The organism is Paraburkholderia jirisanensis (genome assembly GCF_054782355.1).
Genome location: NZ_BAAGSQ010000002.1, coordinates 227968 through 284960, shown reverse-complemented (window position 1 = coordinate 284960; position 56993 = coordinate 227968). Strand labels below are relative to the sequence as shown.

The following is a 56993-nucleotide window of genomic DNA, read 5'->3' as shown; positions in this document are numbered from 1 at the left end:
CGCCGCGGCTTGGGGACAATGCGGGTGCTTTTTTGCGTGAACGGTTGGTTGCCACAGGAAAAGACACAGCGGAATTGCGCATCGGCGTGATTGGTCTGGATGCGTTGCCGTGGTCCGTGGGCGAGCCGCTTGTGAATACATTGGGTGCGGACGTGCTGGTCGAAGTCAGCGACATCTATGCTGCGCTGCGACTTACGCCGGATCAGGCTGAACTCGATCTCGCCAGACGAGCAACGGCAATCGGCGAAGTTGCTCTACGCGCGATTCCGGCCAAGGCGGTGCGTGCATCGGAGGTGCTGGCGGCCGTCGAGGGTGCAGCACGCAGGTTGGGCGCTGAAGAAGTGTTGCTGCGTATCGCGCCGGATTTTGCACAGATCCCGACGCTGCGGCGCATGGAGCGCGATATGCCGTTGGGCGAGCGTTACGCGGTGGAGCTTTCGGTTGCGTACAAAGGAAGCTGGGTGCGTTTGAACCGCTGTGTCGCGGCGAATGACACGCCCTCCTCATGGAAGTCGGCGGCGGAGTGGCTTGCGCAGACTGCGTCGTCGATCAACGCTGGTCAAACGTCGCCTTCCTTGGCAGACGCTCCCGCGAGCGGCAAGGTCAACGCCTGGACACTCGAAGCTTGCGTGGGCATGTATCCGCTTTCGGTAGTGGCCGCGCATGATCGGCCTCCTGTGTTGGCGCTGCGCGCGGGTAGCCTCGCGGTGTTGTCGGCGGAGCTCGAGTTACCGGATGGGCCGTGGCGCGGCAGCGTGCCGTTAGCAGTCGGCGCGGCGGGAAGTCATAGCACGATGCTGGTTTCGTGAGCGGGCCGGCCGTGTCGACTGTGATCGAAGAGCTCGCGCGTTTCGCAGCGTCCGCGTCAAGCGAGCGGCATCGTGATGCGATCGGCCTGCAGCTCGCCGATTCGGTGATCGCTTTGCTGGCAGGCGCGGCAAGCGCAGAAGGTCGGGCCTTGCAACGCTTTACCGCTTGCGCCGACGGCGGTCCGCTCGCTATGTGTGCGAGCCTCGCAGCAACGATGCGGCTGACTGAAATCGACGATATCCATCGGGCCAGTGCGGTCACGCCGAGCGCGATCGTATTGCCGGCAGCACTGGTGATGCGTTCGTCGTACGCGCGGCAAGCGTCGCCGGCCTGTTTTGCCGATGCGATGTTCGTCGGCGAGGAACTGTCGATCCGTTTTGCACGCGCGTTGGGCGGTGTGTCGCTACTCGCGCGGGGTTGGTGGCCCAGCTATCTGGCGGCTCCGATTGGCGCGGCGGCCACCGCGGGACGGCTACTTGGCTTGTCGCCGGAACGGATGCAACATGCGCTCGCGCTGGCCGCGGCGCAAACGCCGCCGCCGATCGGCCGCACGGTGGGGCAGCGCCCAGGCCGCTGGCTGCTGTTTGGGGAAGCGGTGCGTGCCGGTTGCGTCGCGGCGCTTGCGGCGGCGGATGGCATCGATGGCGATCCCATGCTGCTGAGCGATGCGTGGCTGCGCCGTATCGGCGGTGATTATGTCGATGTTGGCTGGCTTGCTCCGCACGAAGGCGATTCCCCCGCGCGCCTGCAGATCAGCGTCAAGCCTCACGCCGCTGCAAAGCAGGTGCTGGCGGCAGTCGACGGATTGCGGGCGCTGCTTGCGGGCGGCGTCCGTGTTGGCGATATCGATGCCATCGAGGTTGCGGTGCCGACCGCCTATGCCGCGATGCTCGATCGCGAGCCGCCTGAGACTGGACGGCTGGCAAGCCTGGTCAGTGCGCGCGGGCAACTTGCCCTCGCGGCGTTGCAGCCTGCCTCGCTCGACGATGTTGCGCGCGATGGCTTGCGCTGGACGCCCGAGCTTATCGTTTTCGCTGCGCGCGTGCGGGTGAGTGCTGACGCAGCCCTCGACGGTCTTTATCCCGAGAAGTGGCCAGCGCGAATACGCGTACATGTGCGTGCTGCGGGCGGGACGTACGAAGTCACCGTGGAAGACAGCGCCGGCGATCCATCGCAGCGTTTCACCTTTGACGACATCGCCGACAAGGCATCGCGGATACTCGGCGAACATCCCGCGCGCCGCTTGCTCGAAACCGCCCGGCACGCTGTAACGGACGGCACGCAACTGGATGCCCTATGCGTCCATTTCACCGATCGGCATGTCGGGTCATAGCGTCCGGGCTATGCAGCCATAGCCCAATGAACAATTGTGGTGGTCTGGTTCGATCCGCTAACGTGTCCGCGCAGCCTCGCGCGCGGGCGATCAGGTTGCCTTGTGCCGACGCACCTGGATGGGTCAGGTGCAGGCGCGCAGGCAGCCGCATCCCGCGCAAAGAAGAGAACAATGGAGACAGACGATATGAGCAGCACCCCGACGGGCACGACGACGGAACTGAACGTCGCAACGTTTATGAGCAATCAGCCGCTACGGTGGCTGCATGTCCTGATCGTCGTGCTGCTGGGGGCGACGATGGTGATCGACGGTTACGACATCTTCATGGTCGGGCTGATTCTTCCGGCGCTGTCGAAAGGGCTCAATGTTCATCCCGCCGAGTTGACCCAGGTATTCGTGATCCAGCAGTTCGCGTTGCTGATCGGGACGCTGGTGTCGGGCCCTATGCTCGACCGCTTCGGGCGGCGACGCGTGCTGCTGGTCGCGATGCCCATATTCGCGTTGCTGACGATCGCGACATCGCAAGTGAACACCGTGCTGGAACTCGATCTGATGCGCTTTGCGGCGGCATTGTTTTTTAGCGCGGTGATTCCCGCAGCAATCACGCTGGCCAACGAGTTCGCGCCGGGAAAACATCGGGCTGCGGCGGTTTCGGTGGTGTTTTGCGGGTATGCAGGCGGAAACCTGATCGGTGCGAGCGTGCAGGCGTGGATCCTGCCGTTCGGGTGGCAGGCGGCGTTCTGGGTCGGCGGATTGCTGCCGTTGCTGATGCTGGGCTTTCTGTGGCGCTGGCTGCCGGAATCGGTGCAATTCCGTGCGATGCGCAATCCTGCCGATGCGTCGATCGGGGCGACGCTGCGGCGCTTCGATCCGTCGTTTGTGATTGACGCCGGGCGGCGCTATGTCGTGCAGAGCAAGCAACAACGGCAACGTCGGCTATCGCCGCTGGTGCTGTTCATGAACGGACGCGCAGTGATTACGTTGCTGCTGTGGCTCGCGTATCTTGCGACCGGCATCTTCAGCTACATCAACAATTCGTGGACCACGACGCTGCTGCATACGACGCGCAGCATGCCGATGGTGCATATCGCGGGGCTGATGGCGGCGAGCGCGATTGCAGGTGTACTCGGCACCGCGAGCAGCGGGTTTGTGATGGACCGCTTCGGCGCTGCGCGAGCGTTGCCCGCTTATCTGGCGGCGGCAGCGCTCACCATCTGGATCATTGCGACGATGGATGTGTATTCGCAATGGACGCCGTTGGCTTTTGCGGCGCTGGGGTTTCTGTATAACGGCGGTTGGGGTGGGCTGAATGCACTCGCTGCGGCGATTTCGCCGGCGGAAATGCGCGCGACGAGTGTGGCCTGGGCACATGGGGCTTCGAAAGTCGCCGGGATGATCGGGCCGGCTATCGGCGGCGCGCTGGTTAGGGCGCAATGGGACTTTACGCCGATCTTGCTGGTTGCCGGAGCGTTTGAACTCGTTGCGGCGACGGCGGTGCTGCTGTTGTTGACGCGGCGTAAGGTGGCGTTGGTGCCGGTTCAGGTTTAGGTGTACGGTATTTCGGCGCGTCTAGCGAAGTTGTCTCATGCGACGCCTATCATGTCTTAGTTACGAGGTCTAGCGATTAAGACAGACGTGGCGGTAAAATACGCGGATGGAACTGACCGGAATTGGCCTCTATACGCTGCAGGAAGCGGAGCGACTCACTAGCGCTAAAGCGCGAGAAGTGAGTCGGTGGCTGTTCGGCTATAAATCCAAGGATGGCACCAACCCGCCGCTGTGGACCACACAGCTGGCTGGGCTTGACCAGAAGGTTATCGGCTTCAAGGATTTACTGGAGCTGAGAATCGTAAAGGCATTTCGGAATCACGATGTTCCGCTGCAGGTAATCCGTGCGGCGATCGATAATGCCAAGGCGATGTTTGGGGCCGACTATCCGTTCACAGCGAATCGCTTTCTTACCGACGGTAAGACTATCTTCTGTGAAGCGCTGAAGGAAGGCGGCGTCGAACTGACCGACCTCGTTCGCCGACAGCTGGTATTTGAACATATCGTTCGACCGGAACTGTATGCCGGCATTGAGTTCGATGCTGACGGGCAAGCCAAGCGCTGGTTCCCGGTGAAAGATAGCGAAGAGATTGTTCTTGATCCGGAGATTTCTTTCGGGAAACCCGTGCTCACCGAATACGGTGTGAGAACGGAACTGGTAGCGCAGACGTACAAGGCAGAACAGAGCAAGAAGATGGCCGCCTCGTTGTATGGCGTTCCTGTTTCCGCAGTCGACGCAGCCATCCGCTACGAGCGGTTGGTTGCATGAAGTATTTCTTCGATAACAACCTGTCAAACCATCTTGCTCAAGCGATCGGCGAATTGTGCAAGGTGGAGGATTCTGTCGACACGGTCGTTCACCTGCGCGACAAGTTTGCGGCCAATGCCAGAGATCACGACTGGATAGCTTCGCTGGCCGACGAGGGTCACTGGATTGTGCTGTCGCAAGACAGCCTGCGTAAGAACGATCTGGAGCGGACGGCACTTCGCGAGTCTGGACTCAACGTGTTTGTATTGCACCGTCAGTGGGCACAGCGGCGACATTGGGACAAGGCCCAGAATCTGGTCAAGTGGTGGCCTGCGATTCTGGAGCAAAGCCGACGTATCAGAGCAGGCGCAGCTTTTCGAATCCCGTGGAGATTCGGCGCGGGGCAATTCGAGCAAATCAAACTGTAAGCGCAGGCCGTTTTGCCAGGCGTGTTTTCATGCCCGAGCATGGCTGTTAACGACAGTGGCATCCACCACCACAGTATTGGCGATGCGGTCATGCAAAGCCTGAGCGCGCGGGTTAAACCAGACCCAAAGGAACCCCGCGCCGCACATCGCAAACGTGAGCACATAGCCAAGCGTGCGCAGCAGAACCTGCTTTCGGCTCATCGGCTCGCCGGTATCGGCGTCTACGATTTTTATCCGTACCACGCGCTTACCCGGCGTAGTGCCCCAGAACGCCCACATTACGCCAGTGATGACGATCGGAATGCACTGGCCTATGAACAACCAGAACACGACGGTCAAAATCAGGCTGTCCGGGTTGGCCAGCATGTCGTCGGTCGAAGGACCGAGCGGGATGAACAGCACAACGACCGTCCACCAGATCGAATCGATGAAAAGCGCACGGCCGCGCTGCGAGAACGTCGCGTAGCGCATCACGGGGTGAAGCTCGGTTTGTGCTGCCTCAGTTCGCGCTGCATTACCCACGCTTGGCCCGCTCCAGTTCAAATAACGAGATTAACCACACTTTGTGAAGCGTAGATTGCATGAGCTGATCAAGTTGCGCCACCTAAACCCACTTTCGCTCAGTGCGGCCGGTTGGCGTCAATCCAGGCTTGCGTCGCGGGCATTGTCAGCCGGTAGCGCGCGCAGTTGAATACCTCCAGCTTCGTCAACTCGTCGAGCAACATTGCCTGGAAACCTGGGGCCTGGTCTTCGGTGAGTCCGAGTTCCTCCACCACGACTTGCGCCAATTTTCTGTCGCGAACCACCAGGCCAACAGCCTCGGTCAAATGCTCCCTATAACGCAGTCTCAGAGGATCCGGTGCACCCATCGATTCCATTACGACAGCGTATTTCTTCATCGACCGACGATAGGTCCACGCGAACAGGTCCACCGCACACGAAACGTCCAGGAATTCGTACACGCCCAACATTGCCTGAGCGTAGTCGTAAGGGTTGACGTCAAGGAAGGACAACGGCGAACAGTTGTACAGCATCAGCGGAATGTTTGCTGCGAGGCGACTGGTGCGCTTGTTGCCATCCTCGAATGGCTGCAGGTAGGCAAGATTCACCCATAGGAAAAAGGCGGCCTCGATCGGATTCTTGATGAGTTTGCCCTTGGCCAGAATGGTCTCGAGCATCTCTGTCAGCAACGCTGGCACCTGAGTCGGTACGTAGGCCGTGCCGCTAATGTTGACCACCTTCTTGCGAATCGCGCCCAGTACATCGGTATCAACCGACAGGTCCCGCATGAGGACGGCATGCAGATTTTGAACCAACGCAGTTGAAAGCCCCTGCAACGGCACAGCGCCAACCAGAAACTCAATGGCTGCTTTGTGATTGAGCAGCATCACGGCGTCAGTGTCACTGCCGGCGACTCCGCGATTGAACAATTCCTCTGTCGCCAGCAAGGTGTAGCGGTTTCCCTCCAAACGAGAAGACGACCAGGACAGGTCGATGAGTAACTGCTCCAGCACCTTGCGCGCGTAGGTCCCAGCCGGTAGTCGCTCGCGCAGGCTGGCATCGCGATGGAGCTCTTCGGCCAGGCTGCGCGGCATCAACCACGTCTCGTTGGGAACGTAGCCTTCGACGAATGTGCGCCGGTAGGTAACTGGGTCGCGCGCAGCTAGAGCCACGTCGAGCTTGCGACCGAGTTCGATGGCGGCCGGTGACCACACTGGATGCAGGTCAACGGAGCGATCCTGTGTGGGGGCAGCGTTCGGCACGGCCGCCACTTCGGTCAGCCGGTAGCGCGACGCTCGCGCGTTGCCACTGCGTGTGAGCTGCCCATCGGCGAGCAGCGCGTCCAGGTGGCGGCGGACCGTCGCCGAACTGCCGTAAGTGGCATTGATGACGTCCGAGGAGGAAACCTCTGATTGGCCCGCTTGCGCTAAGCGCTGGATGGCGTCGAGGACGGTGGTACGGGTCAATTTGCTCATTTATCTGCTCAGTATCTGCTCAATGTTGAGCAGATTCATGTCCGATTGAGCAGATACTAGGCTTTTTGAGCAGATACGGCAAATTTTGAGCAGATACTGAGCAGATTGTCGCCTAGGCTAGTCCACGCTCTGGCGGCATCCAACGACCGGCGGAGACTTGCCACCGCTTCAATCGCAACTAAGGAGATATCCGTGGCAAACATTCTCGCAAACGCGTCGATCGACATCAGCGAACTCAATCAATTCGACCTCTGTCATCGAAGCAGCCGATGGTCCTGTCGCGGTGTTGAACGGCGGTAAGCCGATTGCTTATCTGGTGCCTGCTACCGAATGGGAGGCGATTTGCAACGCGCTTGAAGACTGCGAACTCGCAAAGATCGTAGAGGAACGCGCCGGCGAAGAGACTGTGATCGTCGATCTGGATGACCTATCCCGAACTCGTCATCGTTTCTGATGTTCTTCGAGATCACGTCGATGGTGAGGCGCACCGCACATAACGCGAAAGAAGCCAGCAGCGTGGCGGGATCGGCAGCAAGCGTCACCGAGCGCAGCAACGAAATGATGACCGAGGTGGTCGCATCGATGCGCGAAATTGCCGACGGCTCGAACCGGATGGTCGACATTATCTCGGTGATCGAGGGGATCGCGTTTCAGACCAACATTCTCGCGCTCAATGCCGCGGTGGAAGCGGCACGTGCCGGCGAGGAAGGACGCGGCTTCGCGGTCGTCGCGGGTGAGGTGCGTACGCTGGCGCAGCGCAGTGCGAATGCGGCGAAGGAGATTCGCGAACTGATCCAGAACTCGGCCACCAAGGTCGGCACCGGTTCGGCACTGGTGGAGCGCACAGGCGTCACGCTCGAACAGACGCGTGATGCGATCGCGCGCGTCGTGAGTCTCGTGCATGAAATCGCGGCGGCTGCGCTCGAGCAGAGCTCGGGGATCGATCAGGTCAATATCGCGGTGACGCAGATGGATAGCGTCACGCAGCAGAACGCGGCGTTGGTGGAAGAGGCTACGGCCGCGGCGCATGCGCTGGAAGAGCAGGCGGTGCGGCTCAGGGAATCGGTGGCGGTGTTTCGGGTGGCGGCTTGAAAGTGCGCGCTAGTGCAAATGCCCTGTTGACCTGCCCCTTGGGGCCGCCCTTATGTTGGCTACACTTGGTCAACATCGCAGAGGGTGGCTCATGTGTTCTTCTCATTCGTGCCTGAACGCTTCCGAAGCAGCCAGACGGCTCGGTGTAACGATCAAGGCTCTGCGGCTGTACGAGCAACAAGGCTTGGTAAGCCCAGGCCGCACAGCTGCCGGATACCGGGTGTATGGACCAGACGATATGGTCCGCGCCGCCGAGGTTGTCGCTCTGCGGAATCTCGGGCTCAGCCTCGCTCAGGTTGCACGCGTATTGGACGGCAATCCCCAGAGTCTAAAAGCGGCGTTGGCTGCTCACGAAACGGCGCTCGACAATGAAATTCGTGAGCTCATTCGTCGATTGGATAAAGTTCGGAGCATGCAGGCCGATCTTGCTCAAGGCCAAATGCCCTCAGACGGCGAATTGACTGGGCTGCTCAATCGATCGACAGATCTCAGAGCATCGTTTGAGCTTCCGTGGCCTTGGGGTGGCGAATGGTTTGAAGTTCGCGATGTTCGCCCGTTGAACTACATCATCGGTTCGCTTGGCAGCGGAAAGACCAGGCTGGCACATTGTCTCGCGCAGGCCCTGCCTGATGCGACCTTCGTAGGCCTTGACAGATTGGACAACGAATGCGCCACAGCGCGGGCCCTATTGAAAAACGATCCGCCTTTGAAGTCGCGCGTCGGTCAGGTCCTGGAGTGGCTCGTTGACGAGGGTGCGACAGAATCCGATGCTCTGATCGCTTTGCTCGTCGCACTGGAAACTGAAGGGCCCGCAATCCTGGTTGTCGATATGGTGGAACAGGAACTCGAACAGCCCACTCAGGAAGCGTTGATCGCGCACCTTCGCCAACGCGCGAAAACCGGAGGACGCCCACTCTTCTTGATGACGCGCTCTTCAGCCATCCTGGACCTCACTGCGGTTGGACCAGATGAAGCCATCCTTCTTTGCCCGGCCAATCACAGTCCACCGATGCGCGTCGCGCCTTACGCTGGCGCGCCAGGCTATGAGGCTGTCGCGACATGCCTCGCTTCACCGGACGTGCGAGCGCGAATCGCTCGGCGCCCTGAGATGGCCTGACCGCGCTCAGCACCTACACACGCTGCTTCGACGCTAGTCGCTCCCACGCGGACTGAAGGTCCGCGGGAATACAACTGGCGTCTCACGATCTATCAGGCAGTATCCCAACGCCGGTCGATTCGAGTCTCCTGCTACGTAGCCAACCTCTTTCAGGAAACCCGCAGCGAGCATCCGGGTACGAAAGCCACTTTTGTCGACAGGCCGATCGAGAACAACTTCATACACCCGCTGTAGTTGCGGCAATGTGAATGGCTCCGGCAACAGAAACGCGGGCAAAGACGTGTATTCGACCTTACTACGTAGCCGTTCAACGGCGGCCTGAAGAATCTCGTTGTGATCAAACGCGAGCCGCATTTTCCGAACGACCGCGTCTACATCGAACCATGCCACCTCCGCAGCATTCGCCCCTCTTGCCAGTTCCACATCCTGCGCAGCAATAAGCGCGAACCACACATGCGTCGCAGACCAGCCCCGCGGGTCTCGTGTCGCACTGCCCCAACTACCAAGTTGCTCCAGATACGGACTTTCCACACCCGTCTTTTCAAGCAGCTTGCGTCGCGCACAGTCCTCGAGCGTCGCATCAGCGATTACGTCGACGAACCCACCCGGCAACGCCCACCCCGCAGGAAACGGCTCATCCGCGTCCGACGGACGCTGCACGAGCAGCACCTTCAATGCGTTCTCGAGCACGGTAAAAATCACGACATCGACAGTGGTATACGGCTGCTGAAACGCAACCCCACTGGATTTACGCCGCGCGGTAACAGGTGCTTTGCTTGTCATGACAGCTCATCCAAACTTGACGACCTCAATTCTAGGTTGTATTGTACAACTCACACAAGTTGCACAGAACAACTCTGGAGAACGACCATGTTCGGGTTTCGATTCATCAAGTCACAGCCGACTGTTCACCTGATGCAGTTTCGCGGCGGCAAGCTGGTGCGCGAAGGAGCTGGGCAATCGTTTTTTTACTACGCGCCTGCGTCGACCCTGGTGTCGGTGCCGGTGGCGAGTCAGGACCGTCCGTTTATCCTCGAGCTGGTGACCGCGGACTTCCAGAGCGTCACCGTGCAAGGCCAGGCCACGTACCGCGTCAGCAATCCGCGCCGCACCGCTGCGATGATGGATTTTTCGCTGGGCAAAGACGGCCGGTCTTACGCGTCCGAAGATCCGAAGCGACTGGGGGACCGCGTGGCGATGCAGGTCGAGGTGATCGTGCAACAGGCCGTGCAAGCACTGGATCTGAAGGAAGCGCTGCGCTCGACGGCATCGATCGCCCGCACCGTGCAGAGCGGACTCGCGACCCAACCCGAAATTGAAGCGTTGGGACTGGAAATACTCGGCGTGTCGGTGATGGCGGTGAAGCCCACTCCGGACATCGCCCGAGCGCTCGAAGCCGAAGCACGCGAATCCAACCTCAAAGCCGCTGACGACGCGGTTTACCTTCGGCGCATGTCGGCCGTAGAAAACGAACGCGCGATCCGGCAGAACGAGCTGGACACCGATATCGCGGTTGAGCACAAGAAGCGCGAGATTCGCGAAACGCAGATGGCGGCCAAGGCCACCTTGATGCGCAAAGACAATGAACTGCGCGACGAGCAAATGGCCGCGGATATTGAACTCGAGGAAAAGCGGAAGGCGTTTGTGGCTGGGCAAGCGCATAACAGCCGGACGCTTGCTGAAGCGGAGGCGCATCGGGTCGCGGCGGTGATGCAGGCGCTGGATAAGGCTGATCCGCGCATCGTCAATGCACTTGCAGCGGCGGGAATGCAGCCGGGACAGTTGATCGCGCAGGCGTTTGGTGGGATTGCTGAGCGTGCGGAGCGCATCGGACAGTTGAATGTGTCGCCTGAGTTGCTGCAGGGGTTGATTGGTGCCGGGGCGGCGCAGGCGCGGGCGGCGTCATGAGTGAGCAGACACGGAAGGTCGTGCTGGTGACGCGTCGCACGCGGCTCGAAGACCTGATCGCGCGGCATCACACACTCGCACAGGCGAAGTTCTACATTGAGCATTTGGGTGCGGATTTCTCGGACTATCTCGCGGAACATGATGCGTACGCGCGTAGTCTGGAGTTGACGCTGGGTAAGCTTGAAGCGTGGGGACGGTATCAGATCGTCGATCGGAGTTATCTGCCGAATTTTATCTTTGCAGCCGACGATATTGTGGTGGCGCTGGGGCAAGATGGGCTGGTGGCGAACTCGATGAAATATCTCGATGGGCAGCCGCTGATTGGGTTGAATCCTGAGCCGGCGCGGTGGGATGGGGTGCTGTTGCCGTTTGAACCCAGTGCGCTCGGAGCTGTGTTATCGGACGTCATCCATGGGCGTCGCCCGGTGAAAGCCGTGACGATGGCGGAAGCCAAACTCTCCGATGGGCAAGTGATGCGGGCTGTCAATGATCTGTTCATCGGCCCGCGCACGCATGCTTCAGCACTCTATGAGATTGAAATCGGCGGGCGGCGCGAATTTCAATCGTCGTCGGGGATTATCGTTTCTACAGGGCTGGGGTCGACGGCCTGGTTGAAAAGCGTTGTATCGGGATCGATGGGTGTTGCACATGCGGTGCAGCAACGCGGTGAGACTTTCCAATATCAACCTCAAGCCTGGGATTGCCCTGAATTGACCTTCGCAGTGCGGGAGCCGTTTCCGAGCCGCGCTTCAAAGGCAGAGCTGGTTTTTGGGCATGTGGGCGCGCGCGAGCCTCTAAAGCTGCACTCGCGTATGCCGGAAAACGGCGTGATTTTTTCCGATGGGATGGAAGCGGACTATCTGCGGTTCACAGCCGGAATGGAGGCAACCGTGTCGGTTGCGGCGAGACAGGGGTGTCTTGTCATCTGATTCTGCTCTTTACGCGATTGAGAACCGGGTACTACACTCGTTTGGGCTAACACATAAACATCCGTGCGCAATCTGACAACTGCGTCCACCTGCCAGTTTCGTTAGCGGCCTACGCGACCGCTACGGTCGAGTTGAATGCCGTGCACCTTCGAAACCTGTCAGGCCGCCTTCTAACTAACAAGAGATGGGGGTGGTATGTATCAGATATCGGTCGTGAACCGTACCAGCAGTATTGCCGAACGCGAAATCCACCGGGTCGTCCGTGCAATCAACCGGCAGATTGCCGAAGACTTTGAGCCTTACTGGGCATTTGGCGGCAGGCTGCGTGTCGAAGGGCCAGCCGGCGAGGATGCGGACCTTGCGCAGTTGAGAGAACTACGCGGTGATGCGATTCTTTATATTCTCGACTCCGCGGCGTCGAACGACGTCCTCGGTTTCCACGACCGGAACCTGTCCGGCATCCCATATGGCTTCGTCTACCTCGACTTGTGCAAGACGCTGGGAGACGACTGGTCAACCACGTTGTCGCACGAGGCGCTCGAGTTGATTGGTGACCCCCAGTGCAATCTGTTGGTACAGGGCCCAGACCCGAATGATGCCGGACGCACGGTCTACCATTTCTTCGAGATGTGTGATGCCGTGCAGGCGCAGAGCTATGCCATCGATGGCGTCAATGTTTCCGATTTCGTGTTGCCCAACTATTTCACGCCCAGTGAAGAAGAAGGCGTTCGCAACGACTTCTGCGGGACCTGTCTCAAGTCTTTTGGTGTCAGCTCCGGCGGGTATATCGGCTACTTCGACCCGGCGAAGGGGCAATACAGCCAGTATTTTGCTCACGACGAACTTGCTCAACGACGACTGGCGGCAAAGGCCGGTGGACTCGGCCGGGTCATTCGCCGTAGCCAAATGGAGAGTGAGCCCGCGACAAGCAAATTGCGGATTGCCGAGCGCCTTGCTGCCGCCGCGCCTTTGAAGGGCAATGTACCGAGTACGATACCCGGCGACCCCATCCGCCATGTCGTCGTGCTGATGCTGGAGAACCGGTCGTTCGACCACATGCTGGGAGTACTTCGGCAATCTGATTCGAATATCGACGGTGTCGACCCAGACAATCCCGGCGTCAATATCGACAGTGCCAATGGAAAGACACCGCGCAAACAGACTCCGACTGCGGCGCCGTTTGTTGGAAAGGACTTCAAGGTACCGCACGAGTTTGCTAACGTCATCGCGCAAATTAAAGACAGCATGGCGCACTTCGTGGATGAGTTCCGACGTGTGAATCCGGACGCTCCTGATTCGGAAGCAGACCAGGTGATGGCGTACTTCAAGGATGGCGATTTGCCGGCGCTACATACGCTCGCAAAATCGTTCACTGTGTGCGACCGATGGTTTTCGTCAATGCCCGGGCCGACGTGGCCAAACCGTTTCTTCGTCCATAGTGGCACCAGCCTCGGTGATGTATTGATGCCCGAAGGCGCCATCGATACTGTCCGCATGTTTTTCGGCCGATACAGTCAGCGAACGCTGTACGACGAGCTCAACGACAAGGGCATTTCGTGGAGGATTTACCACGGCGGCATACCGCAATCCATCGTTCTCACCCACCTGAAGCGCCTTTACTTCACCGACAGCTTCCAGGGGATGGATACATTCTTTAGCGATTGCGCGGGAGCCGAGTCGGCCTTCCCGGCGTATGCATTCATCGAACCGCGCTACTTCGACGGGCTGCATGGTGCCGAGAATGACCAGCACTCGCCTGCGGGCGTGGAACCGGGTGAGCAGCTGATAACGGACGTCTACAACGCGATTCGTTCAAATCGGGAGTTGTGGGAATCTACGCTGCTTGTTGTTACCTACGATGAGCACGGCGGCTTCTATGACCATGTCGTGCCGCCAAAGACAGTCGCGCCTGACGAGCATATTGAAAACTATGCGTTCGATCAGTTGGGCGTACGGGTTCCCACTATTCTTGTTTCTCCGTGGGTGCGTAAAGGGGTGGACCATACGCAGTACGACCACACCAGCATCTTGCGCTACGTCTGCGAGAAGTGGGCGTTGCCTGCGATGTGCGTTCGCACAACGCCTGCTGCAGGCGCGTATCAGACGGGTACGTTTGCTTCGGCTATTTCAGAAGCAACGCTGCGTACAGATACGCCTGCGGCTATAGCGGCACCTGCACCAAAGGGATTGATGGCGCAGAAGGCTCAGCCAACGCCGTCAAGCTTCGACGATGCGCAGACTGCTCTCGTTTCCTATGCGGAGCTTGTACGACAGCAGCGGGAAGGAGAGATCGGAGGTGGAACATCGGCGCTTCATGCTTTTGCGATGAAGGGCAACGGAAAGACAGAGCCGGAGCCGGTAGTTGACCGTGCAAAATCAGTGGAGACATGGCTGGCCAACGAGAAAGGCGCCGCTTTGCCCGAGATTCCTGCGAAGCCGATTGCCATACCATCAAACGTGGACGCATCTGCGCCAGGCAAAAAGCCCAACGCTCCGCGCGCCGGTTCCGGACAGCCGCAACATGCGAAAGGACGAAAGCGTACGACGAAAGCGAACCGTTCGTGAGGACGAATTGTTTGGTTGTGAATGTTTGGACGGCAACGCGAGAAGTCGTAGGATGGTCGACCACGGGACTGATATTCAGCCGCCGGCAGCTGTCCGGCGCTACTTTGGGAGCTGCGGGCCACTGCGAGCGCGTAGTATCCGCAATTTTGGCTATCGTTAATGGACCTTTGGATTCAACCCTGCGCACAGTGCGCTGACCTGTACGGGAAATCGTCGGCGGAGCTTCCGCACAAGGACCTGAGGCCTGGCGGCGCAGGCGCGGCAAAAGATGCGCGAGTTGAAGGACACTACACGTGCGTTCGGTGCCGCGGGGTGTTTGCGCGCATTGTCGCCGGGCCGCCGACGCGTCAGATCTGGATGCTGCTGAATGCCGGCCAGCACTAGCGCCCCAAACAACTACACGCTGAAAGGCCGACATATAGGGCCACACCGATTCTCGCATCGCGTTGATGAATCCGGTCGCGTATATCCCCCGTATACGCAGTCAGGGACCGCGCAATCAAGCGTGGTCACTCAGGGGGAGCACAGCATGAAAACACCCAATGGCGAGTTACCGACCTTCACGGAGCACGGCCATCACAACATCATGGTGATGGATGTCGATAATGTGCTGATGCCAGGGTAGCCATGGAGTGCGTACTGTCAAAAGCTTAGCCCGCCTGCGGCGCTGTCATTTCTGGCGTCGAGCCGCGACTGAGCCACATGCTTCAAATCTGGACGCAGCATCTCGCTGCTCTGTTCAGACGCGAGCAACTGCTTGCGCTTCGCCGCTACGCGACCAGTGACCCTTGAGCGGCATATGAGATTTCGGCGCTGCAAATGCGCGCCGACATCATCGGAGAAAAGATCATGGAACAACATTCGAAAATGAGCGCTCTGTTTGCGCGTATTGCTGTCGCTTCGCTCTGCGCATGCGCTGCGAGCTTTGCGTACGCCGGCGGTAATGGCAATGGTGGAAACGGCAGCGGTGGTGCGCATGGTGCTGCAACCGCTGGGATGACTTATCACAGCGAGCCTGTGTCGAGTCCCTGGAATCGTGTTTCGGGTGATATGAGTCGGAGCGCGGATACTGGGAGTGGGATGAGCAGCATGTCTGCGCCGCGGCCGGACGACAGTGGGATGGCGACGAAGCCTGCTCAGTAAGGCCTTTCGCGGCGCCGGGCACGAGGCCTTTCGAGTTGTGACGGATCGGGGTAAAGGAGCCTGGGAAGATCGGCTAAAGGGGCCGCTTGGAGTGGTGCGGAAACGCTGCTTCGAATGAGGCTAAGCACCTTGGCTTTTGGGCCCGTTTTTCAATGTCTGAACTGGGTGGGTCCGGCGTGATCCAGGTGACCCGCCCCTCCTGAAATCTATACGTGGCGCAAGACTTGAAATATAAAGCTGGTTCGCTATAGGAGTCTTTAACTCTTTTCAAGCACGACTAGCTTTATCTACGTATAAGGCATCCAATGAAAAGAGCTCTCTTTATGGCGAGAAAAAAGAGTTGCTTGCAATGAGCCGAGTCTGCTGCGCCGGCTTACCGACTATGCGAAAGGAAGTCCGCTATCGGCAGGTTTCGCTTAATGACCCGCAGCTGGCTGACTTTTTTGCCTATGCCACGGGCATGAACTGACCCACAACAGCGTCAACTTCCTCGAGGGGGTCACTCAACCGTTCGGAAAGTTACTCTGGGAAACAGTCATCAACAATTTACGCGCACTGCATTCATAGCCAGATTGGCAACCAATGCACGCCGCTTTTGCCGCAGAAGTAAAAAATACGGTCTTGCAGAGCGACGCGGTAAATCATGGATGTTTGACAGCCTTATGGCAGCCTGTTATTTTCGGCGCCGTTCATTCGACAATTCAAAGTCAAAGCAGATTGCCCGTTCTCTTAAAGAATTTTCGGGAAATTTGTTATGCATAACAGCTATTTCCACATCCGGGGATTAGATCGTGGGCTTGTCAGCATTGCAGCGCGTATTCACCGGTGCCCTGCCCTCGCAGGACAGCCGACCTTTCCGGCTGTTTTGGCGCAGCTCCGAGAAAGAACTCGCCGGGCTGCTGCTGATTCAGCGCATCGATATCAGGGAAGAACTGTGCGGTGGGATCGAAGGCCATCTTTCGTGCATCTCGACCAGTACTGGTTTGCCGTTAGAAACATTCCTCGGTCAGCCGGTAACCGTGCAACTTGTGACCGACCAGGGAGAGCTGCATTCCATTTGCGCTATCGTTACCGATGCGCATGAGGGCGAGTCGGACGGATCGCTCGCCACATATCAGCTGGTAATGCGCGACGCGTTGTCGATTATGGAAAAGCGCGTCAACACGCGAATCTTCCGTACAAAAAACGTCATCGATATTATTCAGACGCTCGTGAGTGAATGGCGGCGTAAAAGCGCAACGCTTGGTGCGACATTCGATCTGGACGTGTCAAGTCTTAGTGCTTCCAGATATCCAGCGCGCGAACAGACAGTGCAGTTTGACGAATCGGATGCCGACTTTGTCCGGCGCCTTTGTCGTCGCGAAGGAATTGCGTGGTTCGTGCGCGCCGGCAGTAGTCAGAATGGCACCGATGTCGCGACGCAGCCTTTTCACACGCTTGTGTTGTTAGACGACGTGATCAAGCTCAAACAGGCGGACGCAGGGAAGGTTCCTTACCATGCCGACGCGACCATAGGCGAGCGTGACTCGATCACGTTGTTGTCGTTCGGTCGGCAGATGGTACCCGGCTCGATCCGGCGCGCGAGCTGGGATCTCAAGCCGAGCCGGATCGATAAAGTGCAGGGGCCAACGCGTGTCGACCAGGGCGCCACCGGCAATGACCTCGCCAGGATGCTAACGGATGCCCGGCTCGACTCTCCGCATATGGGCGACTCGTGGGCTGACTATGAGCGCATTGGCATTGCGCGGGTGATGTCACACGGCGCGCGCTCGGCAAGCGTCGACGGCGCAAGTGGCGTGCGCAATCTGGCCGTCGGCTACTGGATCTCGGTGTCCGGGCATCCCGAACTGGACCAGTTGCCAGAGCAGCAGCGCCGCGTCGTGATCACATCGCTTCGTCACACGGGTGAAAACAACCTGCCCAAAGACCTGAACGAGCGCGCGCAGTCTCTCTTCACGGCAAGTCGCTGGCTGTCGGATACGCCTCCGGTGTCGGTCAGCACCCACGAACGCCCAACAGCATTCGACGGGTCATCGCAAAGCCGCTATGAAAATACTTTCAGCGGTGTGCCCCAAGGCACGCCGCTTACTCCGACCTACGATCCGCGTGTCGATCTGCCACGCGTGTACCCCATCATCGGGAAGGTCGTCGCCAGTCAAAACGAAGAGGTGACTTGCGATCAGTACGGTCGCATCAATGTGCAGATCCAGGGACTTGATGAAGCGGATCACGAGCATGCCAAGGGCGCCGGCACGAACGGCACGCCAGCCGATAGCGCATTGGTGCGAGTACTGTCGAGTTGGGCCGGCAGCAACTTCGGGCAGCACGTGGTCCCACGTGCCGGCATGGAGGTGCTGCTGGACTGCCTCGGTGGAGATCCCGACAGGATGTACGTGGCGGGCGTGTTCGCCAACGGGACCAACATGCCGGCAACATTCAGCCGCACGGGCGCGTTGCCCGGCAACCGTTATCTGTCTGGGATGCGGTCGAAGGAAATCAAGGGCCAACGATACAACCAGCTCAGACTCGACGACACGCCGTCGCAGATCAGTGCGCAGCTGGCAAGCGAACACGGCTTCTCCGAGTTGAATCTGGGGTACATGACCCAGCCGCGCGATAACGGCCAGGGCGCGAATCGCGGAGAAGGTGCGGAACTGCGTACCGACGCTGCCGCGGCGTTGCGGGCCGCACAGGGCATCCTGCTGACGACCTATGCGCGCACGCAGGCAAGCGGCGGTCAGCTCGATCGCGACGAACTGGTTCAACTGCTCGGTGAGTGCGCGGAGCTCTTCAAATCGCTGGGCGATTACGCTGGCCAGCACGGTGGACAGCCGACGGACACGACTGGCCAGCAAGCCGTCGCCTCGGCCTTCAAGGGCTGGAAACCCGGCGAGGGTCAGACGGGAACGAGTGGCAGCGCCGCGGCAGGCTCACAGGCGCTTATGGCATTTGGCGCGCAGGCCGGATCAGTGAACCTGACGCCCAAGACACATGTCACCTACGCCGGCGAGAACATCGACCAGGTCGCGCAGCAGCATCTCCAGTTGATGAGCGGGCAACGCCTGAATGCAACCGCTGGACAGGGCATGCAATTGTTTGCACGAGGCAAGGGCATTCAGGCAATAGCAGGCGAAGGTCCTGTCACCATCCAGTCCCAGGCTGACGCTCTAACTGCGAGTGCGCAAAAGGGCATTCTGATCAGCAGTAGCGAGAATGAAGTGGTCGTCACTGGTCCTACGATCCGATTCGTTGCGGAAGACGGTAGCTATATCAAGATCGGTGGCGGAGTAACGCTTGGGACCAACGGAGACATCAACCTGCTTTCGGCCTCTCACAAATGGGGCGGTCCGTCGACTGAAAGCGCGCCGAAGACGGCATTTAACGGTAAGCCGACCGATCAACGTTTCCGCTTGCACTTTACTGGTGATAAGGCGGATGCGCCGCTACCGGCTGCGAATCAGGCGTATCGCATTACGACTGCCGACGGACAGATCATCGAAGGTGTCACCGACGCGAATGGACTCACGCAAACCGTGAAGGACGAGGGGATGAAAATTCTCAAAGTAGATATTTTGCAGCCGGACCTGTAGGCGGGAAAGACCATGACAGATAGCACGGCAAACAATAACGTGATCGGCTCCGGTGCGGGCGTGACGCTGCCCGACCGTACTATTAATCGCAACGTCGCACGCCCAAACGATCTCCCGGGAATAGTGATATTTTCACATGGCGTGAATGATCCGGGTGCGAACTATGAAACGGTCGAGGACGGCCTGTGTCAGGGACTTAATGATCGACTGGATCGTACGGACATGTTGAAGGGCGTCTACGGCGCCGAATACAAAGCGGTGATAGCTGCCAAGGCAAAGGGAAAGAGCGGTAGCCAGATCGACTCGATTGCCAACGACCCAGATACTTACCTCTATGCGCGAGACGGCTCGGCCGCGCATTCGGTCTTCATCCCGTTCTATTGGGGCTACCGGGCGTCCGGCAAGGACATCCTCAAGGACAAGTCCGGGAATCCGGTGAAGCTGCGTAGCCAATATCAGGACGTCCGGGGCAATCGTCTCGACGCGCACTTTGCCAAGGCTGGGGGCATGTTTAACAACGCGACGGTGAGCCTGCCAGACATGTACGGTCCTGGGTGGAAGTCGACTTTCGCGAGTCGCCGGGCAATGGACGTCGGGATGAGCAACTACCAATATTCCGGCACGAGTCCACCAAGGCTCTACCAGGTAATGGCTGCGCAACGGATGGCCATGCTGATTTCGACAATCCGTGCCGTAGCGCCCGACGAAACGATAACGGTCATGGCGCACAGCCAGGGGACCATGATCACCCTGCTTGCACAGGCGATGTTGCACGACCAGGGCAAGCGATATGCCGATTGCATCATTCTTGTCGACAGCCCGTATTCATTCAATGAGGACCACTGGTTGGCGAATAGCGTCGTGCAGTCGCATGCACCCATCCAGACGGTCCAGGCAAAGCTGCAAACACTCGTGAACATCGTAACCGAGTGCACCAAAACACCGTACCAGGTACCCGCCCTCAGCGAGCTCGTGTACACGAACCCAAAGTCAGGCGGCCGCGCCGGACATAACTGGACCGCCAAGGCTGGCAAGCGCCAGGACTTGCACGGGAAGCCGATCACGTTCGACGAGCGCGACAATCGGGGCCGCGTCTACCTGTATTTCTGTCCATCGGATACGACCGTGGGACTAATAACGGTACGCGGCATCGGAAAGTTTGGTATTCCCGATACCCTCGATGCCAAAGATTATTTCTGGGACGGAAATCACACGCGCCCCCAGAGTGCGACCAATACATATCCCGCTATGAACGCGCTCGAGAAGGTTAACTTCCGGCAACGCGCATGGCAGGAGGTGAAAGGTACGGCCACTCCGCCTCTCGTGGGAACGAAGCCTCAGGTGACCTCCATTTCCGACTTTGGGAAGCGAAACATCAATGGCGATGAACTCAAACCGGCTTTTCCTCCGAGAATGCATGGAGGCGAAGCGGTAGTCGGAGACGGCAAGGAGGCGCCAGATGCAGTGAGTCAGGATCTCGCGCTGGGCAATTCTCATGCTTCGTTCCTATGGAAGCCGATCGCTTCCACAGGTGATTCGACGACTGACAGCCTTAAGGCTCAATTCAATGCCGGGAAGAGCCCGGACGACCAGACAAATGACGTCCAGTTCCAGGGCCAAGGCTTCGGGAGCATGAGCGCCTGGCGCGAGGAAACAGCCAACGAAGCGCGAGCACGCATGTCACAGAACCCTCAGTCATTGGACAAGAACGATCCTTCAGAGGTGCTATCTTCGAATTCGTACCATTCCGCTATTCTTCGCGATCCTTGGAACCAGCGTTGGGGAACATCCATGGACGTCGCCATTGGGCAAGCAAAGACACTGGATAGCAAGGATTGGAATGCCCTGTGGACCGCGATTGCGGATTGGAAAACGCCGATCGAGAAGCTACAGTCCTTGCCTAAATTCCATAATTTGAAGAGTTTGAAAGACGCATATGACCTCGTCGTGCAGACATGCGACTACTATAAGACCGGAACTCTTCCTCCGTCGGTGGTATCGGCCAGTCAGCCAGGCCTCCTGGTTAGCGAAACGACAGAGCAACGAGCCAACCCGGAGAGACCCGTCACTCCCCCGATGAACTGGAATTTCAATGGATTGTCGCGATGAATGCTTTCGAAAGCCAGAAACGCATTCTTGCGATTGCCAGCCTAGTCATCGCGACCGTGGCTATTTTGTATGCAACGGGTCCGCGTGTCCTTCCTACCTTCGGGGATCAACCCACAATGACATCGGTAGTTAAACTCTTTCTGGCAGTCGCGGCGCTCGTCGGCGTTGCCATGTTCGCCTGGCTTTGGGGGGGCAAGCGTTCCGCTACGGCCGCCCCCACCACGTCGGCGCCAGCACAGCAGATTGCGGTGGCATCGATGGATTGCGGCAAGCCCGTGAGTCGATTGCAGGTACGCGGCGTTGGCATCACAGTGAACGATCTGACCGGCGTTGAAATCCTCCAAGGTTTTGCCGCAAAGGCACAAACGCATGCGTCCATACTTTCCACCAACGCCTCGGACTACCCGTCGACCTGGACTAACAGAACCGCCTTGTCTTCGATGCGCAATGGGCTTGCGTTCAAGCTTGGGGCAGGGCCGGCAGTCGACTACACTCCATTGCCGGTTCTGGTTTATGCCCCGCCAAAGCATCCGGAAAATGAGATTGGAGCGGCGTTCACGATTGCCGGCGCGCGACAGCAGGGCAGTTTGCCGTTTCACCTGTTCATGACGCAGCATGCGGTCAACGGTCCAGGTCCGAGTCTCGAAGAAGTGTTCAAGTTCTTTGATGCCAATCCCGATGCCCCGGCGGCGATTGTTTTTGTCTCGGACGGCATGGTGACCCGGAAGTTGCTCGAAAAGCCCGGCTCTGGATTGATCGCAGACAGCCCCGCGGTGCCCGCCGTATTCGACAGCAATGTTGCGCTTCTGGTCACGTGCCCGGACCGGGTGGACCGCCTGAGGCCGTTTGCGGTCACTGAGCCGGCAAGCGTCGATACGCGGGAAGTTCAGTACGATGCCGTCAAGCTATGGAATTTCTACTGGGACGACACCGATGCGTTCGACAAGCACTACGGTACGGAGGCAGCGGCGCGGGGAATGAGTGAGTTCATTACACCGGGCACGATGACCGTTGACTGGTGGCGCTCGCGAGTCCCGGATCTCTGGAAACAGACTCAGAACAAAGGGCCGGGCGAATATCACCCGAACGTTTGGGCGCCTGTGCGGTGGACTGCCTGGCAGTTCAAGGAATACGATCAATCGCCGGTCGTGGGCTACCTACAAAGGCCCGTGCAGGTGCACCTGACGGACGACCACGGTGAGCCTTTGCGAGAGTCGTTGCAAGCGGCTGCATTCAAGGATGGCTGGCAACACCTGATCAGAGCGACGGGTTCAGCGACTCAGCCATCCCGCGTTTTCTTCGACACAACCGGAAACCGGCAGTCGGTGATCCCCCTCACACAAGCTCTAGGCACGGAGCCTGATGCTCCGTCCACGGGGGATGTCAAGGAGGGTTACGACATTGGCTATCGCCTCGGTAACACCGGAATCACTTCAGGCGTCGTGCAGATTGCTCTTTCGCTGATGGCCGGGTACAAGGACGGGAAGGCGAGTGCGGCGGTGATCCGGGATGCAAGGGGCAATGCGGAAATGGTTTTGGTAACGCCACCGGACGATGTGGACAAGAGCCGCAATGCTGCGGCCGATCAGAAACCGTTCAATTGACGATGAGTGAAGCTTTGGACAATCCGGCCACGAAAGAAGGCGACACCGTCGCCAAAAGCCCTGGTAAGCCCTTCTGGGGGAGATTCGCGGGACTCGCAGTACTCGGCGGCTTGCTGGCAATAGTCGCTATCGCGGGCGGGTCGACAATCTATTGTCAGAGCCTCCCTACAGCGGTGTTCTGGACGATTCTCGCAAGCTTTTGGCTCCCTGTCGCTGGACTTATTCACGAGCCGGACGTTGTTCTCTGGCCGCTCGCAGCCTACCTCGTGGTTGTCTATGCGATCGCCCGATATACGCGGCTGCGCCCTACTCTTTTGAATTTCACCATTGCTGCCGTTGCGACTTATGCGCTGAGTGCCGCGATCGACTGGGGACTGGGGTGGACGAACGGAGTTTGCACCCTTGCATGAACCCATTCGAATACAAATGACTGATATTTCAGAAGAGGCGCAGTCTCATGATCGCGCAGCAGCACAGAACGAAGCGCGCACCACTTCCATGTGGGGAAGATTTCTCCTGCTCGTGGTAGCAGGTACGGTCATCGCGGGTTTTGCGTTTCTCGGCTACTCGAGTCTCTACTGCCGCGATTTTGCAGGAGCAGTGATATGGACCATTCTCATTGGCGTTGGCGGCGTCGGCATTGCGGCAGTCGAGACACCCGAGCTGTTCTGGAGCGCGCTCCTTGCGTACATAGCAGTGGCTTTCATCGTTTGTCGATATACCGCGTTTCGTCTTGCATGGCTACGATTCGCGATCGGAATCGTCGCGGGTTACATGGTGGCCGCCGTGATCACGTGGATTTTCGTGTCCCCGCACTCGTGCAACTTTGCCTGAGCGGCGCTTTTGTTTGCCAGGGTGTGTCTCGCAGTAAGTGAATGTAGACAGGGGCCGGTCACGTCACGTGACGGCCAGAGGGATCGTTCATGCGCGGCGTAATTCGTATAGGCGACTCCACCAGCCACGGTGGAAAGGTTGTGACGGGGCAGGACAAATCCGTTGTTATGGGCCGCGCTGTTGCATGCGTGGGTGATAAATGTACTTGCCCGAAGTCGGGCCACAACAATTGCGTGATTATCGAGGGGGACGACAAGGTACAGATAAATGGCCGAGCGGTCGCATTCCACGGTCATAAGACCTCGTGTGGCGCGACTTTAATTGCGAGCTCGACGACGTCGGGCCGCTCTTAACGCCAGATAAAAAACGAGCCCCACCGAAACCGTCAAAGACGACGTACAACGTTATCTCAGCCTCTCTCGTCAGCGCCAGGTTGACAACGGGCTGGCGCCGTCCGTTCAAGTTTTAGCTGCCATTGCCGATATTCAGAGTGCTGTCTTTGCATTCAATCGGAAAAACAACATGCGCACTCTAGTTTCATTGGTCGCGGCGGTTTCCGCGTTGATCATCCTTCCTGGATGCTCCACCACTCAAAACGTCACCGCGGGGCCTCAAGCGAAAGGCTCGCCGATGACCACGGCATGCTTCACCGCACACGGCGGCAGATCTGCGGACATGGACGCAGCAATCCAACGCAACCTCGAGAACCACGGCGTGTCGGTGACACTGGCGCCCGCATGCGACAAAGCCGACATGAATGTGAGCTATACCGACAGTTGGTTCTGGGACGTTGTCATGTATCTGCGCTCGATGGACATTCGTTTCTACAAGGCGCCAAGCGGTGGTCTTATCGCATCTGGGCATTGGAAAAACTCCGTCCTACACCAGTTTCCAAACGCCGACGGCGTCGTCCAGGATTTGATGGACGACATGTTCAAGCAAACCGGTGAACCTGGCGTAGTCAGGACTAAAGCGGCCTCGAACTAACCCACTGCTGGCACGCATCAACCTGAACGGATTCACATCCTCCCCCAACGCTCACTCGCCAAGCGGACAAGGCTTCCAGATCATTTGTAGACGATCTCCCCAAGAAACCCAATCTCCGCTAGTGCGAACACGAGTTGCTTTGCTGACGGCACGTCCATGGTGATAACGGTCGCCTCGCTTAACGCGAGACAACGATCAACGACGCGCTTCGCATCTGCAAGACCGAGACGCGAATGCTGGCGAATCAACTCGATTGCCCGGACTTTGTTTGCGCCTGCTGACCACCCGGTAAGCCTTATCTGCGGTTGTTCACTTGCGTTCGGATTTCCGCATGCGCGGTACGCGTCGATGGATTCAGCAATGGGTCTTTGGTAACTGATAAAAACCGCCTGTCCGTCCTGCCGGCTAACGAACAACGGTGCGTTTCCAGTCAAACTATGCTGAATATCACCGGTTTCGAGGAAACGCGACGACTGATAGAAGAACACCCAACCGACATCGAACTCCCGGGTTGCATCGCAAATGATCGCTGTGTCATTTGCGGCACATGAGGAGGAAATGATTTGCTGCGCCCGCTGTGCTGCCTGTTCAAGTGTCCAAGTCATATCGATGTCGATCTCGCATCGCGTCTCTCCCACAACAGCGGCAGCAACTCGCCTGAATCGAGCCGCGCCTCGTCTTGCCCGATCTCGCCAGGCAGCGCATGCCACGGAATTGCGGGGCTGCGATGGTGCTGCACATGCAGATTGATGTGATACGGCCACAGCAGCAAGCGTCCGAGGCAACCCACGCGCCATGAATAGGTCCAGTCGGCCCAGCCCGGCGTTTCAAAAGGGCCGCCGCTATGCTCAGCCATACTGCGGATCTTCTGGATCATCACCGAAAGCGTGAGCAGAGGCCCGAACCACAGCAGCGCGACGATCGCGAGCGTATGCGCCGAACAGATGGAGACCAGTGTCGCGACAATCGCAATCCAGACCGCCGATGCGGCAAAAAACGGCATCCTTAAGCGCACCGGTTGCGGATTCGAGCGCCGATAGGCTGCCATGTTGCGGACCATATTCAGCACCAGCAGATCACCGAGCAGTTGCCGCGCGAGTGCGAACGCGTCGAGCGGCCGGAACTGCCAAGGCTGTGCGTAATAAAGAAACTGGCGCTCAGGGTCGCGCGGCGTGCCAACCTCGCGGTGATGGGCCAGATGCAGCGGGCGATAGAACTCGACCGGCACGAGACCGGGTACGCCGATCGCGGTATTGATCAGGAAGTCGTTGGCACGGCGGCGACGCGTCAGTTGGTAATGCGTCGCGTCGTGATAGAGGATAAAAAGCGCATTCTGCCGCGTCGCAATCACGAGCGCGGCGAGCGCATACAGGTAACCATCACCGCTTACGACGGCAAGCCGCAACGTGATGACAACGACGCCCCATTCGGTGAGCAGCGCACTCATGGTCCGCAGATCCACATCAAGCCGCAGCAGCAGAAGTGTGGCCGCCGACGCGATCAGTCCCACCGCGATTCCGTAGCCGACGTCCGCTACCATGTGCTGTCCGGTCGTCAACACTGTCACGGCTAGCAGCCCGCTCCAGGCGCCGAACATCGCACTAATGCGCTTACGAAAACCGGCAAGCACCACCGCGATCGCAACGGGCAGCGCAACATGCCCGCTCGGCGACGCGGCCAGCGGCGAATCGATCCGGTACAGCCAGGCGAGCCAAGCATCGACTGCGTCGGGCCGTACGACCTCAGTCGGATGAAACAGATGGCAGAACAGGCAGACGACGGCGGCGAGCGCACCCGCGAAAAACGCCGGCAGCAGCCACGTGCGGTTGTGCCCCACGGCGACAAGCACCGGCATCACAAGCAGATAGCTGAGGTAGAGGGGCACGGTGAACGACCAGTGCGGGATCGCGCCGTCGAGCGTGCCGTGCCCTATCTGCTCAACGGGGCCGAGTGGAAAATGAGTAACGAAACCGTAGAACAGCCCTGTGGCAGCCAGGTAGATCGCGAGCAGGAGCCAGGGCCGGGACAGCAGCACAACGTTAGCGTCGGGACGAGGTGAGGCAAGTACCATGTTCGGGGCCAAGCGCGAGCGAGCGGCTATGATAACAAGCTGTTCAAAGCGGGAGAGACATGCGATGGATCTGCGCGCCAGTGTCGTCGAGCGTGCGGCTTTGTGTTCCGACGAAGTCGAGCGGATGTTTTCGCTCTACGCAGCCTCGTATCGCGACACGGCTCCCGCGCGCTTTCTTGACGATCTCCGCGACAAGACGCATTGCATTGTCCTGCGCGACGGCAACGGGACGATCCAGGGATTCTCGACACTCAAGCTTTACGAGACGCGCTGGCGCGACAGGCTGGTCCGCGTGATGTTTTCGGGCGACACGATTATCGACCCCACGCACTGGGGCACGCAGCAACTGGCTTTCGCGTGGATTCGCCATGCGGGCGAGGTTCGGCGCGCCGCGCCCGCAGTGCCGCTCTACTGGTTTCTGATCTGTAAGGGGCATCGCACCTATCGTTATCTCGGCGCGTTCGCCCGCCATTACCTGCCGCGCGCCGACGCTCCGGCAGATGGGAGCAATTCGGCCGACGCTGCCGCGCAGGATCTGCTCGACCATCTCGCGACCGAGCGTTATGGCCGCGCCTACGATCGTGCGGCAGGCATCCTGTCCTTCGATGTGCCACAAGGGAGGCTCGCGCCCGAACTTGTGAGCGTACCCGACGCGCACCGCCGTATCGGCGACGTCGCGTATTTTCTGCAGCGCAACCCCGGTTACGCGCGCGGCGACGAACTCGTCTGCCTCTGCGAATTGTCGGCGGCGAACCTGCGGCCGCTCGCGCGGCGGTTATTCGATGGCGCTTGAACAGCAACGGCCCATGAAAATCCGCCAGGCGCTGCCCGACGACAATCCGCGCATCCTCGACTTTCAGGCACGTCACGCGATGCGGGGAAGCCTGCCGATGCGCTTCGATCGCGCGCCCGACTATTTCGCGCTGCATCGTTGCCACGGCCCGTCCCATGAAGTCTGGTGCGCCGAGGACGAAAAAGGCACCTTGAAGGGGATCGCGAGCCTGGTCCTGCGCGATGGTTACCTCGATGGCGCAGCGCGGCCGGTGGCCTACCTTGGTGATTTGCGCCTGATGCCGGACCGGCACCTGTCGCGCGAATGGATGAGCGTGGTGCGCGATCGCCTGGCCGCGCTGCGAAGCGAAGCTGGCGTCGAACACGCGTACTGCTGCATGATTCGCGACAACCGGCTGGCCGTGCAATCGCTGGTGCAATCGCGGCGCACGAGCCGCCTACGCTTCGCGCATTGGCGCGGTTACGAGAACGTCTCCGTCTATGCGCGGCGTGGCCTGCGAGATTCAAACCGGGTACCCGCCGGAGTGCGCATCGTCGAGGCACAGCCGCATCATGCCGATGCGCTGCGAGCGTTCCTCGATGCGCAATCGCGTCAACAACCATTCGGCTGCGTGTTCTCTGAACAGGAGTTCGCCCGCCGCCTCGACACCTGGCCCGCGTTCGGCATCGGATCGTTCCTGTTGGCGTTCGACGCGCGCAACAGGCTTGTTGGGTGCGTCGCGCCTTGGGATGCTTCCGCGATCAAGCGCATCGTGCTCGAACGCCTGCCGCTGTCGCTACGTGCCGTGCGCGCCGTGTTCAATGGGCTCGCGCCGCTGCTGCACAGGCCGCGCATCGCGGCGCCCGGCGAGCCGCTGGGTGATGTGTACCTCACGCATCTGCAAGTTCGTGAGCGCGAGCCGTCGATCTTTGCGGCGTTGATCGACGCTGCCTGGCGCCGCCTGCGCCAGCAACATGCGCTGATGCAGCTGTGCCTGTACGACGGCGATCCGCTTTGGGCCGCGATGGGGCATTACCGTCATGCGAGCACCCCTATGGATCTGTACACCCTGCCGACCGGGGATGCAGAAGTTGCAGTGTCAGCCGATCCCATTCCCGGCTTCGAGATCTATCTGGTCTGAGGTCCGCGGGTTTCACCACGCGTTATGTGTAATAGATCGGCAAGCGCGAGCCAGAAACGACCTACGTCGAAACCGAGGCCTCCGATCACGGGCTGGCCATGATCGAGTCGCGGCAGACAAATTTGCGGATGGCCCGGCAGCACCTGGTGCTCGAGGTAGAACTGGCCGTCGTGCGCGCAGCCGGGGCGAAAGCCATTCAGCTTCGCGTGATGCGAATCGAAGCGCGTCGACGCAGTAATCGACCAGCTGACCGCATGCACGAGATGAAGGTCGTCAGGAATCTCGGCCAGCATCGCGCCGACACGCGGGTCGCGCCGGCTGCTGATGTCGCGTGTGCCGCCGGCCGCCCAGCGCGAGCTCAGCAACCGGCGCGCGATACGTTCCGTCACCGATGCGCTCACCACCGGCCCGGATTTGCCCACAGACTCACCAAAGATCGCATCGATGATCGTCGACGGGCCCACAGGCGGCTGCACCAGCGCGATACCCTTGCAACGCGCACGTAACGCCGGATCACCGATCAAGGCGGCCAGCGTATCGATGCCCCCCTTACTGTGCGTAAGCGCGACGAAGTCTCCCGATATCGGCAAGCGCGCACGCAGAAACGCGGCGATATGCGCGCCCTGGTCGAACACGTCGCGTGCTGAACGTACCGGCACCGTTAGCACCGGATAACCCGCCGCGCATAAGGTCTGGCGCGCGGCGCGATGGCAGCCAGGTAACCATTCCGAATAGAGTCCCGCGATCAAGACGATCGTCGTGGTGACAGGCAAACGCGCCGTGTTGCGTATCCAGCTTTCGATGAAGCGCGACGTCAGGTCGAGGCTGGCTTCCTGCGGGCGGAAAGGCGTTGTAGGGTAGAACGTCCGCCAGTCGTTGAAACCGTCAGGCGCCCACTCGCCCGGCATCAACGCGTCGGTTCCGCGACGTCCTGACCGACCGCGGCGATCATCCGAAGGTCGATGTGACGATGCGTGACGTGCGGCGTGAGGAAAGGGATCAGGCATCGCGCAGGATACGTTTCCGGTCGTTTGTGCATCTGATGTATTCTCCGGGCAATTCAACTCGATTTCGAGTCATGAGCCTACCAACCGCCCCTGCCGACGCGGCGCAGACCCGACGCTACGATCGGGCGAACCTGCTGATCTGCGCGTTGCAGACCTGCGCCTGGGCAGGCACGCTGACGTGGCTTTCGCACACCGATGCGGGTTCGATCAAGTGGCTCGCGCTGGTACCGTTCTGTCTCGTGATGCAGGGCGTGTTCTCGATGATGCACGAGTGTTTCCACGGTTCGGCGCATCGTCGGCCGGGCGTGAATTATACGATGATGGTCTGGGCCTCTACGATGTTCGGCGCCGCCGCGACGCTGATCCACGTGAACCATCTCGGCCACCATGTCCGCAATCGCACCCGTGCCGAGCGTGCCGACTTCGCGCTGCCCGAGGAGTCGCTGGCCCGCAAGTGCGTCGAGTACTACCTCGCGATTCTCGGTGGCATCTGGCTGGGCGCGTGCCTCGGCAGCATCTTGCTTGCGTTGCTGCCCGCCTCGGTCACGGAACGTTGGTCGATGCACGGCGGCAACAACACCTATGCCAGCGCATTCGGCGAATTCAGCGCCGCCGATTTCCGGCGCATCCGCTATGAGACGCTGGGCGGCATCATCGTCTGGCTTGCGCTGGCTTGGCTGCTCGGCTGGTCGCCGATGGTCTTGCTGATCAGCTACGTGGCGTTTGCGTTCTTGTGGTCGTCGCTGCAATGGGTCTACCACATGCGTACGCCGCTCGACGTGGTCGAAGGGACCTATAACCTGCGTGCACCTCGGCCGGTGCGGTGGCTGTTTCTCAACTTCAACTACAACCTCACGCATCACCGGCACCCTGCGTTGCGTTGGCAGCAGATGCATGCGGCGTCGGAGCCGCGCGAGACACGGCCGCTCTGGTACGGCTGGCTCGGTATCTTCCTTCCGCCCCGCCGACTGCCCGACGATCTCTCGCAACTCGACAAGACCTACTTTTGATGAACGCCACGACCTTCGAGCCGTCCGATGCGTGGGGCATGTTCGTCCGCGCGGCGCAGCCCGACGTCGAACGCTGGCAGGCAGCACTCGACGAGCCGGGCACGGTGCAGGCGCGCAGGCTCGCACAATTGATCGAAGCTGGCCGCGATACCGCGTTCGGGCGGCAACACGGCTTCGCGGAGATACGGTCTGTCGACCAGTTTCGTGAGCGCTTGCCGATCCGCGACACGGCTGCGTTCTTGCCTTGGCTCGAACGCGCAGCGCAGGACCCGGAGCCGGTGCTCACGCGCGAGCGGCCGGCGTTCTTCGAGCGCACGAGCGGCAGCACAGCACGCAGCAAACTGATTCCCTATACGCCTGCGTTCCTGCGCGAACTGCAGGCGGCGATGATCGTCTGGCTCGCCGGCATGGCTCGCGAGTATCCGGACATCATGACAGGCCGTGCGTACTGGTCGATGTCGCCTGCGTTGCAGAGTCCAGGCACGACGCCGAACGGCATTGCAATCGGCTCGGCTAGCGATCTCGATTATCTCGGCGACAGCAGCGCGGCGGCGCTCTCAGCCACGTTGCTGGTGCCGCAGCTCGACGGCGACGCCACCACCTGGCGGCGGCAGACGCTACGCACGCTGGCGGCCGATGAGACGCTGGCGATGCTTAGCGTCTGGAGCCCCACGTTCCTGACGAGCCTGCTGCGCCCGTTGTTTTCGCCGGAAGAACCGGACAGCACGCGTGATCTCGAATGGATCGAGGCAAACCTGCCGGCTCCGCGCGCGGCGGCGTTGCGGCAAGCGATCTCGTGCGGTCGGTGCGACACGTTGTGGCCGCGGCTGGCAGCAGTGAGTAGCTGGATGGACGGCCCTAGCCGTGTCTATGCCGAATCGCTGCGCACGCGGTTCGCGGCGTCCGTGCAGTGGCTGCCGAAAGGGCTGCTCGCCACCGAGGGCGTCGTCAGCATTCCGTTCGGCGAAGGCGACGGCTGTCCGCTCGCGATCGGCAGCCACTATCTCGAGTTCGTGTTCGACGATGGCCGTGTCTGCAATGTCTCAGGCCTCGCGCCTGGCGATGAGGCGACCGTGCTGCTGACAACGGGCGCCGGTCTTTATCGTTACGCGCTTGGCGATCGAGTACGCGTAACGCGGTTCATAGGGCGCACGCCGTGCATTGCCTTCATGGGCCGCGCGGGCGCGAGTTGTGACCTGGTCGGCGAGAAACTCGACGAGCGCATGGTGAGCGATGCGCTCGCTCCCGTGTTCGCGAGCGGGGCGAGTGCCTGCCTCGTTCCCGATGCGCACGCGGATGTCCCGCAATACGTGATGCTGCTGGCGGGTGTGCCGCGAGAAAACGCGGAAATGCTGCGCGTCACCATCGAAACACGGCTCGAGCAGATTTTTCACTATGCGCATGCGCGCCGCATCGGTCAGTTGGGTCCGCTGCGTGTGCGCTGGCTGTCGAATGCGCCGGCGCAACTCGGCGACTTGCTGCAGCATGCGGCGGAGCGCTCTGGCATTCGTGCTGGCGACGTCAAGCCAAGCCCGCTTGTCAATCGGCTATCGCTGGCCGAACTTGTGCTCGGCACGAGCGAATGGTGGCAGCATGAATAAGCGGACGATCGCCTTGATACCCGAAGCGGAGCAGACAGACGGAGTAGCGCCAGCTTCCGGGCCAGCTGACGGCTGTCGTCACGAGCACTACACGAGCGCGCACGGGCAAACCGACGGCCTGCACGAACAATGGTTTGTCGTTTGCGCCGAGTCTGAACTGCGTCGCGACAAGCCGCTGCGTGCGAAAGTGCTCGGCATCGGCATCGTCGTGTTCCGTGACCGCGACGGCAACGTGGCCGCGCTGATCGACCAGTGCGTGCATCGTGGCACGCGGTTGTCGGCCGGCAAAGTCGACGACGGACAACTCGTCTGCCCATATCACGGCTGGTGCTACGACGGCAGTGGGCAGGTCGTGCGGGTGCCGAGCATCGACGGCACGCGACCGCTCGCGGCACCGCGCGACTATCCGTTTCGACAACGCGCGCTGCCGGTGCAGGTGCTCGACGGCCTCGTCTGGGCTTACCTTGGAAACGGCGATGCGGCGGCGCAAGCGATCTTCCGGATGCCGCTGCGCGATACCACGCCGTGGCAGTCGTATTACATGATCAACACGTTCGACGGCGACATCGGCATGCTCGCGCAGAATTTCATGGACGTGCCGCATACGGTGTTCGTGCACGATGGCATCTTCCGCAGCAATCGCGGCAAGCCGATGGACGCCACCGTGACCACACGTCCCGATAGCGTGCTAGTCACCTATCACGATGGCGACGACCGCATCGGCTTCTGTCTCGACTGGCTGACCAATCCCGACCGCGTGCCGCTCGCACATACCGACCGCTTCATCGCGCCGAACGTGACACGTTGTGAGTATCGATGGGGCGAACGTTCCGGCTTCCTGATCGTCAGCCAGATCACGCCGATCGATGCGCGCAGCTCGCGCGTTTATACCTACATCGCCTATCGCTTCCGGTTGCCGCGCTGGCTGCTGCGGGCGCTGCGGCCGTTGTTGCGCCTCTACACGCATCTGGTGATCCAGCAAGACGTGCGGATCATGCGCGCGCACCGCGAGGGGCTCGACAACGCGCCCGATTTCCGGCCGCACAACGTACGTGCGGATGCCGTGCACCGGTCGATTGACCGTCTGCTCGATGCGGTGAAACGCGGCGAAACCCTGGCCGACGAACATTGCGGCGAGAAGCCCATGCGCTTCGAGTTGTGAAGGGAAGGTGCTGATGTGTGTCAGCGGTGCAGTGGTACCGCCTCGGCTAGCGTCTGCGCTAGCAGATGACGATGCACTGCTGGTAGATGCTCGAGCGCCAGCGCCGGATACGCGTGATGGACCTGATGGAAGCCGATATTGCGCGGATACAGCACTAGCTTGCCTATCCAGCCCAGCGTGAGCGTACGCGTCATGCGCCAGACCGTTTCGGGCGAACGATCGGGGATCGTCTCGTGCTCGTGTTCCTGAAGCACGCGGTTCGCGTTCATGATGCCGCCGAGGATCCACGGCAATCCGTAGTAGCTGAAGAACGGTAGATTCCAATGGGTGATCGCCGCGATCATGAGCACATACGCCGCGCAATGCGGCAGGTCACGTTTCGCGCAGGCGATCACTTCGGGATGTTGACGCAGGTCGTTACGCGAACGGTCCTGCATGAAGCCGCGTGCGTAGAGAGGCCGATAGGCGGGAAAAAGCAGCGCGAACGGAGAAGTCAGCGCGCGCAAGGGCCACCAGATCGGGAGCAATGCGCCGCGCAACATCATCGCGCGGCGAATCCAGCCGCCGCGAGCGGCGAGTCGGTGCAGGTAGGGGTCTTGGGCTGTACCGACGGCGCGGTGATGGCGCAGGTGGTGATAACGCATCGCTGCGATCGAAGAGCCGATTGGCCAGCCGGCTAGTGCGTCGACGAGTGCGAGTGGCGACGTCATGCGACGCGTTGGCAGATGGCAGGCATCGTGCAGAATTACGCCCAGTGACTGCAGCCGCCCGGCTATCAGCACGATGCCGATTGCGTGGATCAGCAGGCTCGGTGCTGATGCCATTACGAACCAGCAGGCGAAAATGCCGAGCCAGTCGATGCAGGCATAACGCACTAGCCGCCATGGGCGCGCGCTGCCGATGAATGGAAGCATTCGGGCGAGCTCGGCGGGTGTCGGGAGCGTGGTGATGGGCATTGACAGGTGCGTGCGTTGATCGGCGGTGGGAAGCCGCGGTTCGCTGATTGCCGTGTGTCGGGGGAGTGTACATTACGATCGCGGGCGGCAGGCTGGCAGCCTTCGGCCGCTTCTTTGATGGGCTTCTCTACGCATCCTTGTTCAGCGTAGGCGGACTACCCGCGCCTCCGGTACCTCTCCCGGTACCTTGACCAGTGAGTCACCCAAACGATGAGCAGCAACGAGTTCGAAGCGTGGGCTAAAGATCCCAAACGAGCAGGAACACTTCCGTATGCGATCTTTGAGCCTCGACACGCTCACCGAGGCGTTGGCGCTGCCGTGATCGTGCGCGCGTGCCTGTATTTCAAAGGCGGCTTTACGGTCAATAAGCGCGAGACACTTGCGTGGGCATTCGACGAGTACATCAAGCTCGCGCGCAAGGCTGCTGGCAGTAACGACGCACCAGTCAAGTGGCTTTGGTTCAACGGCCGGCCGGCCTTATCGGTCGACATGGCGCCAACGCTGGCGACACTGGCGAAACGGGTGCGGGACAACGAGGGATTCGATGCAGTCTACGTCGGAGGGGAAAACGCCAAGGACGCATCGTTTTACGAGTTCAGATCGTTCTGCCTCGAGAAGTTTCAGGCGGACCTCGGAACGCGTGGGCTCGACGTACTGGTGTTCACGCTGCCGGTACCATTTGTCCGCGACAACCCACAGGCATTCGTGAACCTTTTCCGGGAGTTCGCCACGGCCCTTGACGCCGTGCATGGGCATGCCGGCCTCGCTGTAAATCTTTCGCCGTCCGGCCGCGCGGAGAACGAAAGCAGCGAATATTTCATGGCGCAGCAGCTGGGACCCGGCGTAGACATTGGTGACCCAATGGCGATGAAGGTCCGCAAGCTAACCGAACATTTGAAGACGGTGGACTGGCTCACGCTCATAGACGACGCAATGCTGGAGCGTGTCGGCGCTATCGAGGTGCTGCAATCCGAGCTGCCACCGGATTGGTTTGCCCTTGAGTGCTGCGCTCGCGGCTTGCTTATTCGCGCCGGCGTCACTCCGCAGGCCGGTACTTCTCGCAGCGACGATCAATCCACTGATGCTCCACCAGCGTACGTCGTGTTGAACGCGGCTTTGCGGGCAATTCTGGTGGACAGTGTGAGCAGTTTGCAGCGAGGCACAGCTAACGGCGACGCACCGGTCTACAACACCCCGGCAAGCAGCGATGCATGGCTGCGCCGCTTCGACGTGTCGCCGCAAGCGCTGCTCCTTGCAAAGGCCGCGGTTCTGGATACGCCGAGACTACTTCCGTCGGCTTGACGCAAGCCTTGCATCAACGGTCTGTTCAGACGAAGTTCTGCATGACAATGTCTGCCAACCGCATTACTAATTCGACGCGAGCCGCTGCTGAATGTGCTGCGCCCGCGCTGCCGAAGCCGGATGCGAGCTCAGGATGCTCGACTTTCCACCATCAAGCTTCGCAAGCTTGGTGAACGCGGTGACAAGACCAGACGGATCCTGGCCTTTTTTCTTCTGAATATCGAATGAATAGTCATCCGCATCCATTTCCTGCGTTTGCGAGAACTGCGCGTTGATCAGTTTCTCAGAAAAGTCGCCTAGCTGAGACGCGGAAATCGCGCCCGCGACGCCGCCCGCCGACGTCGCTACCGAACGCAGCGCCGACGTCGAATACGCGACTTGCATCGCCTTCTTCGTGTGACCGAGTGCGACGTGTCCCATTTCGTGGCCGACGACACCGCGCACTTCGTTGTCCGTCATCATGTCCATCAGGCCGCTATAGACACGTACGCAACCATTCGCCATCGCCCACGCGTTGACGTCCTTCGTCATGTAGACCTTGTAGTTGACCGGCACGCCGTTGATGTTATTGCCCAGTTGCGCGGCAATGGTGTTCAGGCGCTTCGTGTACGGGCTGTTAGCGGGTGCGATCTGGTTTTCCGAGTCGAGCTTCGCGCACGATTTGTCGGACAGCGTGCGCACGTCGGCGTCGGCGAGCGACGCGGCCTGGAGTGCCTGTGAGCCGGATTGAGCGAGGGTATTCGGATCGAGGTTCATCCCCGAACAGGCGGCGAGCACGCCGCACGCGGCGGTAGCCAGAGCAATGCGGATTGTATTCATGTCGAACGTCCTTTGGTGGTTGCTATTGGCAATCATCCGTTTGCGCCATGCATCGCGTATGCACTCAGAATGACGCACCCCGGTCGCTCCGTTCAGACGGGCGGTAATAGAATATCTGATCGGTAGGCATTCTTAGCATATTGAAAGGATATTTTGACAAACTCTTACGTAGCTTGAATATGCATAAGAGCGCGAGGAATCGACGATAGGTAAGTGAGCGCTGGCGCCACCGCCCTGTGCCCGGTTGTCGTTGACGGGAAGCTGCACGGTCACGCGGAATTGCATCCGCATCCACGGAACATAGCGGTTTAGCCATGCGTCACAAAACGCGCACGCGCGTTGGCCGCGTCCTCACGATGCAACAAGGCATTTTCAGAAAGCTCATGTAGTCCGTCGCGACCGACGGCTGATCTCATCGCACTACCTTGCTCCGACAACTTCACGCTCGTCGACCGATGGGACACATCCGTCGGGACAGAGACACGCGCGATGATCGACACGAAGGCTACGTCTGGCAACCATGCGTTCAATTTGAGATGCGACACCGCGTAAACCTAGCCAAAAGATATAGGACACGGTTTCTGACGGAATACCTGTTGCAACTCTGTCGTCATCCACGGAAAATACGTTGGAACGCTAACTAAATCAGAGCGGGTCTCTAAGGGAAGACCTGACGACAAGGAGAGATGGAGGAGAAGAAGCGCGGGCCGCATGGGCGGCAACCCAAACGACCCGCTGACCACAACCAACTCAGACAGGAGTTGATCATGGCTAAGGCCGATGATAAAGCAGTAAGCGATGTTTCTGTTCGAATCTTGACGGTGGCGAGAAAACACCAACGGTGGCAAGTTCCTTTGTGTTACCCGCCCCATCTCGACTACAAGCCGGACGGTCCGGATGTGCCTTGGATTCGTCTTTCCGGGCAATGGCTCGAGAGAGCTGGCTTTGCGATTTCGAGCAAAGCCCGTGTGGAGGTGAGTCAGGGGAAGTTGGTGATTACGCCGGCTTGAGCGATCGAAGTTGGAGACTGATGCCTCTCTCTTTTGAATCAACCGCGTGACGGCTCCCCGCAAGGCGTGGCTTTGCGGGGCTTAGCACAGTGCTGGATGCACATACTCTCGTTGCGCCATCCGATTTCGCTTAGAAAAAAGGCCTCGCAAATGCGAGGCCTTTAAGAGGTGGGGGCTTAAGCCTACGAGATTGAGCAGCTACGCTGCCGTTTCCTTTCGGGTCGCGCCCCGCTTAGACGGTGAGCCAACATCAATTGGCCGAAAACACAAGATATCCGACGTGCCTAAAATTGTCAATCCGCTGGAGAAGTCCGCAGTTGTGCGCCTCCTTGAATTTCTCTCAGAACGAAAACCTTGGTTCCGGTCCTTATGGGGCGTTGGCATCGTGTTGGCGATGGAGGAACTGTATGAGGCATGCACTGCCCTGCGACAAGGACATCTCAGCGAAGCTGCAATCAAGAAAATGGCGTCGTCCCTGCAGAAGCGAGCCGGCATGCACCCGGCCTTCACCGAAGCAGAGAAACAGTTCCTTCGTCAGCAGTTGCACCATATTCCACGTGCAGAAGGTGCGGCCCACTTCGGGCTTCGAGAGCTTTCCGTTTGCATCTCGTCGGACTACCTAACACGCTGGAGCCGCGCAGTCGCCGCAGGCAGATTCACTGTCGAGCACTTCGCTCGAAGCGTCGCTGCGTACTTGCTTGATGCAGGTTTTTCTGGTCAGTATCTGCGTGACTTTATTAAGGCGCGGCTCGATGCGCCAGAACCGATCACGCTGCCGCAACTTTGTGACGCACTTCAAGCAGAGATGTTGGCAAGCCCTCTCCGAGAATTCGAGGTGTTGCTGGCATTCACAACCATCCCCGCAATGCTTAACGGGGTACCCCCTTCGTGGCTGCGAGGCGTGGCTGTCATCACGTGGCTGAAGGAAAACGGTTTCGATACGGCCGGAGTACGTGCCCCTGCCGCGATAGTCTTGAAGGTAAAAGCCAGAGATGCAATTGGCGCGGCGCAAGCAGCACGAAGCGAGTCTGATCGCCACGTAGCACGCGCGCTTGTTGCCACCGGCGAGCAGCTCAATCGTGTGCCCATGCTTGGGGTGAAGGGTTGTGCCGCACCTGCGCCTATGAAAGGGGCTTCCCGAGAAGTAGGAGTCAGAGAACTGTTTCGCGAGGATCGTGTTTTCTCTGCGGACGTGAGCCAGAGTGTGGACGCTGCGCTAGAGTTGCTCGCCCACCTGGAAGGAACTTCTGCTCCGGCAGCAGTGGCCGGCGGTTGGGGTGCGATCGAAGGATTACTCGCAGATCCTAGCGATCGCGCCAGTGCTGCGGACAATCTAGCAACGTTGGTCACCTGCTCGTTTCCACGCGCAGAACTGACAAGCTTGTCTTATCGCGCACAGCGCGAGCATCCAGAGCAATGCACTGAGCTTGAGGGCGTGGAGACAAATCGGGAGCGCTCTCGCATTGTTGCCAAGATGATCATCGATGGGCGATTGCCGGACATGACTAGCGTGGAAGACCAAGCGGCGGTGGCTCGGCTTACGAAGTTGCTTGAGAATCCAGGACCTGAATTGCAAACTATCCGCGATGCTATTGGTGACTCGTTTCACAGGCTTTATCGGCAGAGAAACCTCATCCTTCATGGAGGTCGGCTTGATAGTGTGGCGCTTACGGCCAGTCTCCGTACCGTAGCCAAACTTGCTGGTGCCGGCATGGACCGCATCGTGCATGGACACTACGTTCAAAAGTTGAAGCCGCTAGAGCTCGTTGCGAAGGCCAATTTGGCCCTCGCGCTGGTCAGCCGCGAGGCGCCACTGGATTGCGTAGATCTGCTGGAGAACGGCTAAATGAATGCCGCTGAGCAAGAAGCAGCAGGTGTCAGATGTATACGGACGCCGCAGCATTGAGCAATGCTTGATCACTGCCCCTTTGACTTACGGCGTAGGTACTTCTCATACTTTTCCGCGAGTGTGTAGACATAGTCGAAGATTGCGATCGTGAAGTCGATGATATCTTGAGCATCCTCCCTTGTCGTCTCGGTGTCAGACGCGTGTGCTCCGATGTTGCGTTCGACGCGCAACGCATCAGCCCAATCGTGAAGGCGATCGTCAATGATGCCTCGTGTCTTCAACTCGGCTAGACCCTTAGCAAGGGTCTGCGACTTACCGGTTTTCTCATTGATGAGTCGCTCGAGCGCACGTCCGCACATAACAGCCGCAGCAGGATAAATTCCGTGGCTGAAACACTTGTTGGCCGCGCTCACGTCATGCCGCGCGGCCACGGGCACCGAAGGTCCAAGATCTGAAACCGCTGATGCCGGCCACAAGCGCTCAGCGGTATCCCATCCCCAGTTGCCGTATTGGTCTCTGAAAACGGAAGTCGTGCCGAACAGCGGTTGCTGACAAGAAGGACATTCAACAAGCACATAAGCCTGCTCCTCCGCGTTGCCCACCCAAGTAGTCGCACCGGACTTTACACGCACCTCACACTGCGGACAGTCGATGACGATAATTTGATTTTCGCTCATGAGTTTCCTCGTTGACCGTCAAACCGTTTTTCTCTTTGTGTCTGGCACCCAAATCAGCATTCCGCATTTGCAATGGTACGACTCGCCCGGACATTGTCATGTGTGGGTCTGAGCCAGGAATGAATGTAACAGGCGTGGTCGTTTCGACTTATCCCGGGCAAGTCTTGACGCATGTCGGGTGAAACCAACGTACAGCGGACTGATTCTTCGACGACAACAGGCAAACTCGCCAAGTTCTGAGAGAATTCAATTTCAAGAAAGAAAAAAGGAGAGGACTATGTCGTCGGCGACCGCAGGAGGCAGTCGTTATTGGCGATAAGCCTCGATCCAGGGGTGTATGCAATTCGCATACAACAGAACCACATTGAGACCAATTCACAATGAAGTTTAGAATCGCAATTTGCCTCTTAGGCATCCTGCTGGCACCGTGTGCCTACGCAAGTGGCTCGGTCTATGCAATTTTGACCGACGGTCCGACGATGTTCTTTGTCGGAGCGAACCTCGTTTTAACGTGGTATTTCGGGTTTCACCGATTTAACCGCTTCTCTGTTTCGCACGGCCCTGAAATACTGACGACCGTCGGTATCCTTGGCTGTTTCTTCAGTATCGCCTTGGCGCTGCTGAATTTTGACGCGACGAACGTCTCGGATAGTGTGCCGCATCTACTCGAGGGCGTGAAGACAGCATTTTGGGCGTCCGTGAGTGGCGTGTTTGGCTCACTTGTCCTTCGCTATAGGCACTATACCCACAAGGCGCCGATCCCCCAGACCGAGGGTGCACCGAAGTCGGCTACGCTCGATGACGTCGTCGCCGCGACTCAAGCTCTGCAGCGCAGCCTGTCTGGGACCGAAGAAGGCAGCCTGCTCTCCCAGCTCAAATTGATGCGCCAAGAGCAAGGCGACGAACTACGGTCACTCCGCTCGTCGTTCGATACGTTCGCTCAGCGTATGTCTCAAGACGGCTCGAAGGCGCTCATTGAGGCACTGAAAGAGGTCATCCGTGACTTCAACGCGAAGATCAGCGAGCAGTTCGGCGAGAACTTCCGTCATCTCAACTCTGCGGTCGAAAAGCTTGTCGTTTGGCAACAGCAATACAAGGAAGAACTGGACAAGCTCCAGGCGCTCCAGAAAGGCACGGCAGAGGACCTGCGGAGTGCATCTGCAGGTCTCGGCGTCTTTATTGAACGAGCAGGTGGATTTGCCGCCACCGCGGCAGCTCTCGAATCCACGTTGCGTGGCCTCGCACAACAACACCAGCTGATCGATCAGTCGCAGCGTTCGATGACTGAGGTATTGCTTCAAATGAAGGATGTTACGCCGCAGTTCTCGCGCAAAGTCGATGAGATGACTGAATCGATGAAGCAAGGCGTGGCTAAAGTGCAGGCCGACGTGTCTGACATCGTCAAAAACCTTGGTGCGCAAATGCAGTCCTCGTCTTCGGAAATGAAGCAGCTCCTCACCGATACATTGCGAAAGTCTCAGACGGAAGTGAACGACGGTCTGACGCGTTCGATGGAGGCGGTACGTCAAAGCGTCGTCGCTCTTGATAAGGGCTTGCAGGAAGAACTCAACAAGAGTCTCGATTCGCTCGGCCGGCAACTCGCATCGTTGTCTGAAAAATTTGTGGCCGACTACACGCCGCTTACCGACCGCCTGCGTGAAGTCGTGCGTATTGCCGGTACGGCGTGAGGTGAATAGTGGACTCGGAAAGCAATCAGTCGTATTGGATACCGATGGCCGATCTGATGACCGGCCTCATGTTGGTCTTCATGCTTTTGACCGCGGCGTTCATGCTTCGTGTCGAGAAGACGACGACTCTCGTCGTCAAAGAGTATGAGACAACGAAGAAGGACATGCAGCTAGCGCTGCAAAAAGAGTTTGAAAAAGACCTCAAGCAGTGGAACGCGGAAATACTTGGCGACATGACCATCAGGTTCAATGATCCGACCGTGCTATTCGCAACCGGGTCATCGGATCTTCGCCCGCGCTTCAAGGAGGTACTGGGTCAGTTCTTCCCTCGCTACGTGGCGCTGCTCACCTCACCGCAGTTTAAGGACGCAGTCAAAGAGATCCGCATTGAGGGGCATACGAGCGCGGCTTGGACGGGCACCGGTGACGAACGCACGGCGTATTTCAAAAACATGGAGCTGTCGCAGGCACGTACTCGCAGCACACTCGAATACCTTCTGTCACTTCAAAAGGTGCAATCGAAAGAGAAGTGGCTGATTCAGCACGTGACTGCAAACGGCCTATCGTCTTCGCACCCGATATCCCCAGATGAACATTCGGCAGCGGCACAAATTGCTAACCAACGCGTCGAGTTTCGCATTGTTACTAATGCCAGCGACAAGATGGATCTTATCGCTCAGAAGCTGAAAAAATGACGATCAAGCTACCTGACTTTCTGATTTGGTCAGCTTTTAACGGGCTGCGGCACAGGATGGGTGCACCATTAATCGATCGATTTGGTGCCGAACATATAGTCACTGAGATAGATTTGCCGTTAATCGACAGGCTGCAAGGCGCGGGCATCGATGTTACTGCTGACCAAATTCAGGTGCTGGAGGACGGCACGCTCGCCTATAAGGGCTACCGCGTCTTGGTATACATCAGAGACATTCCGTCCATCGGAACCCGCGGGAGCATGCCAAAGTATCATTTTGCGCACTGCCGAACGCTTCAGACCATGTATAGGAATCACCGGTCAGACCGGTATGTCGTGGCCATTTCGGATACGGGCATGTTTAAGGTAAACGTCTTGGACAGTGGCGTAGCTTCCGAGTCAGTCCGATTGGATGTCTGCCAGAACTGCCTTGCTCACATTCGCTGGAAAGGCTTTGACATGCAAACGGCACGCCCCAGCCGCATTTCTATTGTCAACCAGTTCAATCTTTCAGAGTTCTTTTCCAAATACCCTAAAGATTTGCTGTCAACCGTGCCGAAGCATATGTCAGATACAGCACCGCTCAATACCTACACCGATGATTGGAGCGACGTGTCCGCTAGAACGCGCAGCCAGCGTGGCTTCAAGTGCGGGAAGTGCAGCATAGTATTGGCGGGTGCTCAATCGAAATATCTACATGTGCATCATCGGAACGGGCAGAAGCATGACAATAGTGACGGAAACCTTGAGGTCCTGTGTATCGGCTGCCATGCAAACGAGCCGCTGCATGTGCACATGAAGGGTCTTCCAGAGTACCGCGATTTTGTTAATCGATATCGCTAGGCACGTGTTGAGCCAAAAGACCCTGACTGGACACACCGATTGTGTCATGTCGATCGTCAGTTTAGGTCTGCCCGATCGACTCAACTCTAGATTTCGCGTTTCGAATACGAATCAAGCATCGCAATCGCGCGACTTTCGAGATGTACGTGGCAGTTGCGAGCAAGAGAGAAGCGCGCCCGCAGCGGGCTACATGTGCAGATTTCGTTTGCCGCGTAGCACTTAGAGTCATGCGTTGCTCGTCGCTTATAGAGACGTCAAAAAATTGACCACCAAAAACGATGCAAACCACACCTAATGTGCTTATTGACGAGCCGTCTTCTGACGACTCTCTTGGCGGTGCGCATGAAAGAATCGCGCGGACCATTGCTTCACTTGTCCGAACGTCACCCGGCGGACAAACCATACGACTTGACGGGAAATGGGGCACAGGGAAATCGACTGTCGTAAAAATATTAACGAACCTCCTCGAGAAAAATTCAGACGGCTATCACGCCGCCCCATCTTTGGACATAGTTGTCTTTCTTTATGATGCGTGGGTACATTCCGGCGATCCCATGCGCCGCGCATTTCTATCCAGCCTTGTAACGCGACTCACGGACGCTCAATGGCTTAGGGAGCGCGGTATCGGTAACGAAAGCGTGGATTACTGGACGCAAACGCTAAACCGTTTGAGCCGTCGATTTAAGACTTCAAATAAAAAGTCCATACCAGTATTCTCTCCCATGTCTAAACTAGTGCTCTCTGCACTGGTCGGACTTGGCGTAGTCGCACCTTTTTTCGGCGAGCTTGAAAAAAAGATTTCTTTGAGCATGGGAGGAATCCCATTGACCGCCTTGATCATAGCAGTAGCGATCATCGTCTTCGCCGCTCTTCATCTTCTCTCAGATGGCGCGATGTCTTTGCTATTGCGCCGTTCATCTGACGAGGAGACGATCGAAGTACGAGAAGATCCGGAGCCAACCTCGATCGAGTTCCAAAACACTTTCAAGGAACTTGTCAATGCCGTGTTGAAGAGCGACGAGCGACGGCTCGTTATTGTCGTCGACAATCTCGACCGGATCGATTTAGCCGAAACGCGTTCGGCTTGGGCTTTACTTCGCTCCTTTCTTGATAGCCCGCAATTTGTCGGTCCTGACGCATTACGTAAGTTATGGGTAATTGTGCCTGTTGCAGACGAAAACCGGATGCTCCATGCGACGCCTAGTAAGAATAGCGCTAACGAGGCGGAACCCCATTTTTTCGAGAAAGTTTTCCAGCTGAAGCTCTCTCTACCGCCACTTATGCTGCATTCGTGGAAGAACTACCTTCATGCGTCCCTCACATCAGCGTTCGGAGAGGATGTCACCGGCGACTTCGACGAAATTCTGCGTTTGTATGAATCCATCCGCTCTGAAAAGGTGACTCCTCGAGCGATTGTGTCATTCGTCAACGAGCTAGTTGTAGCTCAATTGGAGTGGCAAGACAAGGTCAGCATTTCAATCCTCGCAGCGTACATCCTCTATGGTTCGCAATTCGAATCCAGCGGTTTGAAAATTCCTGAAGTCGTCGGAAGTATTCTTCGCGTCCCCACGCTCGAAGAAACATTCAATATGTTGCATCACCGAGCGAGCACACCTGAGGAAGCGTCATACCTTACAGTGTTACCACGTCTCGAGTCAGCGCTAGACGATGGAAATTCTGATGCACTTGAGGCATTGTTGAACAGCAGCAAAGCCAACGATTATGTGCTTGATAGGCATATCCGCGAAGGGTTAACTCAGCTTGAAAAACAACAAGAGCGCTTACTGCAGGCTGTAAAAGCATTAGCCCCGTTCGTTTCGGGAACTGAGGGGAAGCCAAAGCTAAGCTTGACAGCAATTGCGCATCTACGAACCGTGATACGCGAAACATTCGAAGCAGGGAAGGTACTTCGCCTAGGCAATCCCAACTTGAGCAGTGGTCTGCGCGCACTTCTAGATATCTCCATCGATAGCCATGAAACAGCCAATACGATAATCCGAATGCTTAGGGGAGGCGACGGTTCTTCGGAGGCTTCATTTGTGAATCGTGAGAAGGAGTTATCTCAGAAGTGGCGATCTTGGCTACCGAATTTTCAGACATGCCTATTGTTTGATGAGATAAGACCACTTGTACGTGCTGAAGATTTTGAGAAAATTCCATTGCCCGTTGATTCCGATGCGTGGTCGTGTATCTGCGAAGAGCTTGCGCCTAGCGAGTTCGCATGGATGCTTGATTGCTGCCGGAGTTCTGGCGGAACAGATTCCGACTTCGCGTGGCTCATGGGGCAAGTGTCCTCTCAGACTCGTCCAAACACGCTTGCGCTATTGAAGTATCACGTAGAGCACGGGCATAGCGAATTTTTCGATGAAATTGCGAGAGCTGTTGCCGCGGATTCGCAGCGACCGGGGAACAATGTGGGCGTCACCATTAATGCCGCTCTGTTTTTGTTTCACTTCGATCGCGATCGCGCAAAACCGTATCTGAAGCAGCTTTCAACAAATACTTTCCTTGAAGCGATCGGCGGTTACCAAGCCTCCTCCTTATTAAATGAGGGACTCGCGCAAATAATCCTTCTTGTCATCTTTTCGACGGACGGCATTCTCTCTTTAAGTGCATCAGCATCACCCATTGCTAGCAAATATGCTCACACGGGTTTGGGCATCGTAACAAGCTACCTAAGTGGACAACTGACTTTAGACGAAAAGCGTGCCGAAGTTTTTGCTCAGTCCCTTGATAATATAAGGATATTTGAGGTATTGCCGATCTGCGCCCAAAGGGGCTTGACGAACTTCCTGAGGAGTTTGGTACTCCAGCTTGCGAGAACTGATTCCTTTTGCAAGCGCTTCATCCGCGATGGCACTCTGGATACTGAGCTAGCGAAATTTGGCGAAATGTATATTCCCGACATCGATCTTCGCACGGAGTTCACGGAGCATGCTCTGGCGACAGTTGCGATGACAACACCTCAAATCTCCGCATCGTGATACCTGATACGGTACACATTGAGACGTTGCTTTGGCTTTTTGTCGCACAGGTCAGCAAAGCTGAATCTGTGCGACAGAGTTCTTATCCGGGATGCGCAGAGTTGGGAAACTTTGAGCTTTGCACAACGGTGCGCTTAAGGATAGTTTCGGTTTCGATTCACAGATGCTTTACTCCACCGTCACCGACTTCGCCAAATTCCGCGGCTTATCGACGTCGGTCCCACGTGCACAAGCCGTGTGATAAGCCAGCATTTGCAACGGCACAACGTGCAGAATCGGCGACAGCAGACCATAGTGTTCCGGCATCCGAATCACGTGCAAGCCTTCGTCGTTAACGATTCGCGTATCAGCATCCGCAAACACATAAAGCTGACCGCCCCGCGCCCGCACTTCCTGAATATTCGACTTCAGTTTTTCCAGCAACGCATCATTCGGCGCCACCGTAACCACCGGCATCGCCTCAGTCACCAGCGCCAGCGGCCCATGCTTAAGCTCCCCAGCCGGATAAGCCTCAGCGTGGATATACGAAATTTCCTTAAGCTTCAACGCCCCTTCAAGCGCGATCGGATAATGCAACCCACGCCCCAGGAACAGCGCATTTTCCTTCCGCGAGAACTCCTCCGACCAAGCAATAATCTGCGGCTCCAACGCCAGCACACTATTCAGCGCCGCCGGCAAGTGCCGCAACTGCTTGATGTAATCCGTCTCTTGCGCATCACTAACATGCCCGCGCATCTTCCCAAGCGTCACCGCCAGCACAAACAGCGCCACAAGCTGCGTAGTAAAAGCCTTAGTAGAAGCAACCCCAATCTCCCGCCCAGCATGCGTCAAGAACGAGTATTCAGTCTGCCGCACCATCGCACTACTGCCCACATTGCAAATCGACAACGTATGCTTATGCCCCAGCGATTGCGCATGCTTCAAAGCCGCCAACGTATCCGCCGTCTCCCCCGACTGCGAAATCACCACCACCAGCGCCTTAGGATTCGGCACCGAATCCCGATACCGATACTCGCTAGCAATCTCCACCTGCGTCGGAATCTTCGCCACCGACTCCAGCCAATACTTCGCCGTCACCCCTGAGTAATAGCTCGTCCCACAAGCCAGAATCAGCAGGCTATCGATTTCACCAAACGCCTTAGCCGCCCCTTCCCCAAACAGCGATCCATCAAACGCATCCGCGTTCGGAATCGTGTCGCTAATCGCGCGCGGCTGTTCAAAGATTTCCTTCTGCATGAAGTGGCGATACGGCCCAAGCTCAACCGCGCCGCCATACGCCGCCACCTGCCGCGCTTCGCGCTGCGCCGGCAGGCCTTCGCGATCCACAATGCGCACGCCGTCGAGCGTCAGTTCGCACACGTCGCCTTCTTCGAGGAAGATAAAACGATCCGTGCTGCCCGCCAGCGCCAGCGCATCCGATGCCAGGAAGTTCTCGCCTTCGCCTACCCCCACCACCAGCGGCGAACCCTGACGCGCGCCCACCACCGTATTCGGCTGATCTTTATGCAGCACCGCAATCGCATACGCGCCATGCAGCTGCCCCACCGTCTCGCGCACCGCCGCGAACAGATCGCCGCGATACAGGCTATGCACCAGATGCGCAATCACCTCGGTGTCGGTCTGCGACACGAACTCGTAGCCCTTGCCGCGCAGCATCTCGCGCAGCTGCTCGTAGTTCTCGATGATCCCGTTGTGCACGATCGCCAGCGCATCGCGCGAGAAGATCGGGTGCGCGTTGTTCGTCACCGGTGCGCCGTGCGTCGCCCACCGCGTATGCGCAATCCCCGTCACGCCTTCCAGCTTCGTGTCGCGCACCTGGTCGTCGAGATCCGCCACCCGCGCCACGCTGCGCGCCCGCTTCGGCTCGCCGCCCGCCAGCACGGCCACGCCGCACGAGTCGTAGCCGCGGTACTCGAGGCGCCGCAGTCCTTCAATCAATACCGAAACGATGTTTCGTTGCGCAACCGCGCCGACAATGCCGCACATAGCTAGTTGTTCCTTTGCAGAGTTGGGTTCCGAAACGCGCGTGAATCGCCTTGCCCACGCGCACGTTTCCCGTCAGCTTTTCTTTTTGGTCGGGCGCACGTAACCGCGTTTGCCCGTCTGTGTCTTGTCGTTCAGCACCAGCAGACCTTCTTCGACATCCTTCCACACCGTCGTGCCGGCCGCGATCGTCGCCCCCCGCCCAACTCGCACCGGTGCCACCAGCTGTGTGTCGGACCCGACAAACACGTCGTCTTCGATGATCGTGCGGAATTTGTTCGCACCATCATAATTGCACGTGATCGTGCCCGCGCCGATGTTCACCCGCGCGCCGACGTCGGAATCGCCAACATAGCTCAGGTGGTTCGCCTTCGAGCCGCGCCCGATCACCGCATTCTTCACTTCGACAAAATTGCCGATGTGCACTTCGTCGTTCAGCGTCGCGCCCGGGCGCAAGCGGGCGTATGGGCCGAGCACGGCGTTGGCGCCGACTTCGGCGCCTTCGATGTGCGTGTACGCGTCGACGCGTGTGCCGGTGCCGATCTTTGCGTTTCGGATCACACAGTTCGGACCGATGGTCACGTTGTCAGCCAGCGTGACGTCGCCTTCGAACACGCAGTTCACGTCGATCGAGACGTCGCGGCCGCAGGTCAGCGTGCCGCGCACGTCGATGCGCGCGGGGTCGGCCAGCGTCACGCCGCCCACCAGTAGCGCGTCGGCCACATTGCCTTGATGGATCCGCTCGAGTTCAGCCAGTTGCTGCTTGCTGTTCACGCCGAGCGTTTCCCATTCTTCGTCCGGCTGCGTCGTCACCACTTCGTAGCCCGCTTCGATGGCCAGTTCGACCACGTCCGTCAGGTAGAACTCGCCCTGCACGTTGTCGTTCTTCAGCGATGCCAGCCAGTCGGCGAGGCGCGCGGTCGGCATCGACACGATGCCCGTGTTGATCTCGCGGATCTCGTGCTGCTCGGGCGTGGCATCCTTGTGTTCGACGATGCGCTCGACCTTGCCCTGGGCATTACGCACCATGCGGCCGTAGCCCGTGGAGTCTTCGAGCGTGACCGTTAGGATGCCGTAGCCGCTGCCGGTTGCGTCGGTCAGACGCTTCAGCGTGTTTGCACGCGTGAGCGGCACGTCTCCGTATAGCACCAGCGTCGGTACGGATGGGTCGAGCAATGGCAGTGCCTGCTGGACCGCGTGGCCCGTGCCAAGCTGCTGTTCCTGCACGGCGAATTGCAGATCGGGCGCGCCTACCGCTGTTCGCACCGCTTCGGCGCCGTGGCCGATCACGACGACCAGCCGTGTCGGTTGCAGCGAACGAGCGGTATCGATTACATGCGAGAGAAGCGGCCGGCCGGCCAGAGGATGCAGCACTTTCGGCAAAGCAGAACGCATCCGCTTGCCAGTGCCTGCCGCCAGAATCACGATGTTCATGTCGTGGGCGTTGGACGAGTTTGGAGTGCGCAATTCTAGCACGCGACCTTTGCGTAAAACGCCACTTTGGCGGCTTTTACAAGGCGTTTGCGCTCGTTTCGCACGAGGAAATGCGCGTTCGTTAAAGCAGCTGTTTTTACCTGGGATGCAGCGGCAAACGTTTTACGATGCGGTATCTCGCGTTTGAGTTAGATGAATCGCATAAAAGCGCGATTCCGGTTAGCCTGTTCGATCCAATCGATGTTCAATGCATCGTCGCTGGAGAATGCTCTTGGATGTGCCTTCACGTTCGCCTTCACCTTCGCCTTCGGTGAACTCGTCGCAATCGCAGATGCAGCCGGATGTGCCGACGGGACAGCCGTCGCTGGCGACGCCGCCGTCGCCCGCGCCGTCGTTCCGGCAACCGCTGCTGGAGCTGCCTGCGTCGCGGTTGTCGTCGCTCGAATTCGTACGTGTGCTTCGTCACAACGGCCTGCAGCTGTGGCCGCGCGAAGCGTACGAGGCGGACTTTATCGAGCAGCATCTGTTCGGCCGCAAGCGCTTTCTGCTCAACAAGCCGGACATGATTCATCGCGTGCTGGTGGAAAACCATCACAACTATGGACGCACCGATGCGTCGATCCGGCTGCTGCGGCCACTGGCCGGCAATGGCCTGCTGCTCTCCTCCGGCGACGACTGGAAGCACCAGCGCCGCACCATCGCCCCGACGCTCGCGCCGAAAATGCTGCCGGTGCTGACGCGTCACGTCGCGGCCTGCGTCGATGAAGAAGTGGATGCGCTGAGCCAGCACGGTGGCGCTCCGCTCGATCTGCTTGCCGCGATGCAGGCGCTTGCATTGAAGATCGCGGCGCGCTCGATGTTCTCGCTCGAGATGCGCGAGTACGGGCAAGCGGTGCGCGGCGCGATGCAGGACTTCAAGCTGCATCACACGCGGCTCGGTATCGGCGACCTGGTGTTGCCGATCGGCATCCCGACGCCGCGCGATATCGGTCGCGCGGGCTTTCGCAAGCGCTGGCTGGCGTTGCTCGATGACATCATCGAGGTGCGCGCCAGACAACCGGATGAAGGCGGCCCGCGCGATCTGTTCGATGCGCTGCGCGCCGCGCGCGATCCGGAAACGGGCGCTGGCTTCAGCCGCGCGGAACTGCGCGATCAGATCGGCACGATGATCGTCGCGGGTCACGAGACCACCGCGTTGCTGTTGTTCTGGGCGTTGTATGTGCTCGCCAGCGCGCCCGCTGAACAAGCCGCGGTGGCGGCTGAGGTCCGCAATGTCGATTTGAGCCCGGCGCATGCCGGGCAAATATCAGACTCGCTGCCGTACACGCGTGCGGTGGTCCACGAGACTCTGCGCCTCTATCCGCCGGTCTGGCTGATGGCGCGCAAATGCCTCGCAGCAGACCACGTCGATGGCTTGAATCTGCCGCGCGGCACGCAATTGCTGATTAGTCCGTGGGTGCTGCATCACCATCGCGGACTGTGGGATCAACCGGATCTGTTCGACCCCGCGCGCTTTCTGCCCGGTGCGCCGGCGCCTGCGCGCTTCACGTGGCTGCCATTCGGCAGCGGGCCGCGCGTGTGTGTCGGTGCGCAGTTCGCGCTCGCCGAAGCCACTATCGTGCTCGCGCGCCTGGTACAGGCCTTCGAGATCGAGTGCACCGAGAGTAAGCCGGTGCACCCGCGTGCGCTCGCAACCACCACGCCGGAGCGTGCGGCGCTCTTTAGCTTCAAACCGCGCCGCGCTTGAGCCGCGCTTTGCCGCGCTTTGCCGTGCCGTGCCGAGTCGCGCCGTGCCGAGTCGCGCCGAACCGAGTCGCGCCGAGTCGAACCGGGCCGGCCGGGCCACACTGTGCCGCGCTAACACACCGCGTTGCACCCTAGCCCCCGCCCCCGCGAACGCCCGTGCGCCCAGCGCCCCAACCACTCCAGAGCCCCCACCATTTGGTTGTATCATCGTGGCTTGGCCCAAAACGGCCCCCGGCCGCGCGCCTTTTGCCGCGGCACCGCCCTCCGATTTCCGTGTCAGCCCCATCATGAAAGCGTCAAACAACTTCTTCCGCCTCGAAACGCGTCTGCAATCGCAAGCCGGCAAGGCGATTCACGACTTCAACATGATCGAGGACGGCGACCGGATTCTGACCTGCATGAGCGGCGGCAAAGACTCGTACACGATGCTCTCCGTGCTGCTCGCGCTGCAAAAGCGCGCGCCGGTCAAGTTCGAGATCATCGCGATGAATCTCGACCAGAAGCATCCCGGCTTTCCGGAGGACGTGCTGCCGCGCTATTTCGAATCGATCGGCGTCGAATACCGCATCGTCGAAGCGGACACGCATTCGATCGTCAAAGAGAAAGTGCCCGAGGGCAAGACCACCTGTTCGCTGTGCTCGCGGTTGCGCCGTGGTGTCATCTATCGCACCGCGAAGGAACTGCGCGCAAACAAGATCGCGCTCGGCCATCACCGCGACGACATCGTCGAGACGTTCTTTCTGAACCTGTTCTTCGGCGGCAAGATGAAGTCGATGCCGCCCAAGCTCGCCACCGACGACGGCGCGCACATCGTGATCCGCCCGCTCGCATATTGTAAAGAATCCGAAATCGCCAGCTATGCGCGCGATATGGAATACCCGATTATTCCGTGCAACCTGTGCGGCTCGCAGGAAAACCTGCAGCGCAAGAAAGTGAAAGACATGTTGCATCAATGGGAACGCGAAACACCCGGACGGGTAGATAATGTGTTTCGCGCGCTCTCTGACATCGTGCCGTCACATTTACTTGATACGCAGCAATTCGATTTTCGTGGGCTTGCCACTGGTCTCGCTAAAGTCGATGAGGAATCTTTATTTGGCGACGCTTCATATGCACAGACTCCGCTGGTGTTTTCTCACTCCAGCGAGAACCGTATCGAGTTCATTCGGCCTTCCGAACGTATCGTCAGCGCTTAACACTTTGGTATAACCGCCGCCATTAGTGTTTGCGTTACGCGCAAGCGCAAGACGGTTCCGAATAACGAAGACCCGCTCCAGTCAGGCAACTCAAGATGTCATCGCGCGCAATGCTTGCACGCGATGACATCATTGTTTTTTCTGATGGAAGGCATTAAAAAAATTCGGTATCCAGAGCCAGGCGCGCTGCATAGAGTGGACGCTCAACGCTCGCGCCGTTCCAACTGTTGTCACCTCATCCCGGTTATCGGGAGTCTCAAACGCCATGCTTTGATGGCGTCACACTGACGCGAGCTGTGCACCCGCACATATCACGAGGCCTTGTTCAGGCGCCACCGTGATCGCTTTTCTCCGTCGAAGGAATTTTGTTATGGGTAGGGGTCCAACCTTGTCGGCTTGTGTGGAAGCGCTGCCACAGTTATGGTTTTTTGCCTTGCGCCTCACTTCCACCAGCGCAGCAGCCGAAAGTCTGGTGAAAGATTCTTACCAGACGCTTGGTGGCAAGCGCTATAGACCAGCGACACATGTGTCGCCGCGCGTCGCCATGATGGCGACGATGTTGACGCTATGGAAAAAGTCGCAGATGAATGCTGGCTTCGTCAGAAGCGCTGCGGTGCATGTGGAGGCGGATTGTGATGAGAGCCGCCGTCTGCTGCAGATCGTCGATACGCTGCCGGACGATGAGCGCGTCGCGCTCATCCTCGTCGAGGCCGAGCATCTGAGTCGTGACGATGCGGCGTGGGCACTGGGCATCCCGCCGGCCGCGCTCGAACAGCGGCTCGAGCGCGCGCATATTGCTGTATCGATTGCCTTTGAAAACACGGCGCGCGCGGGCGCGACGCGCTTTGCGCAGCTCAGCAAGTCTGAACGCGTGCGCGCCTGAAAGCGCGGCCAGTTCTGCAAGGCGCTGCGCCTCGCGCCGAAACAAGGCGCGGCGCGCGCAACCGCCGGCACGCGATGCCGCGCATCACGCTTCCTTGATACGGAACACCTCGACGCCCACCGCGTCGCAATCCGGATAGACATCCGGCTTTTCCGTGGAAACACGCGCCGCGAGCACCTGCGGGTGCTCCAGCATGATCTTCACCAGATCGTCGCACAGCGTTTCCTGCAAATGGATGTGCCCTTGCTCGACGCGCCGTGCAATCGTCGACCGCATGAAGTCGTAGTCGACCACTTCGCGCAGCTTGTCTTCGTGCGGCGTGGACAGTGCGAGCGGCACATATAGATCGACGTTGATCACCACGCGCTGCTCGCCGCGCTTTTCGAAGTCGTGCACGCCGATGTTGATGTGCACTTCGTAGTTGCGCAGAAACAGGCGCCGGCAGTCGGCAAGGCGCGGATGAAGCAGGGCGGAGTGCATGTTCGTTCCTGTAGTAGTAAGCGTGTGAACACGCGGTTAAGGCGTGGCGGCTAGTGCGCGTGTCGCGCGCCGCCGCACACGACGGCGGCGGCGTCAGGTCTCAATTGCCGGTCAAAAACATCACGTCGCGCGGCAACGGCACCAGATGCTGGCCGCCGTCGACCACCAGCGTCGTTCCCGTCACGCCGTTTGCATCGGCCAGGTACAGCGCGGCGGCAACCAGGTCTTCCGGTCGCGAGGCGCGGCCGAGCGGCGTCACCCGATGCGCGGCCGCGAAACTCTCCGGCGTCTGTTCGGCCGATTGCAGCGTCAGTCCCGGCGCGAGCCCCACCACCCGCAGCTTCGGCGCGAGCGCCTGGGCCAGCACGACCGTTGCCGCTTCCAGCGCGGCCTTCGATAGCGTGTACGACAGGTAATCCGGGTTCATGTTGTACAGCTTCTGATCCAGCACGTTGATCACGCAGCCGCGCTGCGTTTCGTCGTGGCGCGCGGCGTCAGGCGTCGCGTCGTGCAGCAGGCGCGCGAGCACCAGCGGCGCGCCGACGTTGACCGCCGTCATATGCAGCAGCTTGTCGTAGCCGACGTCGCGTGCGGTGTCTTCGTCGAAGCGCGACGCGTTGTTGACGATGCACGACACGCGTCCGAGCGCCGCGATGCAGTCGTGCAGCAGACGTGCGACGTCGGCTTCTACCGCGAGATCCGCATGCAGCGCGACCGCACGGCGGCCGAGCGCGACGATCTCGGCGACCAGTTCGTCGGCCTCGTCGCGCGATGCGCCGTAATGCACCGCTACGTCCCAGCCGCGCGCGGCGAAGCCCAGCGCAAACGCACGGCCGATGCGCCGCGCGCCGCCGGTGACGAGCACCACGCGCGGCGTAACTGTGCCCTGCGCGCGTTGCTCTCCGTCCGTACTGCTGCCCGCGCGGCTGTTGGTAAAACCAGCAGCGCCGGACGACGAGACTGACAAATTGTCGTTAGAGACGGTCATTTACAATGCGGGAATGAATCCGAAGGCTCACGAACCGAATAGTTTACCCGCTCCGGATGCGGCAGCGCTGGCTCAGTCCGAAGCGCTCACCGCACAGATCCGCGCGGAAATCGCCGCTGCCGGCGGCTGGCTGCCATTCGACCGCTATATGGAACGCGCGCTGTACGCGCCGGGCCTCGGCTATTACAGCGGCGGATCGGTCAAATTTGGCCGGCGCGCCGAGGACGGCAGCGACTTCATCACGGCGCCCGAGTTGTCGCCGCTGTTCGCCGAGACGCTCGCGCGGCCGGTTGCGCAGGCACTCGAAATGAGCGGCACGCGGCAGCTGATCGAATTCGGCGCCGGCACCGGCAAGCTGGCCGCGGGTCTGCTGAACGCACTGTCCGCGCTCGATGCGCCATTCGATACCTACTCGATCGTCGATCTGTCAGGTGAATTGCGCGAACGCCAGCGCGCGACGATCGAGGCCGAAGCGCCTGCGCTCGCCGCACGCGTGCACTGGCTCGACGCGTTGCCGGAAAGCTTCGAAGGCGTCGTGATCGGCAACGAAGTGCTCGACGCGATGCCGGTGCGGCTGTTCGCGCACGCAGAAGGCACCTGGCAGGAACGCGGCGTGGCCTTGAACGCCGACGGCGCGCTCGCCTTCGCCGATCGCCCGCTGCGCGCCACGCGCGATGCCGCACTGCTCGCCGAGATCGAAGTCGAATCAGATGACGCCTACGTGACCGAAACCCACGAAGCAGCGTTCGCGTTCACCCGCACGATCTGCACGATGCTGACGCGCGGCGCGGCATTTTTCATCGATTATGGTTTTCCGCGCCACGAGTACTATCACCTGCAACGTACGCAAGGCACACTGATGTGCCACTACCGGCACCGCGCGCATGGCGATCCGTTTTTGTACCCGGGCTTGCAGGACATCACCGCGCACGTCGAATTCACCGGCATCGCGGAAGCAGGCGTCGATACGGGCGCCGAGTTGCTCGGCTATACGTCGCAAGCGCGCTTTCTGATGAACGCCGGCATTACCGACGCGCTCGCCGAAATCGATCCGTCCGACCTCAAGCACTTCCTGCCAGCCGCCAACGCGGTGCAGAAACTGCTGTCGGAGGCCGAGATGGGCGAGCTGTTCAAGGTGATCGCGTTTTCGCGCGGTATCGATGACACCCTCGACGCGTTCGCTCGCGGCGACCGTTCACACACGCTATAAAGGCTGCGCGATGATCCGCTGGCTGCTCACTACGTTTATCGCTGTCGCGGTACTGTCCGCATGCTGGCCGTGGATGCGCAAGCTCGGCATCGGCCGCATGCCCGGCGATGTGACGCTGCGGATGTTCGGGAAGGAGTATCCGTTTCCGTTTATGTCGACGCTGGTGCTGTCGATGGTGCTTTCGTTGCTGGCGCGGTTGCTTTAAGGAAAATGCGGCGAGCAAATCCGACCTGCGGCCAGCGCTACGAAGGATAGCGACTGCGTTGCACTGAGGTCTATATTGCATCGGCCTTATTGGCCGGCTCGCCTTCATTGCTCCAAGTCACTCCGCCGTCGCGCCCGGCGTCAACGGCCGCCGCGGCGTGTCGAACTAAGGCAGCCAGGCACGCGCCGCCTATTCGCCCTCACCCTCACGCAACGCCTGCGCCACCGCACGGATGCGCGCACGGTGTACCGCATCCTTGATTGCCGTCGGGTTATCCGCGAAGTTCTGCGCGATCGCGCCCGCGTCGACGCCGCGCGCCGCCACCAGCGCATCGCGCAAGCGCTCCGCCTGCGGATACTCACGCGTCTCGAAGCCCAGCCGGCCGCGTGCATCCGCTTCACAAGCCTGCAGCGCTTCGGCAAAACGAGCCGGCTTGCGCAGCGCGTCGCTACGCTCGAACAGCCGCACAAGGCCTGCCGCCTTGGTCTCCGCCACGCGATGAATATTGCCGTGCTCGCGCGCCACCAGCACCGCCAGATCGCGGCATTCGTTCGGCACCCG

At 59.3% G+C, this 56993-nt stretch carries 49 protein-coding genes and 1 pseudogene (2 of these 50 only partly in view); 35 read left to right on the top strand and 15 right to left on the bottom strand.

From position 1 onward, the window contains the following. The 5 genes from ACYVNQ_RS01700 to ACYVNQ_RS01680 form a co-directional block, all read left to right on the top strand. Positions 1-809, top strand: the 3' portion of a protein-coding gene (locus ACYVNQ_RS01700) for an aminopeptidase P family N-terminal domain-containing protein (protein ID WP_460900403.1). 292 nt of this gene lie to the left of the window's left edge; only the last 809 of its 1101 coding nucleotides appear in the window; the start codon falls outside the window, past its left edge; it ends in the stop codon at positions 807-809. Continuing rightward, entirely contained in the window at positions 806-2143 is a 1338-nt protein-coding gene (locus ACYVNQ_RS01695) for an MmgE/PrpD family protein (RefSeq protein ID WP_460900402.1), read from the top strand. The genes ACYVNQ_RS01700 and ACYVNQ_RS01695 overlap by 4 nt, the downstream gene beginning before the upstream one ends. A 186-nt stretch (positions 2144-2329) precedes the next feature. Continuing rightward, positions 2330-3691, top strand: coding sequence for an MFS transporter (locus ACYVNQ_RS01690; RefSeq protein ID WP_460900401.1), 1362 nt, complete (start codon positions 2330-2332; stop codon positions 3689-3691). Between the two features lie 106 nt (positions 3692-3797). After that, positions 3798-4460, top strand: coding sequence for a DUF433 domain-containing protein (locus tag ACYVNQ_RS01685; RefSeq protein ID WP_460900399.1), 663 nt, complete (start codon positions 3798-3800; stop codon positions 4458-4460). Then, complete coding sequence (locus ACYVNQ_RS01680) at positions 4457-4867, top strand: PIN-like domain-containing protein (protein ID WP_460900398.1); 411 nt, start codon at positions 4457-4459, stop codon at positions 4865-4867. Before ACYVNQ_RS01685 ends, ACYVNQ_RS01680 begins: the two co-directional genes overlap by 4 nt. A 27-nt stretch (positions 4868-4894) precedes the next feature. Here the strand turns inward: ACYVNQ_RS01680 and ACYVNQ_RS01675 are convergent, their stop codons facing one another. Together ACYVNQ_RS01675 and ACYVNQ_RS01670 are read right to left on the bottom strand one after the other, a co-directional pair. Beyond that, the gene (locus ACYVNQ_RS01675) at positions 4895-5338 is read right to left on the bottom strand and encodes an RDD family protein (RefSeq protein WP_460900494.1); all 444 of its coding nucleotides are present in this window, start codon (positions 5336-5338) and stop codon (positions 4895-4897) included. 149 nt (positions 5339-5487) lie between these two features. Next, positions 5488-6843, bottom strand: coding sequence for a Fic family protein (locus tag ACYVNQ_RS01670; protein ID WP_460900397.1), 1356 nt, complete (start codon positions 6841-6843; stop codon positions 5488-5490). A 157-nt stretch (positions 6844-7000) separates the two neighbouring features. Between ACYVNQ_RS01670 and ACYVNQ_RS01665 the strand changes: the two genes are divergently transcribed. The 3 genes and pseudogenes from ACYVNQ_RS01665 (at position 7001) to ACYVNQ_RS01655 (ending at position 9052) form a co-directional block, all read left to right on the top strand. After that, on the top strand, positions 7001-7297 hold the full coding sequence (locus tag ACYVNQ_RS01665) for a prevent-host-death protein (protein ID WP_460900396.1): 297 nt from the start codon (positions 7001-7003) through the stop codon (positions 7295-7297). An 8-nt stretch (positions 7298-7305) separates the two neighbouring features. Beyond that, a pseudogene (locus ACYVNQ_RS01660) lies at positions 7306-7935 on the top strand (methyl-accepting chemotaxis protein); the annotation flags it as partial. Positions 7936-8026: 91 nt separating this feature from the next. Next, the gene (locus ACYVNQ_RS01655; RefSeq protein WP_460900395.1) at positions 8027-9052 is read left to right on the top strand and encodes a MerR family transcriptional regulator; all 1026 of its coding nucleotides are present in this window, start codon (positions 8027-8029) and stop codon (positions 9050-9052) included. A 33-nt stretch (positions 9053-9085) separates the two neighbouring features. Here the strand turns inward: ACYVNQ_RS01655 and ACYVNQ_RS01650 are convergent, their stop codons facing one another. Continuing rightward, the gene (locus ACYVNQ_RS01650) at positions 9086-9835 is read right to left on the bottom strand and encodes an NUDIX hydrolase (protein WP_460900394.1); all 750 of its coding nucleotides are present in this window, start codon (positions 9833-9835) and stop codon (positions 9086-9088) included. 87 nt (positions 9836-9922) lie between these two features. Between ACYVNQ_RS01650 and ACYVNQ_RS01645 the strand changes: the two genes are divergently transcribed. The 3 genes from ACYVNQ_RS01645 (at position 9923) to ACYVNQ_RS01635 (ending at position 14454) form a co-directional block, all read left to right on the top strand. Continuing rightward, complete coding sequence (locus ACYVNQ_RS01645) at positions 9923-10960, top strand: SPFH domain-containing protein (protein WP_460900393.1); 1038 nt, start codon at positions 9923-9925, stop codon at positions 10958-10960. After that, positions 10957-11889 carry a diacylglycerol kinase catalytic domain-containing protein gene (locus ACYVNQ_RS01640; RefSeq protein WP_460900392.1) on the top strand — a complete coding sequence of 311 codons (933 nt, stop codon included), beginning with the start codon at positions 10957-10959 and terminating at the stop codon, positions 11887-11889. The genes ACYVNQ_RS01645 and ACYVNQ_RS01640 overlap by 4 nt, the downstream gene beginning before the upstream one ends. Positions 11890-12084: 195 nt before the next feature. Then, positions 12085-14454, top strand: a complete 2370-nt coding sequence (locus ACYVNQ_RS01635; RefSeq protein WP_460900391.1) for an alkaline phosphatase family protein — start codon at positions 12085-12087, stop codon at positions 14452-14454. A gap of 642 nt (positions 14455-15096) precedes the next feature. On the opposite strand, the gene ACYVNQ_RS01630 is transcribed toward ACYVNQ_RS01635, so the two are convergent. Continuing rightward, on the bottom strand, positions 15097-15432 hold the full coding sequence (locus ACYVNQ_RS01630; RefSeq protein WP_460900390.1) for a hypothetical protein: 336 nt from the start codon (positions 15430-15432) through the stop codon (positions 15097-15099). A gap of 953 nt (positions 15433-16385) precedes the next feature. Here ACYVNQ_RS01630 and ACYVNQ_RS01625 point away from each other — a divergent pair. The 7 genes from ACYVNQ_RS01625 to ACYVNQ_RS01595 all read left to right on the top strand — a co-directional run bounded on the left by ACYVNQ_RS01625 (position 16386) and on the right by ACYVNQ_RS01595 (position 24721). After that, positions 16386-19187, top strand: coding sequence for a type VI secretion system Vgr family protein (locus ACYVNQ_RS01625; RefSeq protein ID WP_460900493.1), 2802 nt, complete (start codon positions 16386-16388; stop codon positions 19185-19187). A gap of 12 nt (positions 19188-19199) precedes the next feature. After that, on the top strand, positions 19200-21296 hold the full coding sequence (locus ACYVNQ_RS01620; protein WP_460900389.1) for a T6SS effector phospholipase Tle3 domain-containing protein: 2097 nt from the start codon (positions 19200-19202) through the stop codon (positions 21294-21296). Further along, a complete protein-coding gene (locus ACYVNQ_RS01615) occupies positions 21293-22900 on the top strand; it encodes a type VI lipase adapter Tla3 domain-containing protein (protein ID WP_460900388.1) in 1608 nt (535 codons plus the stop codon). The genes ACYVNQ_RS01620 and ACYVNQ_RS01615 overlap by 4 nt, the downstream gene beginning before the upstream one ends. A gap of 2 nt (positions 22901-22902) precedes the next feature. After that, complete coding sequence (locus tag ACYVNQ_RS01610) at positions 22903-23310, top strand: hypothetical protein (protein WP_460900387.1); 408 nt, start codon at positions 22903-22905, stop codon at positions 23308-23310. 16 nt (positions 23311-23326) lie between these two features. Then, entirely contained in the window at positions 23327-23734 is a 408-nt protein-coding gene (locus ACYVNQ_RS01605) for a hypothetical protein (protein WP_460900386.1), read from the top strand. Between the two features lie 89 nt (positions 23735-23823). Beyond that, on the top strand, positions 23824-24087 hold the full coding sequence (locus ACYVNQ_RS01600; RefSeq protein WP_460900385.1) for a PAAR domain-containing protein: 264 nt from the start codon (positions 23824-23826) through the stop codon (positions 24085-24087). 169 nt (positions 24088-24256) lie between these two features. After that, positions 24257-24721: a hypothetical protein gene (locus tag ACYVNQ_RS01595; protein ID WP_460900384.1), complete on the top strand. Its 465-nt coding sequence runs from the start codon at positions 24257-24259 to the stop codon at positions 24719-24721. A gap of 80 nt (positions 24722-24801) precedes the next feature. Here ACYVNQ_RS01595 and ACYVNQ_RS01590 read toward each other — a convergent pair whose 3' ends face one another. Then, a complete protein-coding gene (locus tag ACYVNQ_RS01590) occupies positions 24802-25326 on the bottom strand; it encodes a YrhB domain-containing protein (RefSeq protein WP_460900383.1) in 525 nt (174 codons plus the stop codon). Beyond that, positions 25323-26792 (bottom strand): fatty acid desaturase, encoded by a 1470-nt coding sequence (locus ACYVNQ_RS01585; RefSeq protein WP_460900382.1) that lies wholly within the window; start codon positions 26790-26792, stop codon positions 25323-25325. The genes ACYVNQ_RS01590 and ACYVNQ_RS01585 overlap by 4 nt, the downstream gene beginning before the upstream one ends. Positions 26793-26856: 64 nt before the next feature. Between ACYVNQ_RS01585 and ACYVNQ_RS01580 the strand changes: the two genes are divergently transcribed. Together ACYVNQ_RS01580 and ACYVNQ_RS01575 are read left to right on the top strand one after the other, a co-directional pair. Continuing rightward, on the top strand, positions 26857-27585 hold the full coding sequence (locus ACYVNQ_RS01580; RefSeq protein ID WP_460900381.1) for a hypothetical protein: 729 nt from the start codon (positions 26857-26859) through the stop codon (positions 27583-27585). Beyond that, positions 27575-28705 (top strand): hypothetical protein, encoded by a 1131-nt coding sequence (locus tag ACYVNQ_RS01575; protein ID WP_460900380.1) that lies wholly within the window; start codon positions 27575-27577, stop codon positions 28703-28705. The genes ACYVNQ_RS01580 and ACYVNQ_RS01575 overlap by 11 nt, the downstream gene beginning before the upstream one ends. On the opposite strand, the gene ACYVNQ_RS01570 is transcribed toward ACYVNQ_RS01575, so the two are convergent. After that, a complete protein-coding gene (locus ACYVNQ_RS01570) occupies positions 28693-29613 on the bottom strand; it encodes a lipase family protein (protein WP_460900379.1) in 921 nt (306 codons plus the stop codon). The genes ACYVNQ_RS01575 and ACYVNQ_RS01570 overlap by 13 nt on opposite strands. Positions 29614-29675: 62 nt before the next feature. Here ACYVNQ_RS01570 and ACYVNQ_RS01565 point away from each other — a divergent pair, with 62 nt between their 5' ends. Genes ACYVNQ_RS01565 through ACYVNQ_RS01555 form a run of 3 tightly spaced genes read left to right on the top strand, consistent with a single transcriptional unit; the run spans position 29676 to position 33485 of the window. Next, a complete protein-coding gene (locus tag ACYVNQ_RS01565; RefSeq protein WP_460900378.1) occupies positions 29676-30722 on the top strand; it encodes a fatty acid desaturase family protein in 1047 nt (348 codons plus the stop codon). Then, entirely contained in the window at positions 30722-32323 is a 1602-nt protein-coding gene (locus ACYVNQ_RS01560; RefSeq protein WP_460900377.1) for a GH3 family acyl-acid amido synthetase, read from the top strand. Before ACYVNQ_RS01565 ends, ACYVNQ_RS01560 begins: the two co-directional genes overlap by 1 nt. Then, positions 32316-33485 (top strand): Rieske 2Fe-2S domain-containing protein, encoded by a 1170-nt coding sequence (locus ACYVNQ_RS01555; protein WP_460900376.1) that lies wholly within the window; start codon positions 32316-32318, stop codon positions 33483-33485. The genes ACYVNQ_RS01560 and ACYVNQ_RS01555 overlap by 8 nt, the downstream gene beginning before the upstream one ends. A 20-nt stretch (positions 33486-33505) precedes the next feature. On the opposite strand, the gene ACYVNQ_RS01550 is transcribed toward ACYVNQ_RS01555, so the two are convergent. Next, entirely contained in the window at positions 33506-34399 is an 894-nt protein-coding gene (locus tag ACYVNQ_RS01550) for a fatty acid desaturase (protein ID WP_460900375.1), read from the bottom strand. Between the two features lie 252 nt (positions 34400-34651). Here ACYVNQ_RS01550 and ACYVNQ_RS01545 point away from each other — a divergent pair, with 252 nt between their 5' ends. After that, the gene (locus ACYVNQ_RS01545; protein WP_460900374.1) at positions 34652-35743 is read left to right on the top strand and encodes a type VI immunity family protein; all 1092 of its coding nucleotides are present in this window, start codon (positions 34652-34654) and stop codon (positions 35741-35743) included. Between the two features lie 66 nt (positions 35744-35809). Here the strand turns inward: ACYVNQ_RS01545 and loiP are convergent, their stop codons facing one another. Next, positions 35810-36562: a metalloprotease LoiP gene (gene loiP / locus ACYVNQ_RS01540; RefSeq protein ID WP_460900373.1), complete on the bottom strand. Its 753-nt coding sequence runs from the start codon at positions 36560-36562 to the stop codon at positions 35810-35812. Positions 36563-37329: 767 nt separating this feature from the next. Between loiP and ACYVNQ_RS01535 the strand changes: the two genes are divergently transcribed. Together ACYVNQ_RS01535 and ACYVNQ_RS01530 are read left to right on the top strand one after the other, a co-directional pair. Continuing rightward, positions 37330-37572 carry a SymE family type I addiction module toxin gene (locus ACYVNQ_RS01535; RefSeq protein WP_460900372.1) on the top strand — a complete coding sequence of 81 codons (243 nt, stop codon included), beginning with the start codon at positions 37330-37332 and terminating at the stop codon, positions 37570-37572. A 280-nt stretch (positions 37573-37852) separates the two neighbouring features. Next, a complete protein-coding gene (locus tag ACYVNQ_RS01530) occupies positions 37853-39418 on the top strand; it encodes an integrase (protein WP_460900371.1) in 1566 nt (521 codons plus the stop codon). Between the two features lie 71 nt (positions 39419-39489). On the opposite strand, the gene ACYVNQ_RS01525 is transcribed toward ACYVNQ_RS01530, so the two are convergent. Then, the gene (locus ACYVNQ_RS01525) at positions 39490-40098 is read right to left on the bottom strand and encodes a DUF4145 domain-containing protein (protein ID WP_460900370.1); all 609 of its coding nucleotides are present in this window, start codon (positions 40096-40098) and stop codon (positions 39490-39492) included. A 380-nt stretch (positions 40099-40478) separates the two neighbouring features. Between ACYVNQ_RS01525 and ACYVNQ_RS01520 the strand changes: the two genes are divergently transcribed. From ACYVNQ_RS01520 to ACYVNQ_RS01505, 4 genes are all read left to right on the top strand, one after another. Further along, a complete protein-coding gene (locus tag ACYVNQ_RS01520; RefSeq protein WP_460900369.1) occupies positions 40479-41786 on the top strand; it encodes a hypothetical protein in 1308 nt (435 codons plus the stop codon). 44 nt (positions 41787-41830) lie between these two features. Continuing rightward, a complete protein-coding gene (locus ACYVNQ_RS01515) occupies positions 41831-42481 on the top strand; it encodes an OmpA/MotB family protein (protein WP_460900368.1) in 651 nt (216 codons plus the stop codon). Further along, the gene (locus ACYVNQ_RS01510) at positions 42478-43323 is read left to right on the top strand and encodes an HNH endonuclease family protein (protein ID WP_460900367.1); all 846 of its coding nucleotides are present in this window, start codon (positions 42478-42480) and stop codon (positions 43321-43323) included. The genes ACYVNQ_RS01515 and ACYVNQ_RS01510 overlap by 4 nt, the downstream gene beginning before the upstream one ends. A 278-nt stretch (positions 43324-43601) precedes the next feature. Next, entirely contained in the window at positions 43602-46307 is a 2706-nt protein-coding gene (locus ACYVNQ_RS01505; protein WP_460900366.1) for a P-loop NTPase fold protein, read from the top strand. A gap of 168 nt (positions 46308-46475) precedes the next feature. Here ACYVNQ_RS01505 and glmS read toward each other — a convergent pair whose 3' ends face one another. Next, positions 46476-48293, bottom strand: a complete 1818-nt coding sequence (gene glmS / locus ACYVNQ_RS01500) for a glutamine--fructose-6-phosphate transaminase (isomerizing) (protein ID WP_460900365.1) — start codon at positions 48291-48293, stop codon at positions 46476-46478. Positions 48294-48365: 72 nt separating this feature from the next. After that, positions 48366-49724, bottom strand: coding sequence for a bifunctional UDP-N-acetylglucosamine diphosphorylase/glucosamine-1-phosphate N-acetyltransferase GlmU (glmU, locus tag ACYVNQ_RS01495; RefSeq protein WP_460900364.1), 1359 nt, complete (start codon positions 49722-49724; stop codon positions 48366-48368). Positions 49725-50001: 277 nt separating this feature from the next. Here glmU and ACYVNQ_RS01490 point away from each other — a divergent pair, with 277 nt between their 5' ends. From ACYVNQ_RS01490 to ACYVNQ_RS01480, 3 genes are all read left to right on the top strand, one after another. After that, positions 50002-51471, top strand: coding sequence for a cytochrome P450 (locus ACYVNQ_RS01490; protein ID WP_460900492.1), 1470 nt, complete (start codon positions 50002-50004; stop codon positions 51469-51471). Positions 51472-51757: 286 nt separating this feature from the next. Beyond that, positions 51758-52666, top strand: a complete 909-nt coding sequence (gene ttcA / locus ACYVNQ_RS01485) for a tRNA 2-thiocytidine(32) synthetase TtcA (RefSeq protein ID WP_460900491.1) — start codon at positions 51758-51760, stop codon at positions 52664-52666. Positions 52667-53066: 400 nt separating this feature from the next. Continuing rightward, positions 53067-53549 carry an RNA polymerase sigma factor gene (locus ACYVNQ_RS01480; protein ID WP_460900363.1) on the top strand — a complete coding sequence of 161 codons (483 nt, stop codon included), beginning with the start codon at positions 53067-53069 and terminating at the stop codon, positions 53547-53549. Between the two features lie 84 nt (positions 53550-53633). Here the strand turns inward: ACYVNQ_RS01480 and ACYVNQ_RS01475 are convergent, their stop codons facing one another. Both ACYVNQ_RS01475 and ACYVNQ_RS01470 read right to left on the bottom strand, forming a co-directional pair. Continuing rightward, a complete protein-coding gene (locus ACYVNQ_RS01475; RefSeq protein ID WP_460900362.1) occupies positions 53634-54029 on the bottom strand; it encodes a dihydroneopterin aldolase in 396 nt (131 codons plus the stop codon). 100 nt (positions 54030-54129) lie between these two features. Beyond that, positions 54130-55017: an SDR family oxidoreductase gene (locus ACYVNQ_RS01470; RefSeq protein ID WP_460900361.1), complete on the bottom strand. Its 888-nt coding sequence runs from the start codon at positions 55015-55017 to the stop codon at positions 54130-54132. Between the two features lie 13 nt (positions 55018-55030). Here ACYVNQ_RS01470 and ACYVNQ_RS01465 point away from each other — a divergent pair, with 13 nt between their 5' ends. After that, the gene (locus ACYVNQ_RS01465; protein ID WP_460900360.1) at positions 55031-56227 is read left to right on the top strand and encodes a class I SAM-dependent methyltransferase; all 1197 of its coding nucleotides are present in this window, start codon (positions 55031-55033) and stop codon (positions 56225-56227) included. 10 nt (positions 56228-56237) lie between these two features. Beyond that, positions 56238-56432: a DUF2905 domain-containing protein gene (locus ACYVNQ_RS01460; protein WP_460900359.1), complete on the top strand. Its 195-nt coding sequence runs from the start codon at positions 56238-56240 to the stop codon at positions 56430-56432. 189 nt (positions 56433-56621) lie between these two features. On the opposite strand, the gene ACYVNQ_RS01455 is transcribed toward ACYVNQ_RS01460, so the two are convergent. Beyond that, positions 56622-56993, bottom strand: the 3' portion of a protein-coding gene (locus tag ACYVNQ_RS01455) for a multifunctional CCA addition/repair protein (protein ID WP_460900358.1). The gene runs 876 nt beyond the window's last position; 372 of the gene's 1248 nt are visible here — the last part of the coding sequence; its start codon lies beyond the right edge, outside the window; its stop codon occupies positions 56622-56624.

What these genes read in the sequence shown, in the direction of transcription:
- ACYVNQ_RS01690 (WP_460900401.1), top strand. Translation starts at nt 2,330, where the DNA reads ATGAGCAGCACCCCGACGGGCACGACGACGGAACTGAACGTCGCAACG.
- ACYVNQ_RS01685 (WP_460900399.1), top strand. Translation starts at nt 3,798, where the DNA reads ATGGAACTGACCGGAATTGGCCTCTATACGCTGCAGGAAGCGGAGCGA.
- ACYVNQ_RS01680 (WP_460900398.1), top strand. Translation starts at nt 4,457, where the DNA reads ATGAAGTATTTCTTCGATAACAACCTGTCAAACCATCTTGCTCAAGCG.
- ACYVNQ_RS01675 (WP_460900494.1), bottom strand. Translation starts at nt 5,338, where the DNA reads ATGCGCTACGCGACGTTCTCGCAGCGCGGCCGTGCGCTTTTCATCGAT.
- ACYVNQ_RS01670 (WP_460900397.1), bottom strand. Translation starts at nt 6,843, where the DNA reads ATGAGCAAATTGACCCGTACCACCGTCCTCGACGCCATCCAGCGCTTA.
- ACYVNQ_RS01655 (WP_460900395.1), top strand. Translation starts at nt 8,027, where the DNA reads ATGTGTTCTTCTCATTCGTGCCTGAACGCTTCCGAAGCAGCCAGACGG.
- ACYVNQ_RS01650 (WP_460900394.1), bottom strand. Translation starts at nt 9,835, where the DNA reads ATGACAAGCAAAGCACCTGTTACCGCGCGGCGTAAATCCAGTGGGGTT.
- ACYVNQ_RS01645 (WP_460900393.1), top strand. Translation starts at nt 9,923, where the DNA reads ATGTTCGGGTTTCGATTCATCAAGTCACAGCCGACTGTTCACCTGATG.
- ACYVNQ_RS01640 (WP_460900392.1), top strand. Translation starts at nt 10,957, where the DNA reads ATGAGTGAGCAGACACGGAAGGTCGTGCTGGTGACGCGTCGCACGCGG.
- ACYVNQ_RS01635 (WP_460900391.1), top strand. Translation starts at nt 12,085, where the DNA reads ATGTATCAGATATCGGTCGTGAACCGTACCAGCAGTATTGCCGAACGC.
- ACYVNQ_RS01630 (WP_460900390.1), bottom strand. Translation starts at nt 15,432, where the DNA reads ATGCGCACCACCGCTGCCGTTTCCACCATTGCCATTACCGCCGGCGTA.
- ACYVNQ_RS01620 (WP_460900389.1), top strand. Translation starts at nt 19,200, where the DNA reads ATGACAGATAGCACGGCAAACAATAACGTGATCGGCTCCGGTGCGGGC.
- ACYVNQ_RS01615 (WP_460900388.1), top strand. Translation starts at nt 21,293, where the DNA reads ATGAATGCTTTCGAAAGCCAGAAACGCATTCTTGCGATTGCCAGCCTA.
- ACYVNQ_RS01610 (WP_460900387.1), top strand. Translation starts at nt 22,903, where the DNA reads ATGAGTGAAGCTTTGGACAATCCGGCCACGAAAGAAGGCGACACCGTC.
- ACYVNQ_RS01605 (WP_460900386.1), top strand. Translation starts at nt 23,327, where the DNA reads ATGACTGATATTTCAGAAGAGGCGCAGTCTCATGATCGCGCAGCAGCA.
- ACYVNQ_RS01600 (WP_460900385.1), top strand. Translation starts at nt 23,824, where the DNA reads ATGCGCGGCGTAATTCGTATAGGCGACTCCACCAGCCACGGTGGAAAG.
- ACYVNQ_RS01595 (WP_460900384.1), top strand. Translation starts at nt 24,257, where the DNA reads ATGCGCACTCTAGTTTCATTGGTCGCGGCGGTTTCCGCGTTGATCATC.
- ACYVNQ_RS01590 (WP_460900383.1), bottom strand. Translation starts at nt 25,326, where the DNA reads ATGACTTGGACACTTGAACAGGCAGCACAGCGGGCGCAGCAAATCATT.
- ACYVNQ_RS01585 (WP_460900382.1), bottom strand. Translation starts at nt 26,792, where the DNA reads ATGGTACTTGCCTCACCTCGTCCCGACGCTAACGTTGTGCTGCTGTCC.
- ACYVNQ_RS01580 (WP_460900381.1), top strand. Translation starts at nt 26,857, where the DNA reads ATGGATCTGCGCGCCAGTGTCGTCGAGCGTGCGGCTTTGTGTTCCGAC.
- ACYVNQ_RS01575 (WP_460900380.1), top strand. Translation starts at nt 27,575, where the DNA reads ATGGCGCTTGAACAGCAACGGCCCATGAAAATCCGCCAGGCGCTGCCC.
- ACYVNQ_RS01570 (WP_460900379.1), bottom strand. Translation starts at nt 29,613, where the DNA reads ATGCCGGGCGAGTGGGCGCCTGACGGTTTCAACGACTGGCGGACGTTC.
- ACYVNQ_RS01565 (WP_460900378.1), top strand. Translation starts at nt 29,676, where the DNA reads ATGCGTGACGTGCGGCGTGAGGAAAGGGATCAGGCATCGCGCAGGATA.
- ACYVNQ_RS01560 (WP_460900377.1), top strand. Translation starts at nt 30,722, where the DNA reads ATGAACGCCACGACCTTCGAGCCGTCCGATGCGTGGGGCATGTTCGTC.
- ACYVNQ_RS01555 (WP_460900376.1), top strand. Translation starts at nt 32,316, where the DNA reads ATGAATAAGCGGACGATCGCCTTGATACCCGAAGCGGAGCAGACAGAC.
- ACYVNQ_RS01550 (WP_460900375.1), bottom strand. Translation starts at nt 34,399, where the DNA reads ATGCTTCCATTCATCGGCAGCGCGCGCCCATGGCGGCTAGTGCGTTAT.
- ACYVNQ_RS01545 (WP_460900374.1), top strand. Translation starts at nt 34,652, where the DNA reads ATGAGCAGCAACGAGTTCGAAGCGTGGGCTAAAGATCCCAAACGAGCA.
- loiP (WP_460900373.1), bottom strand. Translation starts at nt 36,562, where the DNA reads ATGAATACAATCCGCATTGCTCTGGCTACCGCCGCGTGCGGCGTGCTC.
- ACYVNQ_RS01535 (WP_460900372.1), top strand. Translation starts at nt 37,330, where the DNA reads ATGGCTAAGGCCGATGATAAAGCAGTAAGCGATGTTTCTGTTCGAATC.
- ACYVNQ_RS01525 (WP_460900370.1), bottom strand. Translation starts at nt 40,098, where the DNA reads ATGAGCGAAAATCAAATTATCGTCATCGACTGTCCGCAGTGTGAGGTG.
- ACYVNQ_RS01520 (WP_460900369.1), top strand. Translation starts at nt 40,479, where the DNA reads ATGAAGTTTAGAATCGCAATTTGCCTCTTAGGCATCCTGCTGGCACCG.
- ACYVNQ_RS01515 (WP_460900368.1), top strand. Translation starts at nt 41,831, where the DNA reads ATGGCCGATCTGATGACCGGCCTCATGTTGGTCTTCATGCTTTTGACC.
- ACYVNQ_RS01510 (WP_460900367.1), top strand. Translation starts at nt 42,478, where the DNA reads ATGACGATCAAGCTACCTGACTTTCTGATTTGGTCAGCTTTTAACGGG.
- ACYVNQ_RS01505 (WP_460900366.1), top strand. Translation starts at nt 43,602, where the DNA reads ATGCAAACCACACCTAATGTGCTTATTGACGAGCCGTCTTCTGACGAC.
- glmS (WP_460900365.1), bottom strand. Translation starts at nt 48,293, where the DNA reads ATGTGCGGCATTGTCGGCGCGGTTGCGCAACGAAACATCGTTTCGGTA.
- glmU (WP_460900364.1), bottom strand. Translation starts at nt 49,724, where the DNA reads ATGAACATCGTGATTCTGGCGGCAGGCACTGGCAAGCGGATGCGTTCT.
- ttcA (WP_460900491.1), top strand. Translation starts at nt 51,758, where the DNA reads ATGAAAGCGTCAAACAACTTCTTCCGCCTCGAAACGCGTCTGCAATCG.
- ACYVNQ_RS01475 (WP_460900362.1), bottom strand. Translation starts at nt 54,029, where the DNA reads ATGCACTCCGCCCTGCTTCATCCGCGCCTTGCCGACTGCCGGCGCCTG.
- ACYVNQ_RS01470 (WP_460900361.1), bottom strand. Translation starts at nt 55,017, where the DNA reads ATGACCGTCTCTAACGACAATTTGTCAGTCTCGTCGTCCGGCGCTGCT.
- ACYVNQ_RS01465 (WP_460900360.1), top strand. Translation starts at nt 55,031, where the DNA reads ATGAATCCGAAGGCTCACGAACCGAATAGTTTACCCGCTCCGGATGCG.
- ACYVNQ_RS01460 (WP_460900359.1), top strand. Translation starts at nt 56,238, where the DNA reads ATGATCCGCTGGCTGCTCACTACGTTTATCGCTGTCGCGGTACTGTCC.